Origin of the sequence: Acinetobacter sp. TG2027 (assembly GCF_000302435.1) — a bacterium.
In the GTDB taxonomy this organism is placed as follows: Bacteria; Pseudomonadota; Gammaproteobacteria; order Pseudomonadales; family Moraxellaceae; genus Acinetobacter; species Acinetobacter pittii.
Genome location: NZ_AMJN01000014.1, coordinates 1 through 57,671, shown reverse-complemented (window position 1 = coordinate 57,671; position 57,671 = coordinate 1). Strand labels below are relative to the sequence as shown.

At 38.5% G+C, this 57,671-nt stretch carries 50 protein-coding genes and 1 pseudogene (1 of these 51 running past the window's edge); 12 read left to right on the top strand and 39 right to left on the bottom strand.

Annotated features, from left to right (window positions below):
- Window positions 1-451 carry the 5' portion of a xanthine dehydrogenase molybdopterin binding subunit gene (gene xdhB / locus B806_RS0104940; protein ID WP_017386566.1) on the bottom strand. Its footprint begins 1,925 nt before the window's first position, so the window shows 451 of its 2,376 coding nt (coding positions 1-451); the start codon lies at window positions 449-451; its stop codon lies off the left edge, out of view.
- A 1-nt stretch (window position 452) separates the two neighbouring features.
- Window positions 453-1,952: a xanthine dehydrogenase small subunit gene (gene xdhA / locus B806_RS0104935; RefSeq protein WP_017386567.1), complete on the bottom strand. Its 1,500-nt coding sequence runs from the start codon at window positions 1,950-1,952 to the stop codon at window positions 453-455.
- Between the two features lie 261 nt (window positions 1,953-2,213).
- Here xdhA and folE point away from each other — a divergent pair, with 261 nt between their 5' ends.
- Both folE and B806_RS0104925 read left to right on the top strand, forming a co-directional pair.
- Complete coding sequence (folE, locus tag B806_RS0104930) at window positions 2,214-2,762, top strand: GTP cyclohydrolase I FolE (RefSeq protein WP_171061155.1); 549 nt, start codon at window positions 2,214-2,216, stop codon at window positions 2,760-2,762.
- A gap of 150 nt (window positions 2,763-2,912) precedes the next feature.
- Window positions 2,913-4,064 carry an extended-spectrum class C beta-lactamase ADC-150 gene (locus B806_RS0104925; RefSeq protein ID WP_017386568.1) on the top strand — a complete coding sequence of 384 codons (1,152 nt, stop codon included), beginning with the start codon at window positions 2,913-2,915 and terminating at the stop codon, window positions 4,062-4,064.
- Between the two features lie 67 nt (window positions 4,065-4,131).
- Here the strand turns inward: B806_RS0104925 and B806_RS0104920 are convergent, their stop codons facing one another.
- The 4 genes from B806_RS0104920 to hemE all read right to left on the bottom strand — a co-directional run bounded on the left by B806_RS0104920 (window position 4,132) and on the right by hemE (window position 8,579).
- Window positions 4,132-6,024 (bottom strand): DUF4105 domain-containing protein, encoded by a 1,893-nt coding sequence (locus B806_RS0104920; protein ID WP_017402704.1) that lies wholly within the window; start codon window positions 6,022-6,024, stop codon window positions 4,132-4,134.
- A 61-nt stretch (window positions 6,025-6,085) separates the two neighbouring features.
- Window positions 6,086-6,556: a DUF3015 family protein gene (locus B806_RS0104915; RefSeq protein ID WP_003650547.1), complete on the bottom strand. Its 471-nt coding sequence runs from the start codon at window positions 6,554-6,556 to the stop codon at window positions 6,086-6,088.
- 149 nt (window positions 6,557-6,705) lie between these two features.
- Entirely contained in the window at window positions 6,706-7,500 is a 795-nt protein-coding gene (locus B806_RS0104910) for a DUF817 domain-containing protein (protein ID WP_017386570.1), read from the bottom strand.
- Window positions 7,501-7,505: 5 nt separating this feature from the next.
- Entirely contained in the window at window positions 7,506-8,579 is a 1,074-nt protein-coding gene (hemE, locus tag B806_RS0104905) for a uroporphyrinogen decarboxylase (protein WP_017386571.1), read from the bottom strand.
- A gap of 301 nt (window positions 8,580-8,880) precedes the next feature.
- On the opposite strand from hemE, the gene B806_RS0104900 reads away from it, so the two are divergent.
- Complete coding sequence (locus B806_RS0104900; protein WP_002118952.1) at window positions 8,881-10,119, top strand: L,D-transpeptidase; 1,239 nt, start codon at window positions 8,881-8,883, stop codon at window positions 10,117-10,119.
- A gap of 120 nt (window positions 10,120-10,239) precedes the next feature.
- On the opposite strand, the gene basJ is transcribed toward B806_RS0104900, so the two are convergent.
- From basJ to basE, 8 genes are all read right to left on the bottom strand, one after another.
- Window positions 10,240-11,409 (bottom strand): acinetobactin biosynthesis isochorismate synthase BasJ, encoded by a 1,170-nt coding sequence (gene basJ / locus B806_RS0104895; RefSeq protein WP_017386572.1) that lies wholly within the window; start codon window positions 11,407-11,409, stop codon window positions 10,240-10,242.
- Window positions 11,410-11,533: 124 nt separating this feature from the next.
- A complete protein-coding gene (locus B806_RS0104890) occupies window positions 11,534-12,289 on the bottom strand; it encodes a 4'-phosphopantetheinyl transferase superfamily protein (RefSeq protein ID WP_025466004.1) in 756 nt (251 codons plus the stop codon).
- Between the two features lie 10 nt (window positions 12,290-12,299).
- The gene (basH, locus tag B806_RS0104885; protein WP_017386574.1) at window positions 12,300-13,034 is read right to left on the bottom strand and encodes an acinetobactin biosynthesis thioesterase BasH; all 735 of its coding nucleotides are present in this window, start codon (window positions 13,032-13,034) and stop codon (window positions 12,300-12,302) included.
- A 71-nt stretch (window positions 13,035-13,105) separates the two neighbouring features.
- On the bottom strand, window positions 13,106-14,701 hold the full coding sequence (barB, locus tag B806_RS0104880) for an acinetobactin export ABC transporter permease/ATP-binding subunit BarB (protein WP_017386575.1): 1,596 nt from the start codon (window positions 14,699-14,701) through the stop codon (window positions 13,106-13,108).
- Window positions 14,698-16,308 carry an acinetobactin export ABC transporter permease/ATP-binding subunit BarA gene (gene barA / locus B806_RS0104875; RefSeq protein WP_017386576.1) on the bottom strand — a complete coding sequence of 537 codons (1,611 nt, stop codon included), beginning with the start codon at window positions 16,306-16,308 and terminating at the stop codon, window positions 14,698-14,700. The genes barB and barA overlap by 4 nt, the downstream gene beginning before the upstream one ends.
- A gap of 246 nt (window positions 16,309-16,554) precedes the next feature.
- Complete coding sequence (gene basG, locus B806_RS0104865; protein WP_017386577.1) at window positions 16,555-17,706, bottom strand: acinetobactin biosynthesis histidine decarboxylase BasG; 1,152 nt, start codon at window positions 17,704-17,706, stop codon at window positions 16,555-16,557.
- Between the two features lie 117 nt (window positions 17,707-17,823).
- Complete coding sequence (gene basF / locus B806_RS0104860; RefSeq protein ID WP_017386578.1) at window positions 17,824-18,693, bottom strand: acinetobactin biosynthesis bifunctional isochorismatase/aryl carrier protein BasF; 870 nt, start codon at window positions 18,691-18,693, stop codon at window positions 17,824-17,826.
- A 17-nt stretch (window positions 18,694-18,710) separates the two neighbouring features.
- A complete protein-coding gene (basE, locus tag B806_RS0104855; protein WP_017386579.1) occupies window positions 18,711-20,339 on the bottom strand; it encodes a (2,3-dihydroxybenzoyl)adenylate synthase BasE in 1,629 nt (542 codons plus the stop codon).
- 161 nt (window positions 20,340-20,500) lie between these two features.
- Here basE and basD point away from each other — a divergent pair, with 161 nt between their 5' ends.
- Both basD and basC read left to right on the top strand, forming a co-directional pair.
- On the top strand, window positions 20,501-23,443 hold the full coding sequence (basD, locus tag B806_RS0104850; RefSeq protein WP_017402703.1) for an acinetobactin non-ribosomal peptide synthetase subunit BasD: 2,943 nt from the start codon (window positions 20,501-20,503) through the stop codon (window positions 23,441-23,443).
- A gap of 47 nt (window positions 23,444-23,490) precedes the next feature.
- The gene (gene basC, locus B806_RS0104845) at window positions 23,491-24,801 is read left to right on the top strand and encodes a putative histamine N-monooxygenase (protein ID WP_017402702.1); all 1,311 of its coding nucleotides are present in this window, start codon (window positions 23,491-23,493) and stop codon (window positions 24,799-24,801) included.
- Window positions 24,802-24,864: 63 nt separating this feature from the next.
- Here the strand turns inward: basC and bauA are convergent, their stop codons facing one another.
- The 5 genes from bauA to bauD all read right to left on the bottom strand — a co-directional run bounded on the left by bauA (window position 24,865) and on the right by bauD (window position 30,884).
- Entirely contained in the window at window positions 24,865-27,168 is a 2,304-nt protein-coding gene (gene bauA, locus B806_RS0104840; protein WP_025466668.1) for a TonB-dependent ferric acinetobactin receptor BauA, read from the bottom strand.
- 85 nt (window positions 27,169-27,253) lie between these two features.
- On the bottom strand, window positions 27,254-28,222 hold the full coding sequence (gene bauB, locus B806_RS0104835; protein WP_017386583.1) for a siderophore-binding periplasmic lipoprotein BauB: 969 nt from the start codon (window positions 28,220-28,222) through the stop codon (window positions 27,254-27,256).
- Between the two features lie 6 nt (window positions 28,223-28,228).
- The gene (bauE, locus tag B806_RS0104830) at window positions 28,229-28,999 is read right to left on the bottom strand and encodes a ferric acinetobactin ABC transporter ATP-binding protein BauE (protein ID WP_017386584.1); all 771 of its coding nucleotides are present in this window, start codon (window positions 28,997-28,999) and stop codon (window positions 28,229-28,231) included.
- Window positions 28,996-29,943, bottom strand: a complete 948-nt coding sequence (gene bauC / locus B806_RS0104825; protein WP_017386585.1) for a ferric acinetobactin ABC transporter permease subunit BauC — start codon at window positions 29,941-29,943, stop codon at window positions 28,996-28,998. The genes bauE and bauC overlap by 4 nt, the downstream gene beginning before the upstream one ends.
- Complete coding sequence (bauD, locus tag B806_RS0104820) at window positions 29,943-30,884, bottom strand: ferric acinetobactin ABC transporter permease subunit BauD (RefSeq protein ID WP_017386586.1); 942 nt, start codon at window positions 30,882-30,884, stop codon at window positions 29,943-29,945. Before bauD ends, bauC begins: the two co-directional genes overlap by 1 nt.
- Before the next feature lie 630 nt (window positions 30,885-31,514).
- On the opposite strand from bauD, the gene basB reads away from it, so the two are divergent.
- A complete protein-coding gene (basB, locus tag B806_RS0104810) occupies window positions 31,515-33,545 on the top strand; it encodes an acinetobactin non-ribosomal peptide synthetase subunit BasB (protein WP_079381085.1) in 2,031 nt (676 codons plus the stop codon).
- Between the two features lie 71 nt (window positions 33,546-33,616).
- Here the strand turns inward: basB and B806_RS0104805 are convergent, their stop codons facing one another.
- Window positions 33,617-35,464, bottom strand: a complete 1,848-nt coding sequence (locus B806_RS0104805) for an AMP-binding protein (RefSeq protein WP_017402699.1) — start codon at window positions 35,462-35,464, stop codon at window positions 33,617-33,619.
- A 393-nt stretch (window positions 35,465-35,857) separates the two neighbouring features.
- Between B806_RS0104805 and B806_RS0104800 the strand changes: the two genes are divergently transcribed.
- Both B806_RS0104800 and B806_RS0104795 read left to right on the top strand, forming a co-directional pair.
- Complete coding sequence (locus B806_RS0104800; protein ID WP_017402698.1) at window positions 35,858-36,718, top strand: siderophore-interacting protein; 861 nt, start codon at window positions 35,858-35,860, stop codon at window positions 36,716-36,718.
- A gap of 190 nt (window positions 36,719-36,908) precedes the next feature.
- Window positions 36,909-37,595 (top strand): pirin-like bicupin family protein, encoded by a 687-nt coding sequence (locus B806_RS0104795; protein ID WP_017402697.1) that lies wholly within the window; start codon window positions 36,909-36,911, stop codon window positions 37,593-37,595.
- Window positions 37,596-37,631: 36 nt separating this feature from the next.
- Here B806_RS0104795 and B806_RS20195 read toward each other — a convergent pair whose 3' ends face one another.
- Together B806_RS20195 and B806_RS0104785 are read right to left on the bottom strand one after the other, a co-directional pair.
- A complete protein-coding gene (locus tag B806_RS20195) occupies window positions 37,632-37,874 on the bottom strand; it encodes a hypothetical protein (RefSeq protein ID WP_079381081.1) in 243 nt (80 codons plus the stop codon).
- A 106-nt stretch (window positions 37,875-37,980) separates the two neighbouring features.
- Entirely contained in the window at window positions 37,981-38,604 is a 624-nt protein-coding gene (locus tag B806_RS0104785) for a PAS domain-containing protein (RefSeq protein ID WP_017402695.1), read from the bottom strand.
- Between the two features lie 253 nt (window positions 38,605-38,857).
- On the opposite strand from B806_RS0104785, the gene B806_RS0104780 reads away from it, so the two are divergent.
- Both B806_RS0104780 and B806_RS0104775 read left to right on the top strand, forming a co-directional pair.
- Window positions 38,858-39,826: a threo-3-hydroxy-L-aspartate ammonia-lyase gene (locus tag B806_RS0104780; protein ID WP_017402694.1), complete on the top strand. Its 969-nt coding sequence runs from the start codon at window positions 38,858-38,860 to the stop codon at window positions 39,824-39,826.
- 114 nt (window positions 39,827-39,940) lie between these two features.
- Window positions 39,941-40,852 (top strand): ornithine cyclodeaminase family protein, encoded by a 912-nt coding sequence (locus B806_RS0104775; RefSeq protein WP_017402693.1) that lies wholly within the window; start codon window positions 39,941-39,943, stop codon window positions 40,850-40,852.
- A 91-nt stretch (window positions 40,853-40,943) separates the two neighbouring features.
- Here B806_RS0104775 and B806_RS0104770 read toward each other — a convergent pair whose 3' ends face one another.
- The 4 genes from B806_RS0104770 to B806_RS0104755 all read right to left on the bottom strand — a co-directional run bounded on the left by B806_RS0104770 (window position 40,944) and on the right by B806_RS0104755 (window position 44,529).
- A complete protein-coding gene (locus B806_RS0104770) occupies window positions 40,944-41,564 on the bottom strand; it encodes a M17 family peptidase N-terminal domain-containing protein (RefSeq protein ID WP_017402692.1) in 621 nt (206 codons plus the stop codon).
- Window positions 41,565-41,582: 18 nt separating this feature from the next.
- On the bottom strand, window positions 41,583-43,043 hold the full coding sequence (locus tag B806_RS0104765; protein WP_017402691.1) for an alginate export family protein: 1,461 nt from the start codon (window positions 43,041-43,043) through the stop codon (window positions 41,583-41,585).
- Window positions 43,044-43,150: 107 nt separating this feature from the next.
- Entirely contained in the window at window positions 43,151-44,065 is a 915-nt protein-coding gene (locus tag B806_RS0104760) for a lactoylglutathione lyase (RefSeq protein ID WP_017402690.1), read from the bottom strand.
- A 32-nt stretch (window positions 44,066-44,097) separates the two neighbouring features.
- Window positions 44,098-44,529, bottom strand: coding sequence for a DoxX family protein (locus B806_RS0104755; RefSeq protein WP_017402689.1), 432 nt, complete (start codon window positions 44,527-44,529; stop codon window positions 44,098-44,100).
- A 329-nt stretch (window positions 44,530-44,858) separates the two neighbouring features.
- On the opposite strand from B806_RS0104755, the gene B806_RS0104750 reads away from it, so the two are divergent.
- Window positions 44,859-45,725: a LysR family transcriptional regulator gene (locus B806_RS0104750; RefSeq protein ID WP_017402688.1), complete on the top strand. Its 867-nt coding sequence runs from the start codon at window positions 44,859-44,861 to the stop codon at window positions 45,723-45,725.
- Window positions 45,726-45,763: 38 nt separating this feature from the next.
- On the opposite strand, the pseudogene B806_RS0104745 reads toward B806_RS0104750, so the two are convergent.
- From B806_RS0104745 to B806_RS0104690, 12 genes and pseudogenes are all read right to left on the bottom strand, one after another.
- Window positions 45,764-45,964: pseudogene (locus B806_RS0104745) on the bottom strand (TetR family transcriptional regulator); the annotation flags it as partial.
- Window positions 45,965-46,003: 39 nt separating this feature from the next.
- The gene (gene catC, locus B806_RS0104740) at window positions 46,004-46,294 is read right to left on the bottom strand and encodes a muconolactone Delta-isomerase (protein WP_017402686.1); all 291 of its coding nucleotides are present in this window, start codon (window positions 46,292-46,294) and stop codon (window positions 46,004-46,006) included.
- A 13-nt stretch (window positions 46,295-46,307) separates the two neighbouring features.
- Window positions 46,308-47,522 carry a 3-oxoadipyl-CoA thiolase gene (gene pcaF, locus B806_RS0104735; protein WP_017402685.1) on the bottom strand — a complete coding sequence of 405 codons (1,215 nt, stop codon included), beginning with the start codon at window positions 47,520-47,522 and terminating at the stop codon, window positions 46,308-46,310.
- 11 nt (window positions 47,523-47,533) lie between these two features.
- A complete protein-coding gene (locus B806_RS0104730; protein ID WP_017402684.1) occupies window positions 47,534-48,187 on the bottom strand; it encodes a 3-oxoacid CoA-transferase subunit B in 654 nt (217 codons plus the stop codon).
- An 18-nt stretch (window positions 48,188-48,205) separates the two neighbouring features.
- A complete protein-coding gene (locus B806_RS0104725; RefSeq protein WP_017386040.1) occupies window positions 48,206-48,877 on the bottom strand; it encodes a 3-oxoacid CoA-transferase subunit A in 672 nt (223 codons plus the stop codon).
- An 81-nt stretch (window positions 48,878-48,958) separates the two neighbouring features.
- Window positions 48,959-49,891, bottom strand: coding sequence for an alpha/beta hydrolase (locus tag B806_RS0104720; RefSeq protein WP_017402683.1), 933 nt, complete (start codon window positions 49,889-49,891; stop codon window positions 48,959-48,961).
- 63 nt (window positions 49,892-49,954) lie between these two features.
- Window positions 49,955-50,866 (bottom strand): alpha/beta hydrolase, encoded by a 912-nt coding sequence (locus B806_RS0104715; protein WP_228132073.1) that lies wholly within the window; start codon window positions 50,864-50,866, stop codon window positions 49,955-49,957.
- 9 nt (window positions 50,867-50,875) lie between these two features.
- Complete coding sequence (locus B806_RS0104710) at window positions 50,876-51,649, bottom strand: substrate-binding domain-containing protein (RefSeq protein WP_017402681.1); 774 nt, start codon at window positions 51,647-51,649, stop codon at window positions 50,876-50,878.
- A 63-nt stretch (window positions 51,650-51,712) separates the two neighbouring features.
- Window positions 51,713-52,552 (bottom strand): amidohydrolase family protein, encoded by an 840-nt coding sequence (locus B806_RS0104705; RefSeq protein WP_017402680.1) that lies wholly within the window; start codon window positions 52,550-52,552, stop codon window positions 51,713-51,715.
- A 79-nt stretch (window positions 52,553-52,631) separates the two neighbouring features.
- Window positions 52,632-53,450 carry an SDR family NAD(P)-dependent oxidoreductase gene (locus B806_RS0104700; protein WP_017402679.1) on the bottom strand — a complete coding sequence of 273 codons (819 nt, stop codon included), beginning with the start codon at window positions 53,448-53,450 and terminating at the stop codon, window positions 52,632-52,634.
- Window position 53,451: 1 nt separating this feature from the next.
- Window positions 53,452-54,015 carry a hypothetical protein gene (locus B806_RS0104695; RefSeq protein WP_017402678.1) on the bottom strand — a complete coding sequence of 188 codons (564 nt, stop codon included), beginning with the start codon at window positions 54,013-54,015 and terminating at the stop codon, window positions 53,452-53,454.
- Window positions 54,016-54,045: 30 nt separating this feature from the next.
- The gene (locus B806_RS0104690) at window positions 54,046-55,368 is read right to left on the bottom strand and encodes a C4-dicarboxylate transporter DctA (protein ID WP_017402677.1); all 1,323 of its coding nucleotides are present in this window, start codon (window positions 55,366-55,368) and stop codon (window positions 54,046-54,048) included.
- 417 nt (window positions 55,369-55,785) lie between these two features.
- Between B806_RS0104690 and B806_RS0104685 the strand changes: the two genes are divergently transcribed.
- Window positions 55,786-56,697 (top strand): LysR family transcriptional regulator, encoded by a 912-nt coding sequence (locus tag B806_RS0104685; RefSeq protein WP_017402676.1) that lies wholly within the window; start codon window positions 55,786-55,788, stop codon window positions 56,695-56,697.
- A gap of 32 nt (window positions 56,698-56,729) precedes the next feature.
- Here B806_RS0104685 and B806_RS0104680 read toward each other — a convergent pair whose 3' ends face one another.
- On the bottom strand, window positions 56,730-57,284 hold the full coding sequence (locus B806_RS0104680; RefSeq protein WP_017402675.1) for a TetR/AcrR family transcriptional regulator: 555 nt from the start codon (window positions 57,282-57,284) through the stop codon (window positions 56,730-56,732).
- Between the last annotated feature and the right edge of the window lie 387 nt (window positions 57,285-57,671).

The window sequence follows — 57,671 nt, the reverse complement described above, 5'->3', positions numbered from 1 at the left end:
ACGATTCTTTTTTAATTGCATCTTGAATCGTTAAAATCGGAGTTTCGGGCACATACTCAATTTTTGCTAAGCGAACTGCCTGACGGGCTTGCTGATAACTCTCGGCAACAACGACAAATAAGGCTTGTCCATAAAATTCGACCTGCTCTTCGGCAAAAATTGGGTCATCTTTGACAATTGGTCCCCAATTATTTTCAACCTTAATATCCTTTGCCGAAAAAACTGCATAAACACCTTCAGCCTGACGTACGGCATCCAAATCAAACTTACTGATTTTGCCTTTGGCACAATTTGAAAATCCAACTGCCAAATGCATGGTATTTTCAAGCTCGGGTAAATCATCAATATAAGTTGCCTGCCCAGTCACATGTAAATGTGCACTTTCGTGTGGAATCGAGTCGCCTGCTTTAGCTGATTTTTTAGAAATATTTAAGTCAATGGTTTGATTCATTTTAGATCTCCACCATAGCGATCAAGTCATTCACACGAGTCATCGTTTGAGACAGGATTTTTTCTACATAAAACCGCTGTAAACAGTTTTTCGCGACGTGTAAACGATATGCCGAGCTAGCACGTCCATCATCTAAGGGTTGATAGTCTTGCGACAAGGCCTGCTGCGCCTGAACGATCAATGCTGCTGTAAGTTGCTGGCCTTCCAATATGGCTTCTGCATATTTTGCACGTTTGGGAATAGCAGCCATACCACCAAAAGCAATTCTTACATTGTGAGCGACATCATCATTATCTAAATCGCATGAAATGGCTGCACATACCGCAGAAATATCTTGCTCAAAACGTTTGGCAATTTTATAGCTGGCAAATTTAAAACGTGTCTGCCCTTCGCGAAGCGGAATAACAATCGCCTCAACAAACTCACCAAGTCGTAATGCTGTTTTTTGATAATCTATATAAAAGTCTTCCAAAGCAATTTCACGAGTCTGTTCACCTACGCGCAAAATCAATCGTGTACCTAGTGTAATTAATGCCGGCATTGAATCACCAATAGGCGAACCATTAGCAATATTTCCACCTAGTGTTCCTGCATTTTTAATCGGCATGGAAGCAAAACGGCGCTGTAATTCTTGAAAGTCGGGATAAAAATCTGAAATTTTAATGAGTGCATCGCTCAAACTTACATTTGCTCCAATCGTTAAAGCATGGTCTATGACTACAATCTTTTTCAGCTCTTCAACCTGACCGATATAAAGCATATCGCCCAAATCACGGCCCTGCTTTGTGACCCACAAACCTACATCTGTGCTACCTGCAACAATACGTGCTTGCGGCAACTGTAAACGTAAAGTAGCAAAATCCTGCAAAGTCTTGGGTGCAAAAAATTGCTGCTTTTGATCATTCAAATGCAATGCAGCTAATGTTCTGATCTCTTTTAATACATCAATTACTTTTTGACGGTTTAATAAAACGCGCGGATAGTCATATGCTTTTTGTGCTGCATCTAAAATAGGGCGATAGCCTGTACAGCGACATAAGTTTCCAGAAAGATAATCACTGATTTTATCTTTGCTTGGAGAATGTTGTTCATTTTCGTACATTGACCATAACGACATGATAAAACCGGGTGTACAAAAACCGCATTGTGAACCATGCATATCAACCATCGCCTGTTGTACCGGATGAAGTATGCCATCTTGTACAGGCAATAAGCTACGAAGGTCTTCTATTGTAAATAGGGCCTTACCATCTAAAGTGGGTAAAAACTGAATACACGCATTCACACTGCGTAATTGCAGGTTGTCATTGACCAACTCACCAATCACTACTGTACATGCACCACAATCGCCCTCAGCACATCCCTCTTTTGTACCAGTCTGCCTAGTCTTACCAGTTTGGGTATATTCTCGTAGAAATTGTAAAACCGTCATTGTAGGTACTACATTTTCTACTTGCTGCTGACCACCACGAAAAAAGAAGGTGATTGGACGTTCTAACATGTTTTATCCTTGTGCTTTATAATAATGCTTCTGTGCAAATATGATGCCATCAGGCGATCATTTAGAACTTAACAATATTAAGCGCACATTTTATGTCCAATCACTTGACTATTAACGATAAAAAACATGAAATTTATTCATCTTTTATTAAGCTCGCGCAAAACCAAAATAAATATAGTGCGAGGATTTATGAACATCAGGTCATGTTTCTGATACAATGCCGAGCTTGTCTAATAGAGTAAATTTATACGTCTTATGTCAATGCAGCAATCGTACGCAAATATCCTGACTGCCGTCGGTGAAGATCTTGATCGTCCCGGCCTTAAAGATACGCCTGTGCGTGCGGCTAAAGCTTTTTCATATTTAACTTCTGGCTATAGTAAAACTTTAGAAGAAGTCACCAATAATGCTGTTTTCCCATCAGATAACCATGAAATGGTATTGGTGAAGAATATTGAATACTATTCGCTTTGCGAACATCATCTCCTCCCATTCTATGGCCGTGTTCATGTTGCCTATTTACCGGAAGGCAAAGTTCTCGGCTTATCTAAATTCGCGCGTATTACCGAGATGTTTGCTCGCCGTTTGCAAATTCAGGAAAATCTGACTCAACAAATCGCCGAAGCCGTCGCAGAAGTGACTGGCGCACGTGGTGTGGCTGTAGTTATCGATTCAGCACATATGTGTATGATGATGCGTGGTGTAGGTAAACAAGAGTCTACAACCCGTACAGTTTCATTTGTCGGCGATTTTAAAACCGACAAAGAAGCTCGTCGTGAATTTTTAAGTGCAGTACCAGAAAGCTATTAATCCGGTTTTACTGCCAAAATAAAAGCCCGACGAAGTTGGGCTTTTTTTATATCTATTTAAAGCACTTAACCAATAAAACATAACAATTAAATTTGGTGATTTTTGTTATAAAAGTACGCATCTTTATTTTTAAACGATTTAGAGTTAATCATGCGATTTAAAAAAATTTCTTGCTTACTTTTACCTCCTCTTTTTATTTTTAGTACCTCAATTTATGCGGGCAATACACCAAAAGACCGAGAAATTAAAAAACTGGTAGATCAAAACTTTAAACCTTTATTAGATAAATATGATGTGCCGGGTATGGCCGTGGGCGTTATTCAGAATAATAAAAAATATGAAACGTATTATGGTCTTCAATCTGTTCAAGATAAAAAAGCCGTAAGTAGCAGTACCATTTTTGAACTAGGTTCTGTCAGTAAATTATTTACCGCGACAGCAGGTGGATATGCAAAAAATAAAGGAAAAATTTCTTTTGACGATACGCCTGGTAAATATTGGAAAGAACTAAAAAACACACCGATTGACCAAGTTAACTTACTTCAACTCGCAACGTATACAAGTGGTAACCTTGCCTTGCAGTTCCCAGATGAAGTACAAACAGACCAACAAGTTTTAACTTTTTTCAAAGACTGGAAACCTAAAAACTCAATCGGTGAATATAGACAATATTCAAATCCAAGCATTGGTTTATTTGGAAAAGTTGTGGCATTGTCTATGAATAAACCTTTCGACCAAGTCTTAGAAAAAACAATTTTTCCAGATCTTGGCTTAAAACATAGCTATGTAAATGTTCCTAAAACTCAGATGCAAAACTATGCTTTTGGCTATAACCAAGAAAATCAGCCAATTCGTGTTAACCCTGGTCCGCTAGATGCTCCAGCATATGGGGTTAAATCGACGCTACCCGATATGCTTAAGTTTATTAATGCCAACCTCAACACACAGAAATATCCGAAAGATATTCAACGTGCAATTAATGAAACACATCAGGGTTTCTATCAAGTCGGCACCATGTATCAGGCACTTGGTTGGGAAGAATTTTCTTATCCAGCGCCTTTACAAACTTTATTAGACAGTAATTCAGAACAAATTGTGATGAAGCCTAATAAAGTGACTGCCATTTCAAAAGAACCTTCAGTTAAGATGTTCCACAAAACTGGTTCAACCAATGGTTTCGGAACTTATGTCGTGTTCATTCCTAAAGAAAATATTGGTTTAGTCATGTTAACCAATAAACGTATTCCAAATGAAGAACGCATTAAGGCAGCGTATGCCGTGTTAAATGGAATAAAGAAATAATCGTCTTGCCTAAACACAAAAAAGAGAAATGAATAATATCATTTCTCTTTTTTTATGCACTTATTCTTTAAAAGAACCAAACATATCCTAGACTTGATTTCATCCAGTCCTGATGGTTTTGTTGTTCATAATCCCAATTTAAACTAACGGCATTATTGCGATTAATCACATATTGCCACTGAGTATTTACTCTCAAATTCCATTGGTTTTTATCTTCCCAATAGGGCAACTCAATTTGCACGACAGAGTTGAAGCGCTCAAACCATTGGTTCATACATCCTAAAGTTGGGCCCATCCCTACACGCCACCCTTTATCTAGATTTGAACCCGTTTGTACATAAGTTTGTACTTGTCCATAGCAAATATGCTTTCGCTCATAATCTGCAAGACTGTAACCAACTTGTGCATTAAAGCTTGCGACGCCATGTTGTTTGTCTTCACTAAAACGTCCATCATGAATGGCTTCCTGACGCCAACCTAAATTAAATCCCCAACTCAGCGGTATTTTAAAAGGTTGAATCGGGTTATAAGAGTTTACTTCTAACAAATCAAGACGTTCTAGTTTTAAATGATCATCTCGCCACTGCGCATTACCATTTAAAAAGAGTAATTGAGTACCTGCACGATATCCGCCTTGAGGATCTATTAAGTCATGGTAGGCTTGCCGATGACCAAGTTCAATAAACTTATCCCCTTGCACCTCACCAGCTTTCACGGAAAAGTTACGCGCGTTATGGCCTTGGGTTGGTTCCTTTGCTGGTCTTTTTGGTTCTTGACGCTGCTTATCTAAATCAATCTGACTTCTGAGTGCTAAAAGCTGGCGTAACTGCGGCTGAGCAATGCTTTCTTCTATTTTTCGGCTAATAAATTGGAGGTATAAATCATCGTAAGCCATCTCTAAAATCTTAGCCTGATCCTGCTCAGTAAATGATTTTAAAATCTGAGAAGACTGCTGTGTCGACATCATCGTAATTTGATGAGCCACCTTCGCCAATGAGGCACCATGCTGATGAGCTTGTGCCAATAATTGAGTTTCTAAAGCAGGTCGATACACAGGAGCTTTGGTAAGTCCCTCCTGCTGCATTGATTTAATGGTTTCCATTGGAATGGAGGCATAAGTAAATTTTTCTTGTAAGTTAGATTCAGGTTTTACTAAATCCACTAATCCCAACAATCGATAGGCACAGTTATCACTCACAAAGTAATAAGGGAAACTCACATGTTGCATTTCCCAAATGTGAGACACCAAGAAACGTGTTTCCTCAGGAGTTAAATTTAGCTCATATTCCCATAAATCACGGCTTTCAAAATCGCCATATTCTTTTACTTTACGGTAATAAGGCATTAGTGAATATTCACCCGGATACTGCCCTGTTAAACCTTTCCATGCATATGACCAGTTGTCGTTGCCTGCCACCGTTGCTGCATAATTTACGGCATAGGAAACTAAATTTAATTGCTGCTGATCTTTGGGGTCTAAACGCAATAAAGTATGCCCAAACATGGAGCTCGGATTGCCCATAAAATCGGTCGCATAAATTAATGTCGCTTTGTAGGGCTTAATTTGCCCAATCCAGTTTTCAAATTCGGTACACTTTACTTGAGGCAATTCATTTTCTTGAATGCCGACTTTTTGCATGAGCCATTGACTACGTGCCGGAAACTTACAACGAATCGACTGATTATCTTGAGCCGGCATAAATAATGCCGAGATATCCGCTTTCAGTTCTTCTTTTAAGTTATTTTTTCCATTTTCTGATAAGAAATAGCCAGAATAAGTGACCTCACTTTTCTGATTTTTATTGGCATACATGAGTCTTTGCCATGTAATGTCTTGATCTAGATTTTGTTGTTCTGCGATTGACCAATATTTTTGAATAGATGGATTTATATCTGCTGAATACGCAATATTCACTGCCAAAGAGGCAAAAACTAAAACAACTGACTTCATTAAGCTCATCAATTTTGATCATTAAATATAAGAAAAACCCTGCCATACGACAGGGTTTTCAGTTTCAAACTTATACGTAAGCTTTTAAAACGTCATCTTTAGCCATTACAGTTTGTAATGATGCTAAAACTTGAAGCGTATTTTGGTTATTTGCAGAATAGATTTCACCAAAGTTTGCTTTTGAAACTTTAAAGAAACGGTCTTTGTCTTGAGGTTTAATTTGCATTAACTCAGCAAGTACATTCAGGCTTTCACCTTGGCCTACTGCCATATCACGTGCTAAAGCTTCAGCATTTTCATTTGTGAATGTAACCACTTGCGCAGTTACTGTTCCGCCTTGACGGCAGCCTAAAGTACCGAAAGTGATCCCTAGTAATTGGTTAGTAAAAATACCGTTTGTTGTCGCAGCAAGAATTTTAGGCGCTACTCCTTTTTTGCCAGCCCATACTTGTGTACCCACACCACAACCTACGTCGTTGTCAGCCATTGCAACACTTGAACCAGCCGCTAATAACGCAGCTAAAGCTAATTTTTTTAACATAGATGTAAATCTCCAAAATCATTATTGATTGTTTCTTATGTGTTGTATTGTTATGTGTAATTTTTATTACACGCTATTAAAGATAGCGAGATGGTTGTGAATTAGCAATTAAAAAATAAACAATATGATAAAAAGTGCAAAAGAAAAATTTATCTTAAATTCCAGTTACCTTGATTATCTCGATGACCCAATATTTTAAGTACCAGTACTAAACTTAAGAGTAATAATAAATACCATGACCCCAGTTTACCCCAACCCACCATATGCCAAGCATCTACCTGACTTGGATAGAGCCAGATTTTATAAAAGGTACTAATATTTTCAGCAATCCAGATGAGAAAAGCGAGTGTAAACAATACAGGCAACATCGGGATTTTAAATTTATGTTCATTTAACTGAAAATAAAGTTTGGTTTTCCAAAAAATAAAAATACTGACCGCAAATAAAATATAGCGAATATCAGGTACAAAAAATTTACTCATAAAGTTTATATATGAGAAAAATGCCAGTAAAAGCATCGTTCCAAAACTTGGGAGTTTTTCAAAAGAAACTTGAAACAGTCGAATTGACCGTGCAAAAAAACTACCTACAGCCGAATACATAAAGCCTGCAAATAAAGGCACAGTTAAAATTTTAAATACCGCAGGCTGAGGATATTGCCATGACGCAATCGCGGGATGCGTTAAAAATATTTCCATGACCATCGCCATGACATGAAATAAAGCAATAACTTTGGCTTCTGCCCATGATTCAAGTTTTAAATATAAAAGACAGATCTGAATCAGCACTGCATAGATAAGTAAATAATCATAGCGATAAAAACCCATATATTCATGGCTTCCCATCGGCGCTGTTAAAGCAAAAGCAATTAAAAGCAGAATACCAAACAAGGCTGCCGAAACAGCCTTGCCGATAAAATGAATGGGTAAAATCAGATGGCGCACAAAAACTATCCTAGATATTTAGCACTATACTCATGCACTGTATCTACAAAGATTTTTGGTTGCGCAGGGTCTACCCACTGGGTAATACCGTGGCCTAAGTTAGCAACGTAACCTGTTTTTTCACCGTTTGCGTAAGCATCGTCTAACATTGCTTTTACTGCTTTTTCAATTGAAGCAGCAGAGCCATATAAAACAGCAGGGTCAAGATTACCTTGTAGCGCTACACGTCCCGACACAATATTACGAGCTGTATTAAGTGGAGTAGTCCAATCTAAACCTAATGCATCTGCACCAATCGTAATCATTGGCTCTAACCATTGACCGCCACCTTTGGTGAACACAATAACAGGAATACGTCGGCCGTCTTTCTCACGCTGTAAACCTGCAATGATTTTATTCATGTAGTTTAAAGAGAATTCGACGTATTCACGGTGTGCCAATGCCCCGCCCCAGCTATCAAAAATCTGGATCGCCTGAGCACCTGCATCAATTTGAGCATTTAAATAATCAATAACTGAATCTGCTAAATGGTCGAGTAAGGCATGCAAAACTTCTGGCTGCGCATACATCATTTGCTTGGTGAAACGGAACTCTTTACTTGAACCACCTTCAACCATATAAGTCGCAAGCGTCCAAGGACTACCAGAAAAACCAATCAGTGGAACTTGTCCACCTAAAGCTGAGCGAATTGTACTTACCGCATTCATTACATAATCGAGGTCTGATTTTGCATTTAACTTGGGTAAATTCGCCACATCTTGTTCAGTACGTACCGTTTTTTGAAACTTAGGACCTTCTCCTGTTTCAAAATAAAGCCCTAAACCTAATGCATCAGGAATTGTTAAAATATCTGAAAATAAAATCGCTGCATCTAAGTCGTAGCGGCGTAAAGGCTGCAAAGTCACTTCGCAAGCAAATTCTGTATTTTTACATAGAGATAGAAAGTCGCCTGCTTTTGAACGTGTTTCACGATATTCAGGCAAATAACGTCCTGCTTGACGCATCATCCATACCGGTGTGGTATCTACAGTTTCGCGTAACAAAGCTCGTAGGAAACGATCATTTTTCAAAGTCGTCATTACCAATCTCTATATTCTTTATGTGGCAGCATCATATCAAAAACATAAAGATTTTTATAATTTCAATTTCACACAAAAAACTCGTCAATCTACTAAAAAATGCATATTTACACAAAAGTCTACTGCAAGCAGCAAGGTTTTCTGCAATACTTGCAACATGTTACATCGGGTCTATTGATATTCTTTTAACCACTAAATTGCCAATCTTGAACTCATAGAGATGAGTTATTGGTAGTTTTATGCACTTTTAGATTAGATCAAGCCCCTATTGCTTATATGAAAATTCTTAAGGTTGAATTACATGTTTGTTCGCTCATTACTCGCTATGAGTTTAAGTTGTATTATTGCTAATGTTGCTTTTGCTGCTTCAACAACTGAGCAACCCCTGAACCCTAAAAAGGTATCAGCTCCTGTAGAAGATCCGATTGATCCTTTAGCAGTAGATGCAGCTTCAACTGTAAAAGCTCAAGCTTCGACACAAATTACCGCTCAAGAACAAAATGACCTAAATCGAGCGTCAACAACATTACAAAATTTGCAAAAAACTGAAGACCCAAATGCCGAGTCTGGTATTGCTGCATCTACACCAGTAGCAGCTAAAACCACAACTGCCTCTGCTACAGCACAAGTACCTGCTGCGTCATGGACTTTAGATAGCTTAAACTCGGCTGAATGGTCTGAAAATATTGGTAAAGGCCAGCTTCCAGTTTACGCACGTGCGCATGTTATGCTCAATAATGCACATGCATCGCCAGGTGCGATTGATGGCATGAGCGGTAAAAACACATTAAAAGCAATCTCTTCATTCCAACAAATGAATGGTTTATCACCTACTGGTGAACTGACTAAAGAAACTTGGGATGCATTAGTTGCTAAACAAACAAAACCAGCATTTATTGAATACACTATTTCTGATGCTGATTTAAAAGGCCCATATGCTGAGTCGATTCCTTCTGACTACGCATTACAGGCCAAAATGAAAGGTTTGTACTACACTCGTGTTAGCGAAATGTTGGGCGAGAAGTTTCACATTGATGAAGCTTTCTTAAAGAAAATTAACCCAACTGCGACATTCAAAAAAGCGGGTGAAAAAATCATTGTTCCAAACGTACGCAATGATTTACCAGAAGACATTCATTTGATTATTGCGCATAAAGGTGCAAAACAACTGTACCTCTTCAACAGTCGTAACCAAATGATTGCGTCATTTCCTGCAACAATTGGCAGTACTGATACGCCTTCTCCGACCGGTACTTACAAGGTAGTTGGTGTAGCACGTAACCCTTGGTATAGCTACTCACCTTCTAACTTCGTGCAAGGTAAAAACTTAAAACCGCTTTCTTTACCACCAGGTCCAAATGCTCCTGTAGGTAATATCTGGATCGGTTTAAGTAAAAAATCATTTGGTATTCACGGTACACCAAACCCGTCTTTAATTTCTAAAACTGCATCACATGGTTGTATCCGTTTAACTAACTGGGATGCTAACGATTTAGGTAATAAAGTACGTTCAGGCGTAACTGTTAAATTCTTAGAATAATCCTCTTAAATAAAAGAGCCTGCTTTATGCAGGCTTTTTTTATTAAATTTTTAATATATCTCAGTGGAATATTTAGTTATTGTTTTGACTATAAATATAAAACCAGCCTAGATTTAATAATTACACAGCAATTTTTGTATTTAGAATATTTAGCATGGTTTGCATCTTAGCTTCTGTTTCTAGCCATTCAGCTTCAGCATCTGACCCTTCGACAATCCCCGCACCAGCATATAAGCGCATTTTATTTTCACTGAGTAGACCACAGCGAATCGTCACTACCCATTCTCCATTACCCTCGGCATCCATCCAGCCTACTAACCCCGTGTAATAATGTCGGTCATAACCTTCATGATCTAAAATAAATTGCTTAGCAACATGAGTTGGTGAGCCACAGACTGCTGGGGTTGGATGTAATTCTAATGCAAGATTTAAAGCATTCGGAGCTTGTTGCTTAAGCACACCTTGGAATTCTGATGATAAATGCAACATCGTTGATGTTTCTAAAATATCTGGGAATTCAGAAACCTTAAGCTCTACACAATGAGTAGCTAAATTTCTAATAATATTTTCAACCACAATTCGATGTTCATGTTGGTCTTTCTCAGAATGATTTAATTCTTGTTGGCTGACGAAATTTTTTTCAGAAATCGGTGATTTGGGCCTAGAACCGGCCAAAGGATTACTGGTTACAATACGACCTTGTTTTGATAAAAGCAGTTCTGGGCTTGCGCCTAGAATATAATTATTATGTTCTACTGGAATCACAAAATTATAAGCATTTGGATTTTGTTTTAATAAAGCAGCCAATAAATTTTCTGGCTCTTGATGATGGTTAAACTCATATTCAACAGCCTGAGAAAGAACAACTTTTTCTACCTTCTTTTTTTCAAAAGCATCTAAAGCTAACTGTACTGTACCTTCAAATTTTTGGCGTTGAATGAGTAATGATTTATTAATTACCTCAATGTTATTACGTTTTTTTAATGAGTTAATCGTAGAAGATGCTTGTGTTATTTTTTTATGATCAGCATAAAAATTTAAGGTACTTTTCTTTGTAATATCAAAAGGTATAGCACCAATTAAAACTGGATTTTGATGGCCTTGCTTTTTAATTTCTTCAAAACATTTTGCAATCTCATCATTAAATAGTGCGGTATTTGCTGCAGGTGTATTTAGCGTTTTAACGAATTCGTTCACTTCGAGATAATAATTTTTCGTAGAGAAACATGAAAATTTCTTTTGACCGATATGATCTAAATTTTGCTCTACTGATATTTGAGTCTGCATCATCTGTATATCACCTCTCACATTGATTTTTTTCAAGCAAATTCTGTAGTACTTCTTTTTAAATATAGGAGTATAAAAATACTGAAACACACATTAATGCAAATGATTATTATTATCAATAATAAAATTAGTTTTCAATGCAAGAAATTGTAATTATCTCGTTATTTGTATAAAAAAATTGAACTTTAATCTCTAGATTTATCTCGATTGAACTTTCTTGACTAAGGTAAAAATAAAGAAACTCGCCATCTAGTTGTTTAAAATTTATATTTTTAAAATCAATAATTTGCTTATATTTTAAATAAATTGCTTTAATGATACTTTCTTTAGCAGAGAATATTACCAAATATAAATATGCTTGTTTTTTTTGCAGCTTTTCAATTTCTGCTTGTTCGTTTTTATTTAGAAAAACATCATAAAATTCATCTTTCTTTTGAAAAAAAATATGATGTTTTTGAGACTCTATATCGATTCCAAATATTTTTTCTCTAGGGGTATTATTTCTAGCATATGCGATGGCATGACATGATTTTTTTGATCCAACATGGCTAATCCCACCTATCACTCCTTCGGGCCATAGGGGTTCTCCATGTTTACCTTGATAAACAATAGAATCTTGTAAATTGAGGCTTTGTAATGCATATTTGGCTGCTAAGCGCCCCGTCAAGAACTCTAATTGACGAATGAAGCGTGAGCTTTTTATATTCGGTGGAAGAAATATATTCAGCTCCTGATAGATATGATCAAGCTGAGGTATTTCTTTGATTTCACTGAGCTGGACTTTATGTATATCTAGCCCGAAAGCTGTTAGCTTTTCATATTGAATATTTATTTCATCCAGACATGAGTTAGCCCTTCTACTTAACTGCTTCTCCGTATTCATAGCCTGTACTTTATTCAATATTCACGGTCAATGTTTCAACGATGGCAGCAATGTTTTTAAGCATCTTTACTCGGGTCTCGGGATTGAGAAAGTAGAAATGGTCCCCTTCAAACTCAATACTTCCTAACCAATTTTCTGTGTGTTGTTGCCATGCATCCATCATTCTCTTATTAGGAATATCAGGGTCCTGTTTGCCATAAAATGCAACGATCGGAACCTCAGTTTTGTGTATGTTCTCGCTAAGCAATTGATCACTAAGATAGAAGTCGTTACGAATGATTTTGAGAAAGAATGTGAGTGCATCCTGATTATTTAAAATTTCATCAGGAAAATTATTGTATCGTTTTAATTCATCAATAATTTTTTCATCAGTTAACTCATGCTTGTACCGCATATGTTGAATATAGTGATGCTCAGGTCGGCTACTTATAACAATTAATCTCAACTGATCAATTATGGTCTTTCCATTCAAATAATTGAGTACTTTCCAAATCAAGCCACCTCCTACACTATGTCCAAATAAAATAAACGGTGTGTCTGAATAAGCTTGTATTTCATTGGCAATTTGCATAGCCAATAGATCAGGATCATCAATTAATGGTTCATTTATTTTTATACCATGACCCGAATATTCAATAGGAATAATACGAATATTGTCAGAGACCTGCTTTTTCCATGGATGATAAATACTTGCGCTACTCCCCGCAGGCGGTAAACAGAACATATTATATTGAGGTTTATTCATTTAAGAACTCTCCAAATATTAAGCATTTTTCTTTTATAAAAAATGCTTAAATCAGATTTCTGCGCTATTTTTTAAACAGAAGTTGAAGCTAAATTGATAGTTTGAGTCGGTTGCCAAATAGCTGAATCACGATGTGTGACAAAAATAACCGTAGAAGAAAGGGCACGTATCGTTGTAACGATTTCCTGCTCAGTCTCTTCATCCAAAGCAGAGGTTGCTTCATCCAGTATTAAAATTGGCGCTTTTTTGAGTAATGCTCGCGCAATTGCGACCCGCTGACGTTCACCACCGGACAATGCGGTGCCTTGTTTACCAACCGATTGGTTAATTCCTTCTGAACTGCGATCAATCATTGCGCCTAATGCGGCATCTCTTGCAGCCTTTTCTATTTCATCATCAGTTGCATCAGGTTTTCCTAAACGGATATTTTCAGCCAGTGTTCCTGTGAACAAAATAGGTTCTTGTGTGACATAAGCAATATTCGAGACTAAGTTTTCATATTTCATTTGATTAAGAGCTATGCCACCAAGGGTAATTTTTCCTCTTTGTGGATCATCAAACCGTGTAAGCAATTCAAGTAAAGTGCTCTTACCACTACCGCTTGGTCCGGTAACCCATACTCTGCTCCCCAATGCGATGTCGAGAGTCATATTTTCAAGTGCTGGCGCATAGCTAACGCCTTGTACCGAAATATGATGGCCAGTAGGAATTTGAGGATGTAATGGCTCAGGCAACTCAGGTGGATGCGTGATCTGATTAAAGTTGCGCAGTGCAGCAAACAAATCATTGATATGCAACCCTGCGGTAGCAAGTTCACCTAACGGCGCTGCTGCACGTCCAATTAAGACGAGTAATGCCAATACCAAAGCAGCATGATTGACTCCAGCGATCACCAGATATGTTGCCATCCCTGCAATGGGTAAAACACTTGCCAAGGTTGCAACAAAACTTGCAAATGCAGCAGCACGATTAATCCGTACTAAAGTCTCTTCTTGCTCTTCCCAACGATGTTCTAGCCTTTGGACCGCACGTTCTGGTCCCGAGGCTGTGCGTAATAACTCAACATGATCAACCAATTCCAACGTTGCTTGTGAAGCAGCTAAATCGGCAGTATTACGTTTTTTATCAATATGCATGAGTGCACGTTGTGCTAGGAATTGAGCAAATAAAGAGAGTAAAAGTAAGCCTAAAGCGACAAATGCTACGCCTGCTCCAGCAAGCAGGCCTATTCCTGTTGTTAGAAATAAAGGCATAAAAGGCGCATGTAAAAAGGTTTGCAATTGATGAGCAGGGATACTCATAAACCCAGGAACTCCCTGTCCAGCAATTGTCTTAATCTGAGCACGCTGTTCATTGGTAAACCAAGAGAGCTTGGCACGAGCTAAAGATTTGCCTAACTCAGCAAATAGGTCTCCTGCTAAACGCACACCAGTAAGGAAGCCAGCACGAGTGACTATAACTGTCACTAATATTGCTGCAATTGCACTGATGAGAACCCAACTTGGAGACCATTGATTGACAATTGCAAATGCCAATACGGTATATGCGATTGCTTCAATTGCGGCAACAATGATCCATCCGATACCAACAATAATTAATTTTTGCTTGGCTGCACGAGGAAGCATCGAAAAAATCTGATCTTTATTTAATTTAGCAGGAGTATTCATAAAGATTTCCCTGAGTCAGTTGGGCCTTTAAGCACTAACCTGTTGTCGGCATGAGCAGCTAAGACAAGATCATGAGTGACCATGACGATGGTTTTATTCTGGTTTTTAGCTAAGTGGCTTAATTCCAATATTATTTTTGTCGCATTGGTCTGGTCGAGTGCGCTCGTTGGCTCGTCTAATAAAATAATAGGAGCTGAGGATAAAAACGCACGCGCTATTCCTATGCGCTGTTTTTCACCACCTGAAAGTAAAGTTGCATCTGCATTTAAATCTACTTTTAGTTGGGCCTTGAGTAATGCCTGCTCAAGTTGTTCATCATTTGCATTAATGGCAGATAAGGACAAGTTTTCTCTTACTGTGGTCGGTAATACATCTCCACCTTGTGGAATAAACAAAACCTTTTCATGTCTTAGTTTTTCATGTAATTGCAAAATATCTGTTTTTGCTAATTGAACGACACCTTCTTGCAATACGGCGAACCCAGCAAGGGCTCGCAGTAAGGTTGTTTTGCCAACTCCACTTGGCCCTGTAATTGCAGTAATTGAATTTTTTGGAAATGAATAACTTAATCGATCCAATACTTTTTGATTTTCGATTGCAAAGCTTGCATTAACTATTTCAAGTGTTACATCTTGCTCAATCTGTTGTAGATTGCCCGATGAGAGTACTGGCTCTTTTAAGAATGCAGATAAACGACTAGCTGCAGCTCGCCCAGCAGCGACATAATCAAGACCATGCCCTAAACGTAGTGAAGGTGTCACGATGGCCAAGCTAAAGAAAAGTGTTGCAGCCAAGGTCATGCTGTCGTATTGATAAGCTACAAAATAGGCTATGGCAAAGGTTGCAACAGCTTGTAGTAATGCAGTGGCAACAGCAGCGAGTGTTGCGACTTTACTCACCCAAGACACCATATTTTGAGTGAAATTTTGTGCTGATTGAGTATAGGCTGTTAAAGCGCCTGATTGTTGCCCATATATTCGATTATCACGAATGCCGCGCGCATAATCATCAGCAGAACCAATAATATCTAACATGACCTGCATACGTGCAGCGCCATCCCGTTTTGATACATGGGGAACAATAATTAAATAATAGAGTGAAGCAACTGCCCCAGGTAATAATACCCAAAGTGCCATCGGGCCAACCAACACAACTAATAAAGCAATAGAAACTAAAGGGATTACAGCGAAAATCGCAATTTCCGACGGTAAATGCGCTACCATATGATGTAAGGTTGCGATATCGTCTGAAACCAGTCGTTTTAAGTTTTGGTCACCCTGTTTTGATAGGGTTGTGTTAGGTAACCGAATTAAATGATGAGCAATTTGACGACGTAATCGTGCCGAAAATCCAGCCTCTGCATCATGCACTAACCATGAAGCCAGTGCTGCCAATGCCGCCCCGACTATCCAAAAAACCGCTGAAAAGATCACCCAATAAGAAGATAAATAACCAATCAACTGAATCATGCCCCACAGGGCTGTTAAAATGGCTAAACCAGAAAATACGGCAGCAAGTGTTCCTGCAAATAATTTAGGAAATGCTGGCTTGAGTGCAGGTGCCAAGGAAGAGTCTGTCATCAGATGAGATAACTTTAAATCAGACATGCTTATCTCTCTTTATATTCATAGAAAAAGCGGTACTTAAAATAAAATCTCGCTTCAATTGACCAGCAAGAATTGTCATTTTCGGCTTTAAAAAAGCATGAATAAGAAAATCATATAAAAAGTATTTTTTTAAAAACTTTAATTGCATCAAAAAACTTCCTAACCACCCTATCAAAATATTTTTAGATCATTTTCTAGACTGTAAAAATTAATATGGATTTGTCTAAATCATTTTGGTTGATATGACTAAAAACCAACTGTACGTTTAGAGGCACCTTGTAAATCAAAAATAACGTCGTCAATTAAGCTATCAATCTGACGTGTATCTCGGTGATGTGCCGTAGTAATTAAATGAGCCATATTTCCCGAGGTTGCCAGATAATGCTTTTTCCAGATGTGCTCTGAAGGACACGGAAATACCACAGTGATTGAATTTGGATTCCGCCAAGCAGGAATGCCCACTGCTTGAAAGCGATCAACTGCGTACTGGGCCATTTTTAGACAATGTTGAATTCTCTGCCGTCTTTGTAAATTGGTTTGGCTACGTATTGCCGCCCACATCAACAAGACAGTATGGCCATTGCGAGAACCACTAATGGTTTGATCACGTGTAGAGATATAGTCCACATCTACCGATATACGCTCTACATTTTGGCGCTTGGCCACAACAATGCCACACGGAATTGGTGAGCCAATCATTTTATGGCCAGACACACAAATCGAGTCGATGCCATGAGCAAAGGAAAACGCTTGAGGATAATCAACAAAAGGTAAAATCATGCCACTTAAGGCAGCGTCGGCATGAATATAATAATCTCGGCGTATGATTCCGATTTGCGCTAAGCGCTCTTGAATCATTTCAATATCATCAATTGCGCCAGTCATGGTCGTGCCAATATTTGCAAAAATAATGGGGTGACTTTCTTTATTGGTTTTTATTTTATGGATTAAATCATCATAGTCGATTTCACCATTATCTAATGATTCAACCATGCAAGATTTCATCTGCAATAATTTGGCGATTTTTCCAACCGAATAGTGCGTATCTTTTGAGTAATATAATGTGGAATCAGGAAATAGCTCACGCGCCAGATAGCAGCCAAACATATTACCTTCTGTACCACCATTAGTTACGTATCCCCAGCTTTCTTCAAAGGGAATTTGAAAAATTTCAGCAAAATACGCCATCACATCTTTTTCAAAATCAAAAGAATTCAATGCGTAATTGCTATAGTCTTTCCAATCACCACAATTATTAATAGAGAATTTGAAAAAACGGAATAAAGCTGAATAATCAAAATCTGCAGATTCAGGATACCCAATATTGAAGTATTGATGTTTTAAACAGTAATTCCAGAAAGTCTCTATTTTCTCTTGATCAGCAGGCGATAAAATCATTTTTTGCTCCGTTAATATGACGATTACAAGTCGTCTAAGGAGTCGCTATGAAAGATATAAATTTTATGTATAAATTTAGCGACCAGGATTTGTCGTATGCCTTATGATGGCAACCCTCTACCCTGCAATCCTTTGCCGTGCATCAACCAATGACCACCAATTTGATAAAGTGGGTGTGCGTCCTAATTCTTCAAAACTAATATTGATTCCCTGTGCTTTGAGTTCCGAAGAAAACTGCATGATTCGTAATGAGTCCAATCCATAAAGAATCAGGTTTTCTTCTGGATCTAATTCTTCTTCTTCAATCAGTTGCTGGACCTTTTGCTCTAACCAGGGTCGTGTAATGCCTGTTGCCACCTGCCCCACTACAGATTCAGTATCCACGACTTGACCACAACGTGAAGATACATATTTCAAAGCTAAGCGGTGTTCTTCTTCTGAAAAATCGGCAATTGCATCCCCAACAAGAAAGGGTTGTATGTCGCTCATAAAGGCTTCAATTGCCGTAACCATACAACCGATATGAGCATAGACACCGCCAATAATGAGCTGATCACGATTCCAGTTTTGCATTTTTTCAAGCAAATCCGAACGTTTAAACGCGCTATAACGCCATTTCGTTAAGACAATGTCATGTTCAGCAGGAGAAAGTTGATCAATAATTTTTTGCTGATCGATTGTTGAGGCTGGCAAACCCGGCCCCCACATAGCATTCAGTAATGCACGATCTGCCGCTGGCTGTTCATAAGGCTGTGCTGTATAGACAACAGGAACATTGTTCTGATGTGCCCAAGTTCTTAGTTGAACTAAATGATTTACAACCGTTTTAATTAATTCACTTTCAGCATCGTAAAAATTTAAAAAGTAACGTTGCATATCATGAATTAATAAAACTGCTCGAGAAGGATCTAATTGCCAGTCTGTTTTATTATTTGGATAACTCTCTCTTTTGGGCATGAGATAAGTGGAAATTTTTGAAATAGCCATATGCTGCTCAATATTTATTAAGATGTTGTAGATGTATTTAAAATGCTGCGAAGTTGTTTTTTGTCCACCTTACCGACTGCGGTCAGAGGCAAACTTTCGATTAATTTGATCTGATCTGGAAGTTTGTATTGTGCAATACCCAGCTCCATGAGATGGCGTCTGAGCACAACAGCTTTCAGTTCAGGATTCCGAGAAACAATAAAGGCACAACTTTTTTCACCGAATTGTTCATCAACAATTGCGACCAAAGCTGCGTGCATAACTTCTGGATGCAAAAGAATAAGTTTTTCTATTTCTTCCGAAGCAATCTTTTCACCACCACGGTTAATCTGGTCTTTAATTCTTCCTACTACACGTAAATTACCATCCGAAGTACGCTGCACGAGATCGCCTGAATAGTAATAGTTGTCCTCATCAAAGACCTGTGAATTATGTTCAGGGCTTTGGTAATAACCACAGAAGGTATAAGGCCCCCGAGTCGCAAGCATTCCTATTTCACCTTCCGGAACTTCTTTATACTGCTCATCTACAATTTTGATTTCATCATCAGAACTGATAGGACGCCCTTGGGTCGTAAAGATTTGCTCATCGGAGTCATCTAGTCTGGTGTAATTGACCAAGCCTTCGGCCATTCCAAATACTTGTTGTAATTTACAATTGAGGACTTCAGGAACTTGACGGGCTAAAGATTCAGGAAAACTTGCTCCTCCCACTTGAAGCAACTTTAAAGATTGAATTTGATCTTTATATTGCGCGGCTTTTTCTAGCCACATAATGACAGCACTCGGCACTAAAGAGGCCATATTGACTTGATGTCTTTGAATAATAGAAAAACAATTGAGCGGTTCAGGATTTGGTGCCATCACAACACATCCACCTGCATGTAAAACACCTAATGCACCGGGTGAACTCAACATAAAATTATGCGGAGCTGGCAGAGCACACAATAACCGGGTATTTGAGTTTAAACCGCAAATCTCGGCACTGGCCCGCACACTATAGTCGTAGTCATTATGCGTTCGTGGAATAAGTTTTGGTATTCCCGTACTTCCACCTGACAACTGAAAGAAAGCAACTTCATCAGCAGGTGTAGATGAAAAATCGACAAAGGTCTCTGCTGGTGTTTCAATCCAGTCTAATAGTCCGAAATCGGTAGCTTGATGATTGAGCATCAAAATAATTTCAGGACTTAAATTTACTTCATGAAGTGAGTCAATAAATTGATTATTGTTAAAGACTTCATGCTGACGCGAACCAATTAAAAGCTTAGGTTGAATCTGTTTAATGAAGGCATTTAGTTCATATTGGCGATGGCTATATAGCGCATTGAGCACAACCACGCCTGCTTTAAGCAAGGCAAAAAAGACAATATAAAACTCCGCAACATTGGGAAGTTGTACTAAAGCAGTATCACCCTTGCCCAAGCCTTTTTCAGCTAGTCGAGAAGCTAAATTTGTTGATAGCCGATCCAGCTCGATATAACTCAACTGACGTTCACCACAAATAATTGCCGGCGAATGCGGATGCGATTGAACCCCTACCGTTAAAATGCGCGTCAAAGGTTGGTCAATCCAATAACCTTTATTTCGATAGTGTTGCGCTCTCTCGGGAGACCAGCGAACAAACTCAATCAACTGTTTTTTCATGACATTCTAAATATTCAATTTAATTTAATGGTTATCAAGCTATTGATTCTTGGTAAATTTTCTTACATCTCGGCATAAATATTTAATTTGAATACCGACTAAAGAAAACTCTTAAGACGGACAAGCTATATATTCACAGCAAAATTGGAAATGATTAACAAATGCAACTGGTAATCATTTTCATTTGTTTGTATGATGCTGAAACAAGATTAATTTGTCAACCGAGTTATCGTTCAATGTGTGAATTAACTTCGATGCAAGCAGCCTGCTGGTTTGGTCGCTCTGGCAACGCAACTTTAGGTGGGGTTGCTGCCCACCTCTATGCAGAATTTGACGGTCAATTTATTGATCTACAAAAATTACATTTAGCACTTCAACGACTTTATAAAGAACACGCTATTTTGAGATTAAGTTTGAGCGCCGATGGCATCGCAAACATCATGGCTGAGAAGGCTCAACAGATATTAGAAGTCGATGATTTTTCAAAGCTTAGCGATCATCAAATTGAGCAAATGCTCATGCAAAAACGCGAGCAATGGACCCATCAAAAACTTGATTTAAGTCAGGGCCAGACTGCAAGATTTTCTGTAAGTATTCTTAAAAATAATATTTTCCGTTTTCATGTAGATACGGACATGATTGCTATAGATCCGTCCAGTTTTTTGAACTTGATGGAAGATCTTTCTTTGTTTTATGAAGACCCGGAAATATCATTCTCCCGTCCACCTAATTTTTTTGACTGGTATCAAAAAATACGGACAGCCCCTGACCTAAAAAAATTAAACCAACGAGACCGCTTATGGTGGAAAGAACGTCTGCCTCATATTAGCCCTGCTCCGTCTCTACCTTTCATTCATCAAGAATTCAAAACAGCAAAAAGTGATCGTTTAAGTACTTGGTTATCGCCGGAAGAACGAAAAGCATTACAACAACTTGCTAGAGAACAACACATTACCGTGACCAACCTAATATTAGGTTTATTTGCTTATACGCTTGGTCATGCAACCAAAGATCACAGCTTCCGATTAAATATTCCTACTTTTTGGCGCGAACCGGTTTTAAAAAATGTCGAAGGCACTATTGGCGATTTTGCTAATTTAGTCATTCTAAATGTCGATATGAAAGAGACAACTACCTTAGCCGCATTCTGCAAACAAATAGCAAATCAAATGCTTGAGTTATTGGAGCATTCACATTATTCGGGTGTTAATGTTCTACGTGACCTATCCCGTTATCATGGTAGTGCACAGATTGCTCCCGTGGTATTTACAGCGGCACTTGATTTAGAAAATGATAATTTACTTTCCGAACGTGTCCGCCGTGTTTTTGGCTCAATGAATTGGGTCATTTCACAAGGGCCGCAAGTTGCACTTGATGCACAAGTTGCTCATGTAGATGACGGTATTTTAGTTAATTGGGACATCCGTTTAGATGCTCTACCCAAAGAATGGATCACGAATTTATTTGAATCTTTCATTCATTTACTTAAAAATCTTGCAGCACACCCTGAGCAACTTAATACACAAATTATAAGCCCAGCACAAAATACCTCATCAGATCGTACGTCCCAAAAACCATTAAATGCATTACAACAAGCCTACCTATTAGGCCGAACTCAAGCCCTTCCTTTAGGTAGTGTTGCCATGCAAGAGTTTAGGCAGTATCACGGCACAATAGATATTGTTTTATTAAAACAACGATTGACAGAAATGGTACGGCGGCATGACAGCTTACGAACCTATATTGATAAAAATAGGTTAGTACAATATGTAAGCGATCAAGTGAGTGTCAATTTAAAAGAAATAGACCTAACTACATGGGAACCTGAACGTGCATCTCACCACATCCAGTCCTATAAAAATAGTTATACGCATGAGCTATTTGATTTAAAACAGTCGCCTTGGAATATCACCGTATTTTTATTAAAAAATAATCTATTAACAATTTTTGTCCGCTTTGATGCATTAATTTTAGATGGCCGATCTATAGCTTCACTTATGTTAGAGCTATTCGACGGGCAACAACATGATATCCAAACACAAATAGAAGAAAATGAAGCTGAAAATAGCTTGTCTGTTCATCAGGCAGATATGGCTTACTGGGAAAGAAAATTTTCTAAATTATCGGCTATTCCTACGCTTCCGTGGAAAACGCCCTTACAGCATTTATCGACTTCACGTTACCAACGTAACAGTCTAATTATAGAAAAAGCTCAATTTAAACAGTTGTCTAAAATTGGCGCAAAACATTCACTGTTTAAAAATTCAATCATCATGGCTATTATTTTGGAAGTGCTATCTCATTGGAACACTGAAAAATCTCTATGCGTTGCTGTTCCTACACTTCCCCTCTATGCCGGACCATTTTCAAATAGCTCTACGTTTATTGCTGTTGAGTGGAAAACTTCAGATCAATTTGCTGAACAAGCAAACCGTTTGCAAACTGAAATTTTAGAGGGTTTACAGCATCTTTCATTTTCAGGTGTTGATCTCGCTCGACTATTATTTGAAAAAGTTGGCACTGCTCCAGTATTACCGATTGTAATTACAAATGGTTTATCATGGCCTGTATTATCTGAATCTCATCCTATTCAGCAACAAGATGGACTGACCCAAACCCCTCAAGTTGCAATTGATATTCGCTTTAGCACAAGAAATGACGGCGCTTTAATTTTCGATATTGATTATGCTCAAGAAGCATTTCCTCCCCATATGATTGAGGATTTCTTGGACGCGCTACAATTGGCAATCAAACAAATTATTGGTTCAGAAATATTCAGTTTTGATCTCAGTAATTTTTTCAGTGAGCTTCAAAATAAACGACTATATTTTAAGAATAATGAGTCCGATCATTCGTCTATTCCACTTGATAATAATGCTAAACAGCAAAATCAACTACTCGATATTTATTTAGAAGTGATAGGTCACACGCCAAATAAGGAAGTGGACAACTCAACTCATTTTACTCATCTCGGGCTGCGTCCACATCATTTAAAGGTCGTTTCAAAACGTATTAATGAAACATACGCGATTCAGCTCTCACCTGTTCAACTTATTCAATGTCGCAATATTGCTGATGTAGAGAAACTACTAACACCACATTAATTCGTATTTTTAACTTTCATCATTTTGGAAACAGATAAAGTATAAACATGAAAAAAATAGATATTACCGGAATTGGTATTGGGCCATTCAACTTAGGTTTAGCTGCTCTTTTGTCTCATCATCCCGAAATCAAAAGCGTATTTTTAGAACGTAAACCAGAATTTCGATGGCATGAAGGGTTACTATTGCAAGGCACGACATTACAAGTTCCTTTCTTTGCCGACTTGGTTACTATGGCCAATCCTTGCCATCCCTTAGGCTATATTAATTATTTACATCAACATGATCGCTTACATCAGTTTTATTATTACGACAGTTTTTTAATTCCACGCCGTGAATATGACCATTATTGCCGTTGGGCTTCAAAACAATTACCAGATTGTCGATTTGGTGAAAACGTAAGCCATGTGGAATATGACGCCAAGCTCGATAAATTTATTATAGAAAGTGAATCAGCCTCGGGCGAAAAACAAAAATATATAAGCCAAAATCTAGCGATTGGTATTGGAACTAAACCTCGAATTCCTACGTGGCTTGAAACATGCAAACACCCTTTGGTAAAACATTCTGCGGAGTTTGCGAAAATTCAGGAACAACTCAATCAATGTAAACAAGTCACGGTTATTGGCTCAGGCCAGAGTGCAGCAGAATGTGTGCTTGCTTTATTTAATTCACTTACACCAGAACAAGTAAAAGCAGGTGCATCTATTCGTTGGATCACACGTTCTGCCGGCTTTCACCCAATGGAATATTCTAAACTTGGGCAAGAATGTTTTACCCCTGCATATATGCAATATTTCCAAAGCCTGCCTAGAGATAAACGTCGTGACATTGCTGCTAGTCAGGGCCTGATCTATAAAGGAATTAGCTTCTCAACCATTGGTGATATATATGATGTACTTTATGAGCGTTCAGTGGCCGGTGAAAAATCCGGTTTAAGCCTATACACAAGCTGCGAAGTTGAATCGATTGAAGAACTTGAATCGGGTTCTCTGCGTTTAACCTGTTTGCATACTCAACTCGATCAACGTTGCGAATTAGAAACTGATGCCCTTGTCGCAGCTACAGGCTATGTTCATGATTGGCCTGAATGGTTCCAAAATATGAAAGGTTCTATTTTAGCGGTTGATGATAAAAATGATTGTATTGTTCAAGAAGACTTTACCGCTTTACGTTGTGATCAGGGACAAGGTCGTATTTTCATTCAAAATGCCGAGATTTTTCAGCAAGGTGTAGGTTCTCCAGATTTAGGAATCGGAGCAACCCGAAACTCAGTAATTATTAATCAATTACTAGGGCGTAATGCTTATCGAATTCCTAAACAGTCTTCTTTCCAGCACTATGGTTTACCAGAATAAAATATGAATATCATAAAAAACCCGCGATTGCGGGTTTTTTATTCGGTTGAAGATTACAACAAATTAAAAGTCATATGATACAGATAGCATATACGTTCTTGGTGCGCCTAAAGCCAAATTCGTCAATTGTGGCTGTGCCCAATACGCTTTGTTGGTTAAGTTGTAGATATTGGCACGGAAAGTAACTGGGTGGTTCTCAACTTTCGTGCTATAGCGTGCGCCAACATCTAAGAGCGTACGCCCTGGTACGGACAAGGTATTTTCTGCATTAATATATTGCTTGGAAACTGCATTGATATTTCCTGATAAGGTTAAAGTCCCTTGTGCTACTTGAGTATCCCACTCTGCTCCAAGCTTAGCCTGATTTTTTGGCACAGCAACTGCTGTATGACCATCGTTTTTTCCACTCTTAGTCTTGGTAAGTTCAGGATCAAGATAGGTAAAGCCACCCATTAAACGCACATGTTCAATCGGTGAACCAAAGAATGACCATTCAATACCACGATTTCGTTGTTCTCCATCCGAAACAAAGGTAGATAAGTTATTCACAAGCTTTGAAGGATCTAAATAACTATTTGGTTTGGTAATTTCAAATGCACTCAATGTATGCGCAAATGTCCCCAAATCAACCTTCAAACCAAGTTCCTGTTGTTTGGTTTTTTGAGGCGGAAATATTTCCCCTCGATTTGATGCATTTGCAGGCGCCTGATCACCCTTTGTCAAACCTTCAATATAGTTTGCATAAACAGAAATTTTATCATTCGCTTTAATCAGTAACGCGACACCAGGCGTAGTTGCTGATTTAGCATTTTCAGGTAATGTATTAACAGAACTTGTTGCTTTTACATTCTGATGACGAAGTCCTAAAGTCAACTGTACTTTATCTTGAGCAAACGACAATGTATCGGCTAAACCGAAGCTAGAGGTAGAGAGTGTCGAATGCAATAGAAACGGCGGTGTAAATTCCGGTTTAGGCCCCCAATTTGGATTGGGATCATAAATATTCGTAAAAACAGGATCACCAAAACCTGGGATAATTCTATAACCATAATCATCTTGTGCATGATTATAGTAGGTTGCATTAGCGACCCATTGATGTTTCACAGACCCCGTCTCAAACTTGCCTTTAAAACCTGCATCTGCTGATTTTTTATCGACTTCAAAAGCAAGTTGTCCAAGTATTGAACTCAGTGTTCCAGTGCTACTCGTAATCGTCCCTGCACTTGCCCCATTATATTTATATTGGGTTGTACTTTGTCCATAAGCCGCATATGCCATCAACTGATCAGAAAAATCATATTCCCCACGAATCATGGCACCTTTATCTTTGGTTTCCACAGAACCCCAATCCGGACTAAGCAAGGTATCCGCTTTCGGTGGTTTCGGAATTCCAACTGCTGTAGAGACGTTAACACCACGTGTAACACCATCAACATGATCTAAGGCATCGTAAGCATCAACAAAAACACGTGCTTTTTCACCTTGCCAATCTAAGCCAAGCGAAAATAAACGACTTTCTTTCGATTGATCATTAACTGCTGCATCACCATCTCTATACATCCCATTGATACGAACGCCGAATTCTTTATTTTCACCAAATCTTCTTCCAACATCGACATGTCCACCAAACTGAGCATCCGACATATATGTCGTAGTCAATCGTGCAAACGGTTCATCAGCCGCATACTTGGTCACTAGATTTACCGTTCCACCCACCGATCCTGCTGGCGGCATCCCATTTAACAAAGCGGAAGGACCTTTCAACACCTCAACGCGGCTAAACATTTCCGGAGAAGTTCGATAAAATGGTGTGATACCGAAAAGTCCGTTCATTGACATATCATTCGTGCTCGAAGCATATCCACGAATATAATAGTTTTCACTCCAACCACCACTTGCACCGTTGGTATATATCGATGGATCAGTTGCTGCAATCACTTCTGTAATATCTTTTGCCTGTTTATCTTCGATATATTTATCGGTATAACTAATCGTATTAAATGGCGTATCTAGAAATTTTTTACTACCGAGAAATCCAACATTGCTCGAAGTTGCAACTTGTCCACCTGCATAAGTATCGTCTTGTTCAGCTTTTACAGTAATTGCTGGTAAAGCTGCTACATTTGTTTGAGCAGCTTGTTGTTGTTCTAAAGTTTTTGTTGAATTATCAATAACAGCAGCATAGGTATTTGATGCACATAGTACAAATACAGTGCCTAATGCATAGCCTAATCGAAGGGCCATTTGTGCAGATGCAATACCATTTAATACAAAAGAACGTTGATTAATTCTTTGATCATTCCCACTTTTAAAATTACGGTTATCGCTAACGTTGTTCATTGAAAGACCTTTAATGTTGTGATTCATTTTTTATTAACTATCTGCTTAAAATTCATAGCAAAATAGTGAAAATTTATGCTGTAAAATTTGATTAAGTGATGTGCCCAAAAATTTATTGATAGCCTTTTTTCACATCTTCCATCACTATTTTGAGTGAGGTTGGGCTTGCAGCCGTGGTATACCACGCATCTGCATCGACAAAAATGACACGACCGTTTTTCCACGCTTTGGTTTGACGTAATAATGGATTTTCAACACTGGCGGCATTAATTTTTGAGCGATGTTCCATCACAGCGGTTCGATCCACGATATAAAGAATATCTGGGTCCGCTTTTTTGATGAATTCACTCGAAATTGGTTGTCCATGTAGACTTGTATCCATCACACCACTTGCAGGCTTTACTCCAAAGGCATTAAAAATAAAGCCATAGCGTGACTGAATACCAAAATTACTAAATGCCCCATTGTTATGAAGAACGACTAACGCTCTTTCTGGGCGATTGGCCGTTACGGCTTGTACTTGCTTCACCTGTTCATCGAGTTCAGAAACTTTCTGGCGGGCTAAATCTTCTTTATTAAATATTTTTCCTAAAGTCATCATATGATCTTTAACCAGACCAATATGATTACTCTCACTATTGTTGAAGTTAATATCGTAGTGAATGGTCGGGGCAATTTTTGACAGTTCCTGATACTGATTAACGTGTAATGGCGTCATCAAAATCAGGTCTGGTTTTAATGCATATATCCGTTCCATATTGGGCTGTACAATTGCACCCAAATCCTGAATATGTGCATCTTTTTTATATTTTTCCAAAAAGTGTGGAACATAATCTTTTGGCATTCCCATAATCGGGACATTCAGTTGATCTAAAAAGTCAGCTTCATTCATATCAAGTACGGCAACGCGTTGCGGTAGATGATCTATCACCGTAGTTCCAAGCGCATGTTTTACCGTAATCGGTTCTGCTAGCTTCTGAGAAGCTTGAGTGGTATCTGCAACTTTTTGATCACATGCTTGTAGAGTGACAGCTGCCGCTATGATGAGGGCGACTCCCCCATACTTTTTCTTCCAGTTCATATGTATTCAAGCTCCAGATGAGTTGAAGTAATTACACATACAGCCACGCTCACTGTATGTAATTTCAAAATCAAGCTCGTACAGATCATTTAATTGCGCCTCTGTAATCACTTGTTCGGTTAACCCACTGAAATGAAGCTTGCCGTTCTTCAGCGCGACAATATGGTCCGAATAATTCGTGGCAAAATTGATGTCATGAATGACTAAAATCACAGTGCGCCCTTGTTCATCACATAAGCGTCTGAGTGCGCGCATAATTTGAACGGCATGTTTCATATCAAGGTTATTTAAGGGTTCATCTAATAAAAGTACGTTTGTTTGCTGTGCGATCGTCATCGCCAAAAATGCCATTTGCCTTTGACCACCACTAATTTCATCGATGTAAGATTTGCGCAGCGGCTCTAAAGAAAGAAACTCAATAGCCTCATCAACCACCTGACGATCTTGCTCGGTTAAAACACCACGGCTATAGGGAAAGCGTCCAAATGAAACCAGCTCTTCTACTGTTAAGCGCAAATTAAAGCCAGGTGCTTGACGTAAAGTCGCGACATGCTTGGCGTAAACAGCGGTTTTAATATCCGCAATATTTTGATAATTAAGAAAAATCTCGCCTTTATCCGGCTCAATTAAACGTGCCATCATCATGAGTAAAGTCGATTTTCCGGCTCCATTTGGACCAATGAGTGACGTCACCTGACCTGTAGGAAATTCAACATTTACGTCAGTCAGTATTGGCTTATTTCCATATGACTTATTGATATTCTTGACATGAATCATGCAACACCTCGGGTACGAACCGTCAGCGCAAGGAAATAAATGCCACATACGAGATTGACCAGAATGCTGACGGTCGTTTTGTAATTAAAAACGTGCTCAACTAAAATTTGAGCAGCAATAAATATGGCAATCGTGATGGCACAACCCATGGGCAGCGTTAATTTATGCTTATAACTTCTTGCTAGTGCATAAGTAATATTGGCAATGAATACGCCCATAAATACTGTCGGGCCAATCAGACTGGTAGATACCGCAACCAAAATAGCGATCAGGGCTAAATAGAAACTGACATAGCGGTGATGATGAATGCCTAATGAAATGGCTTGCTCACGCCCTAAAACCAGAACATCCAGAATAGGGAGCGCTTTTCTACCGAGGAATAGAACAATGACTACGGCTAGGCTGGCATAAAATAAAGTTTCTGGTTGAGAGCGATTAAAAGAAGCATAGCTAAGGCCTTGGAAAACAGAAAATTCACCAGGATTAATTTTGAGTTGAATAAATTGAGTAACCGTCCCGACGACCATCGTAAGGACTAAACCTAAAAGTAACAGGAGAAAGACATCATTTCTGCCATATGGCAATAACCACTTATGGATTACCCACGAATAAAGCAGCATTAAAACGATTGAGATAAAGAAATTACCATTTACCCCTAACTGACTTAATCCATGTGTCCCCCAAAAAAACAACAACAAAACTTGCCATAAGAGATAAATCGATTCATAGCCCATAATTGAGGGAGTCAAAATACGATTACCAACCAATGTCTGAAAAACAATCGAGGAAAAAGTAACGCAAATACCGGCTATTACAATCGTGGCAAGACGAAGAAGTCGGTTAGGAATGACGTAATCAAAATCTAACCCTGAGTTTAAAAATAAAAAACTTATTGCTAGGCAGATGACAATCAGATAAATCATCCATAGCTTTGTAATACGCATTATCTGAACTCCCTCAAAATGAGGATGAGGAAAATAATTCCCCCCACACCACCTGCGGTAAGTCCGATTGGTACTTCAAATGGATAAATGATTGAGCGGCCAAGAATGTCGCAAACCAGTAATAGAGATGCTCCACCCAAAGCCACAATGGGCAAGGTTTTAGCTAAGTTTTCTCCGTATTTCAGTGCGACCAAATTGGGGACCACGAGCCCGACAAAAGGAATGGCACCAACAGTAATTACTGTGGTTGAAACTGTAATGGCAACCAGTATTAAACCAATGGCGGCTATAGCTGCATAACTAAGTCCCAAGCTAGAAGCCATCTCTTCACCCATACCAATCACGGTAAAGCGATGTGCGAAAAGATAAGTCAGGACAACAATCGGAAAAATAATGTAAATAACTTCATAGTGACCTTGGACAATTTTTGAAAAATCTCCTAAAAGCCACCCTTGCATACTTTGTAAAATATTAAAACGATAGGCATAAAACTCAGCTAAGGCACTCAGTACACTGCCGTACATCAAACCAATAACCGGTACTAAAACCGTATTTCTAAAACGGATCCGGCGGATAATTGCGATATAAATTAAGCTGGCAATAAAACAAAAAATGATCGCAAATATCATCTTACTCAGCGTGCTGGTTACCGGAACTAAAGTTAACGACACTAAAATTCCCAGTTTGGCAGCATCTAAACCGCCCGAAGTTTCCGGTTCAACAAACTTGTTACGCACAATATGCTGCAAGATGACACCACATACCGCCAACCCGATTCCGGTGAGCACAATAGTGATTAAACGAGGGATACGGCTGGCTGTAAGAGTGAGCCAACTCTCATGAGAAAAAGAGAATAAGTTAGACCACTGTATTGGCTCAGCCCCGAGCAATAACGAGCAAATACATAAAACGATAAAAATAAAAAATAAGCCAAATTGCATCAGTGGCGTGCCCCACTTGAGCGTAATAAAGCCGATACAAATTGCAAATTTAGTCCCATCAAACTAAAGCGAGGGAAAATTTGTTCAACATTTGATGGGCTTATTAACCTTTCATGATTGAATATTCTCATGAAAATTCCTCAATTTTATCGAGACAACAGAATCAGTTCCTTTTGAATAGGCAAAATCACAGCCCTATTCTTAGGATCGTTTTTTTCATCTTTAAATTATTTTTGCCGAACCAATTTCGAATTAAATAAATATTAATCAATCACTTATTATTTATTTTCTATTTTAAAAATTCGTCATTCTCAATTGGCACCATCTTCTTGCAAATAATAATCTTGATGTAAATGAGAATCAATTATAGTATGTTTAAAGGTAAAATGTAACCCTACTGTTACATCAGTACAGTTCATGTGGACATCAACTCATTAGAAAAAGGTCAATTTTTGCAAACAAGCAAATCTATAACATTATGAATTATATGAAATTTAATCTAATGTAAAAATTTGCGAAATAAAAATTGATGAAAATAGCCATTTGATAAACTAGGATTCATTTATGTTGGAACAATTTTCCAAATCGCCCTCTCTCCTTTCGGTTACTGATTACGAAGAACATATCTGGATGTTGCAATTACAGCAGCCTGAACAAGTTAATCGACGTTTTAATCTGTGGAAAGTTAATCAAGGTTTAGACATTCAACTGCTCATTAAAGCAATTCACGACATTATTAAAACTACGCCTGACTTAAATGTCCGCTATACATTTAGTGACGAAGGCGATTTATACAAATATCCTTTTGATGACCATTCAGCTTGCCTAGAGTTTAAAAAGAGCAGTACAGAACAAGTATTTGAGCAGGTAGCTACCTTAAAAGCGCAATCATGGAATGCAGAATTTCATCCCCCTTTTTTTACAAATCTCGTAGAAACTGAACAAGACTATTTTCTTATTTTAGCGCTACACCCGATTCTTGATGAAAGCTATCAAAAGTCAGATTTCATTCAGGCCATACAAAATAGATATCAACAATATTCACCCAATAATATGCCATTGGTACTGACGGAAATTGATATCTCACATCATCTAGATACAAGTTTCGCAAAAGCGTCAGAACAACCTAATCAAACCTATGTGTCAGAAATTATTTTAGAAGAGTTCCGAAATACTCTCGCTGAACCAAAAATGAGCCAACATGATGACTTTTTTGATTTTGGCGGCCATTCACTATTAGCAACACGAATTATTGGAAACCTACTCAATAAACATGGAATTGAGATTCAATTTAATGATTTCTTTAAATCCCCATCTGCTGCTGATTTAGCCCAATATGCTTTCGTTAAATCTGCAAAAACTGAAAAATCCACCTTGCAAAGTGTCGATAAAGCCCCGCTTACTTTAGCTCAAGATTTCCTGTGGCAAGCTTATTCTGCGTTCGATTTTAGCCCAATTTATAACTTGCCATTTGCCGTAGAATTCCTTGAAGAAATTAATGAAGATATTTTCTTTCAAGCATTTACAGATATTGTTGAGCGCCATGCAGGTTTACGCACAATTTTTAATAGCGCCAATGGTCAAACCTATCAACAGGTGGTTCCTACATCTGAACTTCAACAATTCAAATGGTTTTGGAACAGTGCCGAAAGTCACGATGCAACGCTTGCCAGTGAAGCTTCATATAAATTTGATTTAACTCGTGAACTTCCCTTAAGAATTCGTTTAATTCGAAATGCTAAAGGCCGCCAAACTCTATCGTTTTTAGTTCACCACATGGTGATTGATGAATGGTCTTTAAATACGATTATGGCTGACCTTGCGCATGCTTATCTTGCTCGCTCAAATGCTCAAGCACCAAACTGGAAGGCATCCGCCCAATCTATTCTTGATTTTTCTTTACTCCAGCAAAAGCAAGGGATCAACCAAGACCATCTAAATTATTGGACTAACCTGCTAACAGGGGCAACTAAAGGTCTAAGCCTCCCTATTTCGCAAAATGAATTAAATGCTGAAAAGGAAAAACCTCCAGTCCAATGGCTCGAACTTAAATTTGCACCGGAAATGCATGACAAGCTCCTCGCATTTTCGAGACAACACGGCTCTTCTATTTTCGCAGTTCTCTATACTGCTATCGCCAATGCGTTACAACAACAAGGCGATTTAAAAGATATTGTGATTGGTACTTCTGCTTCTGGACGAACTGATCCCGAGTTTTTTGATACGGTGGGTTACTTTACGACCATGGTGGCGCATCGCACACAATTTAGCCCTGCAGATTCATTCCAATCATTGCTCCACAATATCAGCACAATGATTAATACCTCGATGGCCTATGCAGATATTCCAATCAACCATATTCAAAATGCATTAGGAATGAGCGCCGATGAAGGACTGTTATTTGATGTGTTTATTCATATCCATTCAAATAACGCTTTAAACGGCGCGCTCAAAACACCTCAGGGACAAGATCTTCCTTTTCGTCAGATCTTGCCAGAACGTGATGAATCGATGTTCGGATTACATTTTGAAATTATGGAAAATGTGATTGATGGACAACATCAGTTAAGCATGATCATTACGTATCAAGCCCACCGCTTTCCGACAGCAACAGTGCAAAGTATCTGTGAAAAAATTAAGGCAACCTTAGCTCAAATCTAGTTGCCCTAAAACCCACCATGTGCTTAAAAGCAAACAACTCAACTCCGCTTTTAAGCACATTTCAATTTTTTCTATTTTATTTGTTGCTCTACTTTATTCACCACATCCTGAATTGTTTTGCAGCTAATGAGTGTATAAAAATCAATTTCTGTATTGAGCTTCTGAGAAAGTTTCTGAGCAATACTCATGAGTTGTTTCGGACGAATTCCTATCGCTAATATTTCACTTCTATAAAAAATATCCATTCTTTCAGCTTGGCTGTCAGCTATGCATTCACGGAAAACCGATAACACCGAATCTCCTACCTCAGCGACTGATAACTGTGTTTTAGAGGAGTTTGTAGACAACATAGAAGATACGTAAATTTTCCCCTGAGCGATTTCTTGCACAGCTTTACGATCAATTTTTCCATTTCGGGTTAAAGGTATAGTTTCGACGGCCAAATATTTCGAAGGAATATGTGAACTCGGTAAATGTACTTTTAAAAAGTTCTTTAATTCGGGGCTATTTAAGCGAGTAGTTTTGTATTTATTTTCTAGGGTGTAAACGGCGGCTAACTCTTGAGTTTCAGTTGTTGGGTGTACACAACTTACTATCACACAGTTATGAATATACGGGTTCTTCGTTAAAGCATTTTCAACCTCGGCCGCAGAGATTCTCACGCCTTTTATTTTTAAATAACCTTCCTCACGTCCAGCAAAAATAATATTTCCATCTTCCCTAAAATATCCTTGATCACTCATGCGAAAAGCAGTTTGAGTTTCATTTTCACTCACTTGAATTTCAACGAAATCTTTATAATAAATCTCCCCATCAAGTAAATAACCATTTGATAAATTCAGGCCGGTCATATACATCGTACCGACCTCGCCCATTTGGCAAGGTTTTAGATTTTCATCCAAAATATAATAACGGTTATTTTCTAAAGCTTTTCCATACGGAATAATTTCCTGATCTTGCTCATTTATTTCATGCCATATACTCCAAATTGTGGTCTCGGTAGGCCCACCTAATGAAAATAAACGAGCGTTAGGCAATTGTTCTCTTAACTTTGCTATAAATGAAGGTTTGATATAGTCGCCGCCTTGGGCAATTAAACGCAAAGACTGTAGTTGTTCTTTTTGAGCTACACTGAACAACATATCGACAATGGCAGGCACACTGCTCCAAAGCGTAACCTTGTAGCGATCTACTAAATTGGCCCAGACAACAGCATTTTTACTTTGCTCAAAGGATGGCACCACCAAAGTTGCACCCACTGCCATTGAAGCAAAAACATCAAATACCGACATATCATGATGAAATGGTGTTACCGCCATAATCACATCATCCGCAGTAATTCGCCATTCCGAGATCGTCTGTTGTAGCGTGTTTTCTGTGGCTTGATTATTTAAGACCACACACTTCGGAGTTCCTGTACTTCCCGAAGTATATAAATAATATGCCGGAAGTCGGTTAATTTCGGCATTAAAGCTCGGTTCATACTCAGTTGTAGCCGATAAAATTTCATTAATATTTAGGTTTTGAACACCTGCAATGGATGAGTCACTCACCACAACATCTGCCCGACTATTCGTCAATAAATAGTTCAGTCTCGACGGCGGTGAATCCATATCTACAGGTAGCCAAATGATGCCAGTAAGCGCACATGCCAAAGCGGTATAAATATGCTCAGGACTTTTTCTCAAGCAAATTGCAACCACAGACCCTGTCGCCAAATCTTGCATTTTTAGCGCATACATGACTTTGGCGACCTGAGTCCCTACCTCAGCATAACTAATGCTACGGTCTTCAAAAATAAGTGCTGTTCGATTGGAATTTTGATCAAAAATATTTTCATAAATTCGCTTTAAGAAATTTTCTACGTTGTTATTTTTATCATTCATTTGCCCTAAATTTTGACTCAAATCTTTTAGCATTTATCTTGGTCCTCACCCTATTCTTTATGCAATACCACCCAACCTAATATTCAAAACAAAGTTATAAAAATGTCGTCTTTATACCTGTTTGTTCGAATAATAGATATCCCAGCACAATAATACAAATGATAATCATTTACAATTAATATTAAGATAAATATCAATTTCTCCCCTTTAAAAGCCATTTATGAAAAATGATAAATATCAAAACAATAAGATAATTTTTAACCTTAGGTCTAATCGTTTAGAGGTCTATATTTATGATCTAAAAACCACAATTAATAATGATTATTATTTACATCTAGAGCCAACTTGGTTATCGTAATGAATAGAGAGACTACATCTATATCAATTATTACGCTCTATAGTAATCATGAAGCTTGGGTTATATGTATGACAAAAATTGCAGAAAAATCGAAACAAGAATATGGCGACTTACTAAAAGAAAAAGACCATCTACAAGATATGGAACAGCTTGAGATGACTATCGTCTCGATCCATACGCCATACCCATCCATTGTAAGAATTCAAGGAAAAATCAACACATTACAGCCGGAGCTTTGGCAAGCTCCTAATTTGGCAATTCGGTTAATTGTGAGCAATCCGCCAGAGGGACAACCCATCTCACGCGTCTATACGGTCCGTTCGTTCAATCCTGTAAACGCTCAAATCGAAATTGATTTTGTTAAACATGAAGATTTAAGCCCAGCAATGGAATGGCTTAATTCGGCTCAAGTGGGTACAAAAATCGGGCTTATTGGCCCCCGCCCTCATTTCATTCCCAACTTCATACATAAAAAACATGTGGTCATGTTTGCCGACGATACGGCTGTACCTGCGTTATATTCAATATTGAATGAATGGGAAAATGGCGTAAGTGCGGATATTTTCATTGAAAGTTTTGAAAAAGATATTGCTAACCAATTACCCCATCATGACCATGTTAAAATTCATTCTTTCCATAAAGAACATCACACGCCACAAAAAGGTCTTCTTTTAAAAGCAGCATTTGCACTAAAAAATTATGACAATATTACAATTTGGGCGGCTTGCGAACGTAAAGAAGCCAGAGCTTTACGCCAGTTTTTTCTAGAAGATAAACAGTTTAATAAAAATGACGTGCGTATTGCTGGCTATTGGAGAGATGGCGTATCAAGTTCAGAACTAGACATACTCCGTGCTCAACATTATCAAAAACATATTCAGCAAGGTAAGACATTGAATGAATATGATGACCTTGATTTAGCAAATTAAGATCAGCAATCATTTGAATAAAACCTGCTTTGTGCAGGTTTTATTTATGAGTCAACATACATCTATAAATATAAAACTATACGACCATATCAATTATGCAACGACATGTTGCAGTTAACCTATTTTTTAGCCCCATATAGAACATTATTATATTTCTCAAGAGATAAATAAAAATTTGGGAGATTAGATCATGAATGCTTATCTACATCGTAGTGAAGATCGAGGTCATGTAAAAGCAGGCTGGTTAGAGTCTTATCATAGCTTTTCATTTGGTAGCTGGTACGACCCTAAATATATGGGTGTAAGCGCTCTACGTGTAATTAATGACGACCAGATTGATGCGCATAATGGTTTTGGTACGCACTCCCATGACAACATGGAAATCTTAACTTGTGTGCTAGATGGTGCAATTTCACACCGTGATACGATGGGAAATGAAGGCCAAATTAAGGCGGGTGAATGGCAACTCATGAGTGCCGGCACAGGTGTTGCCCACAGTGAAATCAACAACACTAATACGCCTGTACATTTACTACAAATCTGGATTATTCCTGATGAAAGAGACGCAGAGCCAAATTACCAGCAAATTAATCTTGACCCGCGTAAAGATCCAAACAAATGGCATTTAATTGCAGGTCCTGATGCAAATGCACCAATGCATATTCGCCAAAATGCAGAAGTAAAATCTGCAGTATTGGAAAAAGGATATGAGTTAACTGTTGATACGGTTAAAAAAGTGAACTATGTGCACGTGATTTCAGGTGTAGTTCGCATTGGCGATCAAGAAGTTAAAGCAGGCGATGCTTTAGTTTTTGAAGATAAAGCGACAATTCACGCAATTGAAGACAGTCAATTTATCTGGTTCGATTTACCTTAAATCATAAAAAAAGCCCTTTGCATAAAAGGGCTTTTTTTAATCTCCCCCGCCACCGCCGCCATCACATCCTCCTGAATCTGAAGATGATGAACAGTCATTTGAGTAACTAGAGCTATGATGATGACTCGGACTATTATCGTGAAAATGATGTGTTGAAGCAGATGAATGATCATGCTCACCAGATGGTGAATAATTTTTTAAATTTCTGAGTAGCGCGATTAAACAAATGAGTCCAATACTAGAAAAAATTACTATGAATATAATAATAAATAACTTCAAATAACGACCTCCTAGATCAAGCTATAGAGATGCTTGTTGTGTTCCCATTTATTATATGAGTCATGTTTAATAAACAAATTGTTTTTTAATGAATAAGATAAAACTTTTAAGTTTCCTTCACATACAAATAGGCACTCGCTCTGGATATACCCAAATGTTGTGCAACCGTCTCCACTGCCTTTTTAATGTCTAATAAGCCATTGTTCTTTAACTCATGGATTAATTGTTTTCGCTCATTAAGTTTTAACATGCGCGGTGTAGTAGCATGTTTTGATGCAAATTGATCAATATATCTTCGAATTGCTTCTGTACCATTCGGTTCTAAATTTTCAATAATGTTATTAGTTTCAATTTTAGTAAACTGATCTAGAGCGCTTTGCATTCCTCTAAATAGAGTTAAATCAATATTCATACATAAAGCAGCCACATACTCGCCTTCTTCATCTTTAATACCAATAGAGGTACTTTTTGCAGGTCGACCATCAGCAAACTGGTTTGCGTAGTTTGAAATGAGGTTTGGAAACTCTGGAGACATAATTCTAGCCAGTCCTAACTCGGTTGCTGGATCTCCAATTTTTCGGCCTGATAGATTGTTATGTATAGAGAGTATGGCATGCTCAGGATTTGTTAAGTCATGGACAACAACTTCGCAAAAAGGAAATAGTGTTTCACTTAGCCCCTTCGCGATGGTATCTAGTTGAGTGAGTAAATGTTTATCACGATTGCCCAATGTATTTCCTCCTAATGACTTAATTACTATTTCAAACCTAGAGTAAAGGATGTAATAGCAATTTAGACTTTTTATCTAATTTTAAACTTAATGTAAATCAAAATCTTATATCTCATTGTTATCACATTAGAAAATAAAATTAGACATTTTATCTAAACATATATATTTTATCTAAACAAGGTCAATATATTGAGTGTTCCTTGCGCAATAGGAAATCTTGCATCTAAAACATTGAATAGAATTAGGTTTAATTATGAAAAATTTAACCCTTCCCACTTATGAAGATGTAGCAGCCGCTGCTGAACGTATAAAAGGTTTTGTAAATAAGACTCCTGTTTTAACTTCACGTACGGTTAACAATGAATTTGAAGCAGAAGTATTTTTTAAATGTGAGAATTTTCAGCGTGTTGGTGCTTTCAAATTTCGTGGTGCAATGAATGCACTTTTGCAATTTAATGACACTCAAAAAAAAGCGGGTGTGGTTGCTTTCTCTTCGGGAAATCATGCACAAGCAATTGCACTTTCAGCAAAAACTCTTGGTATTCCAGCCATAATCGTTATGCCCCAAGATGCTCCTGCTGCAAAAATGGCAGCAACGCGAGAATACGGCGGTGATATTGTTGAATTTGACCGCTATACGGAAGATCGGGAAAAAATTGGAAAAGAAATAGCTGAAAAAAATGGCCTGACACTCATTCCATCTTATGACCACCCGCATGTAATTGCAGGTCAAGGTACGGCTGCAAAAGAGTTATTTGAAGAAGTAGGTGAATTAGATTACCTGTTTGTATGTTTAGGTGGCGGTGGTTTATTAGCAGGTTCAGCCCTTTCTGCTCGCCATCTCTCTCCTAACTGTAAAATATATGGTGTTGAACCTACTCTAGGAAATGATGGACAAATGTCTTTTAGAAAAGGAGAAATTGTTCATATTGATACGCCGCAAACCATTGCAGATGGTGCTCAAACGCAATATTTAGGCAAATTAACATTCCCTATTATTCAAAAGAATGTAGATGACATTTTGACAGTAGAAGATGAAGACCTCATTAGTTGTATGAAGTTCTTCGTTGAAAGAATGAAGATGGTAGTTGAACCGACAGGCTGTCTTGGATTTGCTGCTGCACGTAATTTAAAACATGAATTAAAAGGCAAACGTATAGGCATCATTATTAGCGGTGGAAACGTTGATATTTCTAAATATGTAGAGTTTTTATCAGCTTAATAAAAGTCGATATCTATCTACGATGTCAACTAAAACGTCATAGATAGACTTTCAATATGCACATGCCTCTCGACTTAGTCGCATCTTAATTTAAATAAACTTTTGGAGATGGTGATGAGATTTATTTCTGAATCTGAATCTTCTGCTCTCATCAATCACGAACTGGCTTATGACGCCATTTACCAAGCTTTAATTGCTGCAACCCAACCAGACACAAAAAGTTTTTCTGTGGTGCATGGTCAAGCTTCCGATAGCAAAAATACATTTAGTGTTAAGTCATCGGCGACTCAGCATTTAGCTGGTCTTAAAATCGGTTCTTTTTGGGAAGATAATCCTAAAAATGGTTTGCCTCGACATAATGCGCTGATTTTATTATTTAATCAGGCCAATGGAAAAATGGCAGCAGCCATCGAAGCAGGTAAAGTCAATGTATTTCGTACCGCAGCTTCTAACGCAATTGCAACTCATGTACTGGCAAGAAAAGATTCAAAAATATTAGCCATATTTGGCACTGGAAATCAGGCTAAATATGAATGCGAGGCATTAGCGAGAATTAGAAATTTCGAACAGATTTTGATAGTAGGACGCGACTCAGGTAAAGCTGAAAAAATGGCAGAAGACCTCAAACACTTAGGGATTAAAACTGAGGTTTCAGAAGCAAAAGAAGCCTGTGAACAAGCCGATATTATTGTGACCGCGACTTCCTCACACGCTCCTCTTTTTAAAGCAGAATGGGTCAAAGCTGGCACACACATTTCATCTATGGGGTCTGATAAACAAGGTAAACAAGAGCTTCCACCACAGCTATTTCTACATAGTGGTTTATTTTGTGATCTTAATACTCAGTCCAAAGTCATTGGTGAATTCCAACATGCGCCTGAGTCTGCCACTTTAACAAATATAGGTGATGTACTTTTAGCCAATGCCCAAGGGAGACAATCTCAGGAACAAATCACAATTTATGATAGTTCAGGGTTATCTATACAAGATTTATATATCGCTCAGAAAATTTTAGAAATTTCTTAATATTGATCATTAACTGCATCGTTTAGGCTGATGCAGTTAAATTAAAATCATGTTACTTTTCATAGTACTTTACCAGATTCTGTTTTTACAATCAGAATTCATCTTGAGTAAAAATTTTAGAAGAAGACTTTATATATTGCTCGGCCTTCGCCTCATAATTTTGAAAACCCGCATCAAAAACCCATCTTTCAATTTCAGATTTTTTGACTAAATTTTGCAAATGAAGCTGATGATGTCGGTCTAGTTCCTCTTTGAGAGCTTGCAGCATTACTTCATTTAAACCAGAGGGAGGATTCAGACCTGTATCTAAAATACTAGGGGCAAATGCCACACTTTTGAGTTCCAATTGATGAGCTGTTTTTACAACAGTTTTTATCGCGGTCTTGATTCTCTCTAACGTAAACTCTTCTGGAGCGCCCATTCCTATCAGTAAAACTTTAGTGGCTTGTATGGTCGATGGCGTTTGATTTATTAAAAGAGCATCGTTCAATTTCGCACTGAACCAATTATTTTTCCGTATTTCATTTAACCCTCCATTTAGTGCTTCATCTAAATGTGCTAAACCGCCCGAAAAAGAACGGTTATTCATTTCATATTCAAAAATACAAGCACAGGAAAGTTCAACCTCAGCCGAGGTGCAGTCCCAAGTCACCAGTTCAATATCTAGATTTTGATAATAGCCAATTTTTGTTTGCTTTAAATCTGTGCCCATATTTTTTCTCTTCTCGATTTACCATCCATATTTAAGTTCAACACCTAGATAATTTGAGTCTTTACCTCCAGCTCTCTTAATCGTGTCTCCGACTTCAAAGTGTACTCCTTCGGCAGCAACAGACAGATTAGAATTTATTTTTTGATCTGCTCTTAGTTGAACATATGCTCCCGTCCAGCTTGAACCTTGTCCTGCTGTGTTCGCCATGCTGTTATTGCCTTGGAAATAAACTGCATCATTGGTGGTTTCACGCCATTGAAAACCTAATGCGGTTAATAGGGTGAGTTTATCGGAAGGCTTAAGTGTAAGAGATGGTTTGATGTGAATGATATTGCTGTAGCCACTATAACCCGCCAAAGTAAAATATGAGCCGTTTGCAAAGAGCTGGTTAAAAGTATTGAGTTCATTATCGTTGGCGCTTTTATCACCTGTGGCTATATCAAACTGGACGCCTAAACGTGCTGACCAAGCTTGTTCAGCAAACGTATATCCCGTAATGCTACTGAGTCCCCATGCTTGAATAGATTGTCCGCCAATCTTTCCATGTTGCAGCATGCCTTCAACATCCCAATCGATATTATTCTTTTTACCCATATGGCGAGCATCATATAAGTCTCGAATTTCATTACCCTTAACGCTTGTAAAAGATGCATTATCTCGTTCATAACGTGAGTAATAACCAGATAACTCGCCTCCCCACACATTTTGTTTATCTACACGAAAGCCGCTAAAACTTAAATCGCTTTTCGAGTGGTCATTAAAAGTTGAATCTTTTTCAATCTGAACAGGTCTAGTGAGATAGCCTAAAACTCTCCAATCGCCATATTCATAACCAGACCAAATGCCATCAAAAGCTTGTCTAACGTTTGGCCCTTCGCGATTCGAAATAAAGCGCTGCAAGTCAAAAGCCATCTCTTGACGCCCAGCTCTAAACTTAAAAGTTCCATTATTTAAAGGGCTCACCCACGCAATAAAGGCTTGTTCTACATCAAGTCTATTTTGATCGGTACTGCTAATATTCTTTTTATCAAACGCTCGCGCATCACTGAGCTGAGTAAATAATTGTAAATGATCACCTATACGTGCATCGGCATGAACTTGTAATCTTTGAATTAAATAGCGATCGGCTTGATTATTTCCGCTACCAAATCTCGCATTATTATTGACTTCAAAACGCTCGCGAATATTTGCCCCTAGTGATAAATAATTATTATCGCCAAAAGGTATATATTTAAAATCATCGCCTATTTTCTTTGGCACACATGGATTTTTTAAAACATCCCAATTTTCTTGCCAGCGATTCGTTGAGATTTTTGGACGAGTTGGACATGCATTTGTATTTGAAGCTTCATTTTCTGCATGAGTAACTTCATAAAAAAATAAACTCCCCGTCAGCAATAAACTTATTTTAATTATTTTACGGTAAGTTTCTGAGCACTTAATTCGATATTTTCTATCTTTAGAAATATGCTGGGCCATCTAGTTTTCCACGGTAATCAATAGGTCATTGCAAAGACTTAGTCGTTTACACCCACATTGCCCTTAAGCAATATGAGTGTTGTTTTATCAATCATTAAGACAATAAATTACTTTGTAGCGGTATGAATTTCAGCAATATAACCACCCGGGAACTGTACCATCGCTGCTTCACGGCCATCTGACTTATAAGCATTCACCAAGATTGTCGCACCCGCTTTTGTCGCTTTATCTAAAGTTTCAGCTAGATTTTTAACTTCATAACCCGTCATATCATGCCCATATGGATATGGAAGATGACCATCGGTGACCAACACTGTCATTTTGCCGAAATCAGACTCAACGCGAATACGTCTATACGTTTCATTTGGACGTCCAATTTCAATACCAGCCGCCTTTGGATTATCTGAAACCACTTTACCATGCGAGAAATTGACGAACTTTTTAACGAAAGAATCTGCACTTTGTTTTGAAATATAAATACGATTTTCTGGCACAGTTTCTAGTTTGTTATAGCTCGGTTTAGTGGTGTGCCAATAAAGTTGCATATTCACGCCACCCGGCCATTGAATGACTGCATCACGCCCGATCGGATCTGGAAATGTCTCAACAATGACATCAGCGCCATTTGCTTTAGCAGACTGCACTGCCGCATCCATATCTTTGACTAAATAGCCTGTTCTTTCCAAGCCAAAAGGATGTGGGACTGGAGTTTTAAAACCGAATACAGACAATGTTCCTACTGGGGTCAATACAAGTTGGGAAATGGTCTGGCTTGGTGTTGGAGTGACCTGAAAAACGCCTTGTTTAGATTTAGTTCCCCCAAATGTTGCCACTAAGCTATCGGTAAATTTATCGAAGTCTTCGGGGTTAACATACACATGTGTTGTATCGTATTGAGGAGCTACGCCGGGTGCTTCACTTTTTACACTCGTTGTTGTCTTGGCTAAAACCTGAGGAACAATGGCAACATTGGTGCCCACTAGCATTGTGCTTAAAAGCAAAGCTGATAATGATTTACGCATAAAAGACTCCTATTAGAATTAGATGCTGTAGCTTATTGTTTGTTTGGTTGTTGATTAGAAAGAATAGTGACCATCACCAGAGCAGCGATAAGACCGAGGTGTTCGAAAAAACTATTAAACGTACTAAAAAATGCAGGACCTGTATGATTCCAAAAGTCGTTGGCAACTAGCATCGCTATTGCGGTTAAGCAGCCTAAAGCCCCTGCTCCTAACCAGACAAAACGATTAAAAATAACCAAGAGCGAACCCACAATTTCAATCACAATCGCTGCGGCTGCCCAGAGCCAAGCCGGTTGCAAACCAAAACTTGCTTGCTCCTCAATAGCCGCATGAAAACCGATGAACTTATTAATTCCACCAACCAAATAGGCTGAAACTAATGCAACTCGAAGAAGTGGAAGCAATCCATGAATTGATAAAATCATTTTAACCCATACTGGATTATTATTAATCAAGCCACTCATTTCTTTACCTCATTGATATTCTTTATTTCTAATCATTTATAAACACCCACCCCAGTATTAATAAAACGATGTATTTAATATAAGACCAGTTTCTTAAAAATAATTTTTTAAAACCAGATAAAATTTTTTAATTTTAAAATACTACCTATATATTTTTATAAACCACCAAGTAAATCCAAATAAAAGACAAGATATATAAAATCAAAAATAAACGTAAACTACTAGATACCTATTTAAATACAAACTGTATCCTCAAAAGATACAATGATTGATAAGTAAAAGATCATAATATAGTTTATCGACACGCCAAGTTAACCTTTCAAAATTTAATGGATAAACTAGACTGTATTTATACTTTCATTAGTGTCGTAGAGAATGGAAATTTTAGTAATGCCTCTAGAAATTTAGGTATTACTCGAGATCAAGTCTCTAAAAGAATTTTTTATCTAGAAAGTTTATTCAGTACATCATTGTTTACGCGCAACACCCGAAAGATGGACCTCACCCGCTCAGGAGAGAAGTTTTATCAGCGTTGTAAAGTTATTGTTAAAGAGTTAGATTTGGCTGCCAATGACTTTATCTATGACCAAAAGTACCCAGAGGGCATATTAAAAGTTAGTGCTCCACATGCTTTTATTCAAACTTGCTTTTCAGATATTATTTCTAATTTCTTAATTCAATATCCTAATATCGAGATTGATTTATTATTTTCTGAAAAAACATCGGAAATAAATGAACATAAATTCGACATTATTTTAAAAATTGAAGAGGAAGTTAGAGAAGAAAATATTTTTATTCTAAATAGCTATAAAAGAAACTTTTATGCAACAGCTGCCTTTTTAAACAAATATGGAAAACCTAAAAGCATAGAAGAATTAAGAAAACACAACATATTTTTATATTCAAGAGCAGATTTAGAAAATAAAACCATTAATTCGACACCTCAATTAATCTGCAACAATATAGAAATACTTTTAGATCTATGTAAGAAAAACAAGGGGATTTTATATATTCCGGATTTTTTGGCTAAAAAATATGAAGATGAGGGAGTGATTATTAATTGCTCTCAAGACATTTTTTCTACAAAACTTCATTTTTATGCAACCACGCCCTATGGATCAAAAATTCCCAAAAAGGTTCAGCTTTTCTTAAACACGTTAAAACAACATTTTCAGTCTATTACTGAAGCTTTATAGCTTAGAACTTTTCGATCTCATAGAGCTATTGGTTTTCATTAGCTAAAAACCAACCCCGCCAAAAAACAATCCAGCCCTTTTTCCCGTTCGATTGCCGCATCCGAGCTTAAAAGCTGAATAATTGCACCTTCAATCATATATAAAAATAATTTGGCATCCTGAAAAGTTGCATCGTTTTTGAGTGTTCTAAGTTGGCTATAGATTTCATTGATGAGCCATGTTCTATATCTCACTGCGGTTTCATGGACTTGTGAATATATAATTGTTTAATTCAATTATTAAAGATCACCTTCTCTCACAGAAGATGGATGTCGGTTTAAAGCGATCACTTCAATTTTCATGTAAGGATAAAGTGGTAATCCTTGTAATAAGTTATGCAGCTCTTCATTGCTTTCGACATCAAAAATACTAATGTTTGCGTACTGCCCTGTTATTCTCCATAAATGGCGACATTTACCTTGTCTTTGAATTTCTTGAGAATAAGCACGTTCTCTTGCTTTAATATCTTCAATTTCCTGCTCAGTTAAATGGCTAGGTAAAATCACATCTTTTCGTACGTAAAATAGCATTAGTTCTTTCCTTTTAAATAACACGTTCAATAATCAAAGCGATGCCTTGACCTACACCAATACACATTGAACACAAAGCGTAGCGACCACCTATTTGTTCAAGCTGGTTTAAGGCTGTAGTGACTAGGCGTGCACCTGATGCACCAAGTGGATGACCCAATGCAATGGCACCACCATTTGGATTTACCTTGTCAGAATCATCTGGTAAACCTAAATCACGGGTCACTGCCAAAGCTTGCGCAGCAAAGGCTTCATTGAGCTCAATTACATCCATCTGCTCTAAAGTCAGGTTGGCTTGTTTAAGTAATTTTTTAATTGCAGGCGCTGGAGCAAAACCCATAATACGTGGTTCTACACCCACCGCTGTTGAAGCAATAATCTTGGCACGGGGTTTGAGGTTATAAGCCTGAACTGCTTCGTCAGATGCAATGAGTAGAGCTGCTGCACCATCATTAATGCCTGAAGCATTACCCGCAGTAACTGTGCCATCTGCTTTTACAACAGGTTTAAGTTTGCTTAAACCTTCCAGGGTAGTCGATGCACGTGTATGTTCATCGGTATCAATCACAACAGCATCACCCTTACGCTGAGGGATTTCAACTGCCACGATTTCTTTAGAAAAAAAGCCTTTGGCTTGCGCGCTTGCGGTGCGTTGTTGGCTCACCAAGGCAAACTGGTCCTGATCTGCACGATTGACGTTAAACTGTTCAGCCACGTTTTCGGCAGTCTGGGGCATGGTGTCTACACCATACAATTCTTTAAGTTTCGGATTAATAAAACGCCAGCCCATGGTGGTGTCTTCAATCTTCTGGCTACGGCCAAAGGCACTGTCTGACTTACCCATCACATAGGGTGCACGGCTCATGCTTTCTACACCACCTGCAATCACCAAGTTCGCTTCACCTGCTTTAATAGCACGGGCAGCAATGGCAATCGCATCAAGTGATGAACCACACAAACGGTTAATGGTGGTTGCTGGTACTTGATACGGTAAACCTGCAAGAAGTGCTGACATACGGCCGACATTACGGTTATCTTCACCCGCTTGGTTAGCACAACCATAGATCACATCATCGACCTGTTCCCAATCTACATTTGGGTTACGCTGCATGAGCGCTTTAATCGGCACAGCACCAAGATCATCGGCACGGACAGGTGCAAGGCCACCGGCATAACGGCCGAATGGAGTACGGATGGCATCGATGATATAAGCGTTTTTTAATGTCATTTCCTACTTCCTTACCCTTGAGTCGCATCAATCAGAGTTGCACCCGTTAAAGCCTGTAACTCATCAAAGCTAAGACCTTCCACTTTCTCAATCACCTTTAAACCATCATTGGTCACATCAATCACACAAAGATCGGTGTAAATACGATCAACACATTTTTTACCTGTAACCGGATAGCTCAGCTCAGCCACAATCTTCGGCTCACCTTGCTTGGTCACATGATCTGTAGTGATAAATACTTTCTTGGCACCCACAGCTAAATCCATCGCACCACCCACAGCAGGAATAGCATCCGGTGCCCCCGTGTGCCAGTTGGCCAAGTCACCATTCGCTGCCACCTGAAAGGCACCGAGTACAGCAATATCAAGGTGACCACCACGCATCATCGCAAACGAGTCGCCATGATGGAAAAAGCTACCACCTTCAAGCATGGTCACAAACTCTTTACCCGCATTAATCAGTTCAGGATCTTCTTCACCTGCAGCGGGCGGTGGGCCAAAAGCCAATAGGCCATTTTCAGAATGAAGAAAAATATCTTTATCGTCAGGTAAGTAGCTCGCAATCTTGGTCGGTAAACCAATGCCTAGGTTCACATAGGCACCATCTGGAATATCTTGTGCCACACGTTTTGCAATCTGGTCACGGCTGAGTTTCTGGTAGCTCATGTTATTTCTCCTTATTGCTTACTGTGCTGGCGCTACTTGTACAACGTGCTGTACAAAGATACCTGGGGTGATGATGTGCTCTGGGTCTAAACCACCTAGCTCCACAACTTCAGAAACCTGAGCAATAGTGACATCCGCAGCCATCGCCATAATCGGGCCAAAGTTACGTGCAGATTTACGGTAAACCAGATTGCCCCAGCGGTCGCCCTTGTAAGCTTTAATCAAGGCAAAGTCAGCCTTGATTGGATATTCAAGTACGTAATCTTTCCCATCAATCTCACGGGTCTCTTTACCTTCGGCCAAAAGTGTTCCAAAGCCTGTTGGAGTAAACACAGCGCCTAGGCCCATACCGGCTGCCTGAATACGACACGCCAGATTACCTTGCGGTACCACTTCAAGCTCGACCTTTCCAGCACGGTACAGTTCATCAAATACATAAGAATCTGACTGACGTGGGAAAGAACAGATGACTTTTTTAACCGAACCGGCTTTAAGCAATTTCGCCAGACCATAATCGCCATTACCGGCATTGTTGCTGACAATGGTTAAATCTTTAACACCGAGTTCAATCAGACCATCAATGAGTTCAGCGGGTTGTCCTGCGGTACCGAAACCGCCAATCAGAATGGTTGCACCATCTTTGATTTGCGATAGAACCTCGCTTAGTGAGGACTTACTTTTGTCAATCATATGGAAAAGTCTCTTAAAGCCTTAATGCACAAAATCGATTAGAAACGAACGTTCTTGAACGTTCGTTTCTTTAAGGAACAACTATGATTTTTTCGCGAATTGTTGTTTAGCAAATTTACCAATGGCTTCCGCTAAAGCTTTCGGTTGCTCTGGAACTAAGGCATGACCTGCATTTTTAATTTCGACTATCGTCACTCGATCCCCTAAAGCACCTTTTAAAACACCTCTTAAAGGTTTAGGCGCAACTGTGTCATATTCTGGTTGAATATCTAAAATTGGTGCTTTGCCAGCAGCAAAATAGTCATCTACAGGAGTGTTATTACGCGCATAACCTTGTGCATCGTGTGCTTCGTGGTGCCAACCAGTTAGCCATACGCGCGGATCATTCATTGGTGCAAAGAATGCACGTTTTAAATATTCAATACGCTTAGCTTCTGGAAGCTCTTCATTTCCAGCATTATCAATCGCCTCACGAATCTCAGGTCCAATTGGTTTACCTCTATATCCCTCAGGCACTTTACCTGCGGAAGCGCCTGCTAACACCACCCCTTTAACCAAATCTGGACGTTGCGTTGCGACCATACGGGTTGGGAAATTGCCCCATGCATGACCGACTACAATTGCAGGACCAGCTTTAAAATGTTCGATCACTGCTGCAACATCATTTCCATAATCTTGAATATGCAGTTTTTCCATTGGACCACGGCTTAAACCAATTCCACGAACTTCAGGTCGAATCACTCTAAAGCCTTGTTTAACTAAATCTTGTGCAACCACATCATAGTCACGTACAGAACGTCCTAGTGACGACATAATCACAATAGTTGGTCCCTTCCCTTGTACGTAGGCTTGAATAGAAACATCACCATACTTCACCATCTCATAAGGCACATTGCTTACCTTAGAGGCAGCTGCCGTATGCGTTGCTGGTGAAACGTTTGTTTGCTTTGCTTCCGTAACTGTTGCTGTGACTAATAATATTGCTGTAGATAAAATAGCTAAGGTTTTGTTCATCTTAATCAACTCCATGTTTTAGATGATTGTGGTTTAAAAATTAAATAAGCAGATTTAAGTCAACTAATTGGCTGAATAAACTTGTTTGGAAAATTTGGCTATCGCATTTGCCATCGCTTCTGGTTGTTCTGGTACCATCGCATGACCTGCGTTTTTGATGACCTGTTCAACAGCTCGTTCAGGCAAATACTCTTTCATTACATTTTTGACGACAACGGCATCGTACTCTCCTTGTAAATCAAGGATTGGAACCGTTTTTCCACCTGAAAAATATTCATCAATTGGCGTCACAATTCGTGCATGCGCTTCAGCAGCATGGTTTTTTTCATACCAACCGTTTAACCACACATGTGGATCATTCATAGGTGCGAAGAAAGCTTGTTTTAGATATGAAATACGTTGTTCTTGAGGAAGCTTATAATTGCCTGCGTTATCAATTGCATCTCTTAAACGCCCATACGGTTTTTCAGTTGAATCTTTAGGTAACTTACCTGCTGAAGCAGCGGCCATGACAATACCGCGAACTAGATCTGGTCTGTCAGCAGCAAGCATACGTGCAGGCTGACTTCCCCATGCATGTCCAACGACTACCACTGGTCCAGTTTTTTCAGCATCTAAAACTAAAGCAACGTCAGCAGCAAAATCATGGAGAGTTAAATTCTCTAAAGGTCCTGTACTGCCATTGATACCTCTAGGTTCAGGACGTATTACTTTAAAGCCTGATTTTGCAAGATAATCTGCAACAACATCAAAATCCCTAGCTCCACGACTTAACGAAGGCAATAATACAATTACGGGGCCCTTCCCTTGTACATAGAACTCAATTGAGACATCACCTTGTTGGATCTGCTTTTTATGAACAGAGAAATTTGAAATTAAATTTGCTTGATCCATATTAGATTCAACCTTATCAAGACTTGAGCATCCCATGAGGCTCAATGATGTCGATAAAATTACAGTTAAGTATTTCTTCATGGTGATTCCTCACTGACCCAGTGGTTCCAACCCACTGTTGGTCAAAATACTTGCTGCTTGTTTAGACTTTAAAAACTGTACAAATTGAGCTGCGATTTGAGGATGTTCAGCTTTTTTTGAAATAACTGATGAAAACTTACTAACGTATTGCAAACTTTCAGGTAAAGGTGCAACAAAGGTAATCCCTTTAGTATGCTTAAGCTCACTAATCTGTTGCATTCCCACATCAGCCTGATGTTCTGCTAACACTTCTCCGACCAGTTTTTTGCCTGGAACCTCAAGCCCTTTTGTTTGCATTTCCTGTTCAATATTCAATTTTTTGAATAAGGTTGAACGAATATAGACACCACTTGAACCTTGAGAGTAGGCAACTTTTTGAGCAGACAATAAAGCCGCCTTTAGGTCTGCTTCATTTTTTAACGGCGGTACTTTAGTACCTTTACTCACAGCCAAACCAATTTTTGAATTTGCCAATTCAGTGCGACTAGACAAGTCAAAATTTTGACTCAATTCATTCGATTTAAGTGCATCATCCAAAATAATAGCCAAGTCCATTTTTTCATTGTTTTTAATTCGCATTGGTAATGATTCAGGAGACTTTCCGGCAGATGGCCCCCATTCGATATGAACCGTATTTCCAGTTAATTTTTCATACATCGGAATAAGGGTATCCATAGCACCATGAAAAGAACCAGATGCAATAACATTTAATTGCGCTGCATGTGCTGGCACGACCATAGCAATTGATAAGCCCATTCCTGAAACTAGTTTTTTTAAACTCATTTTTTAACTTCCTTTTAAGTGAAGAAGTATTCAGTCAATGAATACTTCATTGGTTTTAAAACATTAATTTTCTCTGAAATATAAATTCCGTGGATTATCGACAAATACGGCTTGTAGTAATTCAGGCGTATCGAGTACTTTTAATGCAAACTTTAAAAGCTCATCATCATTAGGAACCTCACCTTTTACATTTGGATGAGGCCAATCTGTTCCCCACACCACGCGGTTTGGTGCAAGTTTGATTAACTTCTGAACCCAATTCAGTGAAGCATCCCAAGTGCTGGCAGGTTGTCCATTCTGTGCGCGATCAATTCCGGAAATTTTTAGCCAATGCTTCGGATTAATCATGACTTGTTGCAACTTGTTAAAAGTATTTTCTGCATCTTGTGAATCAAGCAAATTAGGTCGTGCCATATGATCAATCACAATATCGACATCTATGTCTTGCCACGCTTCAATCGCTGGGAAGATATCCTCAATTTTTCCGTGTATCTGAATATGCAATCCGAGCTTTGCAACTCGTTCAACCAAACCTCGTAATGCTTGTGGATCATGATTTCCAGGCAAATGCCCCATCATGTTAAAGCGAATGCCACAAATTCCGCCGTGCTTTAATTCAACAAGTTGTTCATCTGTAATATCGTGATCTACTAAAGCAACTCCTTGATAATTAAAGTTACTTTGTTCAATCGCATCTAAAATGATGAAGTTATCTGAACCATAGGCAACAGCTTGAACAAAAACACCATGTTCAATTCCTAAACTTTTGTGTAATTCAAGCAACTGCTTAAATGTTGCTGGTTCAGGATGATATGCAGCATCTTCAGGTAACGGAAAACGATCAAAAGGCCCGTATATATGAAAATGGCAATCCCATGAACCTTTTGGCAAATTAAATGACATAGTACTTCCTAAACAAATCTTATTAGGTTCAACAAATATTCCATGTACCTCACATATTTGGAGTTACTCAGAATTCACCTTAATCACAACGTGCAGTCATTCCGCCATCGACCACAATTTCTGTTCCAGTAACAAAACGGGCTTCATCACTTGCTAGAAACAGAGCAGCAAAAGCTGTATCACGACCATCTCCCATAAAACCTGCGGGAATTCGTTTTAAACGACTTTCAAGCAATTGATCGACATCACCGCCAGTACGTTGTCCTGCTAAACGGACCTCAACCATTGGAGTATGTAATTGACCAGGCAAGACAGTGTTTACGCGTATTCCTTTAGGGGCATATTCGACAGCAGTCACTTTTGATAATTGAATAATCGCGGCTTTACTTGCGGCATAGGCAACTTGCGGAGCACCTGTAAAACGGATTCCAGAAGTTGAAGCCGTATTTACAATCGAACCACCGCCTTGTTGCTCCATATATGGAATGGTGTGCTTACAAGTTAAAAAGACGCTTTTTAAATTTAAGTCGAGTTGTTTGTTCCAAGCTTCTTCTGATAATGCGACAGCTCCACCAGCGGCAGAACCACCTACGTTATTCACTAAAATATCGACACGACCATATTTCTCTACACAGGCTTCAACCATGGTTTTAACTGACTCACTGTCAGTCACATCACATGCAAAAGGGGTTACTTCACCACCGAAGTTTTGAATACGATTTAAAGTCTCTTGCATTGCATCAATCGAACGATCTACAGCAAAAATTTTTGCCCCTGCTTTAGCAAAAAGTACTGCCGCGGCACGACCATTTCCCCACCCCGGACCAACACAACCTGCACCCGTAATGATTGCAACTTTGTCTTGCAAACGTCCTTGAGGATTAATTTCATCAAACATATTAAATTCCTGCTTTTGGAGTTGGTAATTCAGGAGCTACACCTGCTGGGGGTGGAACTTCGAAAACATTAATCGTCATAGAAATAAGGGTGTAATAGCCTGCAATCGCGACTAAATCGATTAATGTATCTGTCCCAAGTAGTTGCTCTATTTCTTGATAAGTCTGATCAGAAACCCTTTTGGTCTCGTGAAGCTCACAAATAAACTGATAAATTAATTGTTCGTCCTTATGAATAAATGCGGGTTGCTCACCTAAACGAATAGCTTCAATGACGTCTGTATTTAGGCCAGCCTCAATTGCATATGGTTTATGAGCAGCCCATTCATATTCAGCGAGCCAGTGTCTACCCATTAGTAAGATGGCTAATTCACTCAAACGCGGCTCTAAACAACTATCGTATCGGCAATATTGACCAAGACTTTGTGCCAAATTGGCTAACTTCGGATGATGCAACCAGATCGCTAAAGGACCTCGCACCCCTTTACGTGGACCGCTTGCAATTGCATCGAAAACAACTTGTTGTTCAGCAGTTAAATGTTCTGGGTCTATCGCTTTTAAACGCATGTCTATTCTCGATATAAGAAGTTGAGATAATTAATGAGATTTATCTAAAACTTGACTTGATTGATTTGAATCGGAGGCTAATGGTGTCTCTACCAAAGAATCTTTCGCCCGTAGCAAACTACGTTTAGGTCTCTTACCTGTTTGTTTTTCAAAAGCATCAGCATCGAAAGCATTTTCCCAACGAGCAACCGCATAGACTGCAAGCGTGTTTCCAATAATGTTGGTAATTGCCATGATAGTTGCCATAATTCGGTCAACACCAAATAACAGTCCCAAACCACCGAGTGGTAAAGTTTTTACAGACTGTAAGGTCGCCGCCAACTTAATAAAGGCGCCGCCAGCGACAGTAGTTCCCCCTTTCGATGTAAAGCTTAAGATTGCTAATAAAACCAACTGGTCGATTAAGCTCAAAGGTGTGTCAGTTGCTTGTGCAATAAAGCCCACCGCAATTGCCATATATAAAGCTGTGCCATCTAAATTAAAGCTATAACCTGTAGGTAATACGAACCCGACAACAGCCTCGTCACAACCCGTTTTTTTGAGCTTTTCAATCAGTTTTGGAAAGGCAACTTCACCTGATGCTGTACCGAACACCAAAAGTATTTCGTCGCGAATCACTTTTAAAATGGTGAGAAAAGGTAGACCAATAATCCATGTCACTGCACCAAGGGCAAACACCATAAAGAAGAAGCATGCTGCATAGAAAACACCAATTAATTTCATTAAATAAATGAGTGTTTCACCGCCGTAACTACCAATTGCAGCCGACATCGCACCAAATGCACCGAGCGGAGCAAGTTTCATAATAAAGCCCAGCATCTTGAACAAGATGGTTTGCGCTTCATCAATTCCTTTAACAATTACAGAGTCTGGGCCACAACATAAATTGATAGCCATACCCGCTAAAATCGAAACAACCAATACTTGCAATACGTTTCCGGTCGCAAAAGCATCTACGATGGTGTGCGGAATCATATTTAAGAAGAAATCAACCGCCGAAAGTGTTGCTGAACCTTTTGCCGCATCAGGTTCGGCTAAATCGGTTGCATGAAGTCCTGAACCGGGCTGCAACACATTGACAAATACAAAGCCAATCAGCATTGCTACAGTTGTTAGCACTTCAAAATAAATAAGTGACTTAACACCCAAACGGCCCAGTTTTTTCATATCTTTAATATGAGTTAAACCATGAACCAAGGTAAGAAAAATCAAAGGAGCTAAAAGCATTTTGAGTAAAGCAATAAATGCTTGACCTAATGGCTTCATTGCCTTTGCCCATTCAGGAGAGACTAAACCCAAAATAATGGCAGCAATAATTGCAATAATTACCTGCACATGTAGTTTTTTTAACATGTCGAATTCCTATATCGAAACTTTAAAATGCTTGTGCTTGAACACATCCCTGCATTTTTTGGCAAACGAATCCCCTATAAACAACATTCATATGTGTTTAGATTTAAATTTAACGGGGGGTTCAATTGTCTAGAGTGATTAACTCATCGAAAAGCTAGATTTAAAAGATAATCTGTCATAGAATCAGTCCTTAATCATATTTTTCCAAATAAACCTGATCAATCCTATTTACTAGATCAGGTTAAAAATCAACAATAATATCAATAACTTTTGACCAAAAAATTGATATATTTTGATAAAGCATCACGTAAATAAGAACCTTATCTATAACTTTCCATACAAGTTCCGTTCATTACGTCTGAATTCATTGTTATATAATCACCATCTTTATGGAATAGGATTTAGGCACTATCAGATATGAATGAAATTAATATCGAACAAATCGACTTAAATCTTTTGAAGTGCTTTGAAATCCTATATGAAGAGCAGAATGCTTCGCGTGCAGCGGAACGTTTAGGAATTACTCAGTCTGCGGTCAGTGCATCTTTAAGACGCCTCAGGGATATTTACCAAGATCCACTTTTCCAACGGACTGGCCGAGGTCTAGCACCCACTACTAAAGCCCATGCTTTAAAACCATTGGTCAGCAATGCCTTAAATATTTTTAGAGAAACACTGATATCTCTACCAGATAATACCAATACATTACAGCAAAGAATTATCACTCTTGGTATGTCAGATGATTTTGAAATTGCATTTGCACAAGAGATTATCGAGCAAATTAGATTAAAATTTCCGCATTATAGAATCGTGATAAAACAGACATACATGCATATTATTGCTGAAATGTTAGTAAAACATAATGTTGATATTGGAGTGACTTCTGGTGGTATTTACTATCACTCTTTGTACCGAGAATTAATGGTTTTAGGTGATTATTCTTGTTTAGTCACTCACCCTGAAGATGCTGTTGATCTGACCTTGGAAAAGTTTTTAGGTTTTGAACATCTATTAATTTCTAATACAGCACAGATCGGAATAGTTGACGAACATTTAACAAAATTAAATAAAACCAGACACATATTTGCATCCACCTCTCATTTTGCAGCCATTCCTTGGTTATTAAAAAGAAAAGGAACGGTTTGTACGCTTCCAACCCATGCTGCAAGAAAAATTTCTGAAATTGTACCCTCACTGATTTATACAAAATGTCCAATTTCGATCCCGACCTACCCGATGGTTCTTTCATGTAGAAAAACATCTCTAAAAGACAAAGCTATTTTGGATGTACAAGAAGTGATTAGATCCGTTATAAATAGTTATAAATAGGATTGTTTTATACGTTGATTTTTTCATTTGTCCTAAACAAATCCCGCCAAAAAAAAATCCAACACCTTTTCCCTCTCAATTGCCGCATCCGGGCTTAAAAGCTGAATGATTGCGCCTTCAATCATATATAAAAATAATTTGGCATCCTGAAAAGTCGCATCGTTTTTAAGTATTCTAAGTTGGCTATAGATTTCATTGATGAGCCACGTTCTATATCTCACTGCGGTGATATAGGCTTTTGGATAGGTCAGTTTGGTTTCAAAAATTGCTTTAAATAATAAATAGTATGGCCCTTCTACATCGCTATGTAAGAAATAAAGTTTCTTAAGTTTATCTTTCACGTTTGTACTTTGATCGTACTCAACAATTGAGACTACTTTTTCTTTTAAGCGTTCTTTTTGCACGATCAAACAGATTTCAATAAATCGCTCTTTAGAGTGAAAGTAGTTATAAAAAGTTGCTTTTGGAGTGTGAGACTCTTTCACGATTCGATCGATGCCCACGGTATGAAATCCGTGATGGTGAAACAGATGAATTGATGTATTAATGATTTGGATTGCACGTGTTGAGAGAACTAAATTTGGCATATTTTTACCGTTATAAATTCTTGTTGTTTCTAAACGAGATACTTTTTTGGGAGAAAAAAAGGCATAGCAAAGCCGTAAGACTGTGTTTTGCACATCTCAAGTTTTATTGTTAATGCAAGTTTTTTGAGCCGTAATGACTTAAAGCCTGAAAACCCTAAAGGGCATCAAGCTGCTTTAAATTTTTAAGTTGTGTCGTTATAGCTTTTGGCAAAGACTGCCAAGAAATTATGAATATGCAAAGCCAACTCCTTTTTATTGGGAGTTCTGCCAAACATTTATAGAATTATGGTGGCAGAACGGAAGAAGGTTGACAGACTAGTATTATCTCAAACTAGCACACCCGAGGGTGTCCCTCTCCCGTCCTGAACTGCACCCCATAAGTTAGAC

Bases quoted from the DNA above. Each gene is read 5' to 3' on its own strand.
- xdhA (WP_017386567.1), bottom strand. From the start codon at position 1,952: ATGTTAGAACGTCCAATCACCTTCTTTTTTCGTGGTGGTCAGCAGCAA.
- folE (WP_171061155.1), top strand. From the start codon at position 2,214: ATGCAGCAATCGTACGCAAATATCCTGACTGCCGTCGGTGAAGATCTT.
- B806_RS0104925 (WP_017386568.1), top strand. From the start codon at position 2,913: ATGCGATTTAAAAAAATTTCTTGCTTACTTTTACCTCCTCTTTTTATT.
- B806_RS0104920 (WP_017402704.1), bottom strand. From the start codon at position 6,024: ATGAGCTTAATGAAGTCAGTTGTTTTAGTTTTTGCCTCTTTGGCAGTG.
- B806_RS0104915 (WP_003650547.1), bottom strand. From the start codon at position 6,556: ATGTTAAAAAAATTAGCTTTAGCTGCGTTATTAGCGGCTGGTTCAAGT.
- hemE (WP_017386571.1), bottom strand. From the start codon at position 8,579: ATGACGACTTTGAAAAATGATCGTTTCCTACGAGCTTTGTTACGCGAA.
- B806_RS0104900 (WP_002118952.1), top strand. From the start codon at position 8,881: ATGTTTGTTCGCTCATTACTCGCTATGAGTTTAAGTTGTATTATTGCT.
- basJ (WP_017386572.1), bottom strand. From the start codon at position 11,409: ATGATGCAGACTCAAATATCAGTAGAGCAAAATTTAGATCATATCGGT.
- B806_RS0104890 (WP_025466004.1), bottom strand. From the start codon at position 12,289: ATGAATACGGAGAAGCAGTTAAGTAGAAGGGCTAACTCATGTCTGGAT.
- basH (WP_017386574.1), bottom strand. From the start codon at position 13,034: ATGAATAAACCTCAATATAATATGTTCTGTTTACCGCCTGCGGGGAGT.
- barB (WP_017386575.1), bottom strand. From the start codon at position 14,701: ATGAATACTCCTGCTAAATTAAATAAAGATCAGATTTTTTCGATGCTT.
- barA (WP_017386576.1), bottom strand. From the start codon at position 16,308: ATGTCTGATTTAAAGTTATCTCATCTGATGACAGACTCTTCCTTGGCA.
- basG (WP_017386577.1), bottom strand. From the start codon at position 17,706: ATGATTTTATCGCCTGCTGATCAAGAGAAAATAGAGACTTTCTGGAAT.
- basF (WP_017386578.1), bottom strand. From the start codon at position 18,693: ATGGCTATTTCAAAAATTTCCACTTATCTCATGCCCAAAAGAGAGAGT.
- basE (WP_017386579.1), bottom strand. From the start codon at position 20,339: ATGAAAAAACAGTTGATTGAGTTTGTTCGCTGGTCTCCCGAGAGAGCG.
- basD (WP_017402703.1), top strand. From the start codon at position 20,501: ATGCAACTGGTAATCATTTTCATTTGTTTGTATGATGCTGAAACAAGA.
- basC (WP_017402702.1), top strand. From the start codon at position 23,491: ATGAAAAAAATAGATATTACCGGAATTGGTATTGGGCCATTCAACTTA.
- bauA (WP_025466668.1), bottom strand. From the start codon at position 27,168: ATGAATCACAACATTAAAGGTCTTTCAATGAACAACGTTAGCGATAAC.
- bauB (WP_017386583.1), bottom strand. From the start codon at position 28,222: ATGAACTGGAAGAAAAAGTATGGGGGAGTCGCCCTCATCATAGCGGCA.
- bauE (WP_017386584.1), bottom strand. From the start codon at position 28,999: ATGATTCATGTCAAGAATATCAATAAGTCATATGGAAATAAGCCAATA.
- bauC (WP_017386585.1), bottom strand. From the start codon at position 29,943: ATGCGTATTACAAAGCTATGGATGATTTATCTGATTGTCATCTGCCTA.
- bauD (WP_017386586.1), bottom strand. From the start codon at position 30,884: ATGCAATTTGGCTTATTTTTTATTTTTATCGTTTTATGTATTTGCTCG.
- basB (WP_079381085.1), top strand. From the start codon at position 31,515: ATGTTGCAATTACAGCAGCCTGAACAAGTTAATCGACGTTTTAATCTG.
- B806_RS0104805 (WP_017402699.1), bottom strand. From the start codon at position 35,464: ATGCTAAAAGATTTGAGTCAAAATTTAGGGCAAATGAATGATAAAAAT.
- B806_RS0104800 (WP_017402698.1), top strand. From the start codon at position 35,858: ATGACAAAAATTGCAGAAAAATCGAAACAAGAATATGGCGACTTACTA.
- B806_RS0104795 (WP_017402697.1), top strand. From the start codon at position 36,909: ATGAATGCTTATCTACATCGTAGTGAAGATCGAGGTCATGTAAAAGCA.
- B806_RS0104780 (WP_017402694.1), top strand. From the start codon at position 38,858: ATGAAAAATTTAACCCTTCCCACTTATGAAGATGTAGCAGCCGCTGCT.
- B806_RS0104775 (WP_017402693.1), top strand. From the start codon at position 39,941: ATGAGATTTATTTCTGAATCTGAATCTTCTGCTCTCATCAATCACGAA.
- B806_RS0104770 (WP_017402692.1), bottom strand. From the start codon at position 41,564: ATGGGCACAGATTTAAAGCAAACAAAAATTGGCTATTATCAAAATCTA.
- B806_RS0104765 (WP_017402691.1), bottom strand. From the start codon at position 43,043: ATGGCCCAGCATATTTCTAAAGATAGAAAATATCGAATTAAGTGCTCA.
- B806_RS0104760 (WP_017402690.1), bottom strand. From the start codon at position 44,065: ATGCGTAAATCATTATCAGCTTTGCTTTTAAGCACAATGCTAGTGGGC.
- B806_RS0104755 (WP_017402689.1), bottom strand. From the start codon at position 44,529: ATGAGTGGCTTGATTAATAATAATCCAGTATGGGTTAAAATGATTTTA.
- B806_RS0104750 (WP_017402688.1), top strand. From the start codon at position 44,859: ATGGATAAACTAGACTGTATTTATACTTTCATTAGTGTCGTAGAGAAT.
- catC (WP_017402686.1), bottom strand. From the start codon at position 46,294: ATGCTATTTTACGTACGAAAAGATGTGATTTTACCTAGCCATTTAACT.
- pcaF (WP_017402685.1), bottom strand. From the start codon at position 47,522: ATGACATTAAAAAACGCTTATATCATCGATGCCATCCGTACTCCATTC.
- B806_RS0104730 (WP_017402684.1), bottom strand. From the start codon at position 48,187: ATGAGCTACCAGAAACTCAGCCGTGACCAGATTGCAAAACGTGTGGCA.
- B806_RS0104725 (WP_017386040.1), bottom strand. From the start codon at position 48,877: ATGATTGACAAAAGTAAGTCCTCACTAAGCGAGGTTCTATCGCAAATC.
- B806_RS0104720 (WP_017402683.1), bottom strand. From the start codon at position 49,891: ATGAACAAAACCTTAGCTATTTTATCTACAGCAATATTATTAGTCACA.
- B806_RS0104715 (WP_228132073.1), bottom strand. From the start codon at position 50,866: ATGAAGAAATACTTAACTGTAATTTTATCGACATCATTGAGCCTCATG.
- B806_RS0104710 (WP_017402681.1), bottom strand. From the start codon at position 51,649: ATGAGTTTAAAAAAACTAGTTTCAGGAATGGGCTTATCAATTGCTATG.
- B806_RS0104705 (WP_017402680.1), bottom strand. From the start codon at position 52,552: ATGTCATTTAATTTGCCAAAAGGTTCATGGGATTGCCATTTTCATATA.
- B806_RS0104700 (WP_017402679.1), bottom strand. From the start codon at position 53,450: ATGTTTGATGAAATTAATCCTCAAGGACGTTTGCAAGACAAAGTTGCA.
- B806_RS0104695 (WP_017402678.1), bottom strand. From the start codon at position 54,015: ATGCGTTTAAAAGCGATAGACCCAGAACATTTAACTGCTGAACAACAA.
- B806_RS0104690 (WP_017402677.1), bottom strand. From the start codon at position 55,368: ATGTTAAAAAAACTACATGTGCAGGTAATTATTGCAATTATTGCTGCC.
- B806_RS0104685 (WP_017402676.1), top strand. From the start codon at position 55,786: ATGAATGAAATTAATATCGAACAAATCGACTTAAATCTTTTGAAGTGC.
- B806_RS0104680 (WP_017402675.1), bottom strand. From the start codon at position 57,284: ATGCCAAATTTAGTTCTCTCAACACGTGCAATCCAAATCATTAATACA.